Here is a 48,415-nt window from a genome sequence, read left to right as displayed (position 1 = left end):
CAGCCGCCGTTTTGTCGCGCAGCTGCTTGAGCTGGGCTACGGTCGTGTCACGGGCAGTGCGGAAGCGTTCCACTTCGGCCTTCGGGTCGTCGACCACGCGGCGTTCCACAGCGTGGTCGGCGGTGTCAAGCACTCGGATCGCGCCGACGGCGATGCCGGCGGATGCACCGGTACCTTGCATGGTTCTCATCACAGGTTCCCCTTGAGGAACCGCTCGAACTCAGCGGCGGCCTTGTCCTCGTCACTGCCCTCAACCTTGACGGTGACCTCGTCGCCCTGCTTGACGCCAAGTCCCATGACGCCGAAGATACGCTTGGCGTCCACAGCCTTGCCTTCATAGTCGACGATGATGGTCGAATCATACTGCTGCGCCTTAGCGACCAGCAGACCAGCCGGACGGGCGTGCATGCCCTCGGGGTCGGATACGGTGAACTTGAATTCCTGAGACATGATAACCCTCCTCAGCAGACACAGTTCCAGCAGTTCCAGCAGTTCCAGATTATCGTGAATGACTTCTCATCAAACGTATGTTCAAATCCACTTGGCGCACGTTTGATGCAATGGTTGCGAAGAGAATTATGACTTGGGCGAAAAACAAAAAACCGGAACCTTTCGATTCCGGTTTATCTGCACTTGGCAAGTGCCCCCGCAGGGATTCGAACCCTGGACACGCTGATTAAGAGTCAGCTGCTCTAACCAACTGAGCTACAGGGGCGTTGGTTAGCTGTTGAAGTGTTCCTTGCAACGAGTGATAAATATACTCAGATTCGCAGCGAACGCAAGCTACGGCGTGTCTCCCGGAATTCCAACGTTTTTACTTTTGCCATTTTGACGCTAGCCGGCGATGTTGCAACCTCATATGCCGCGTCATTTTCACAGCTTCACAAAATACACACATTTTTGTATTTCAGCATGACTGCAATAAACGAAGGCCCCGCGCTGTGCGAACACAAGCGCGGGGCCTTCAATGCTTAAGCTCAGACTTCTAGCCTGAAAGATTCCAGCGTTATGCCGGAATGGTTCACTCGGCCACAACCTTCACGAAGAAGGAAGCGGTGATTTCCGGGTGGAGGGCCACCTTGGCGGGGAAGTCGCCGGTGGTCTTGATGGACTCGACCTCGATGGACTTCGGATCGACCGGAGCCTTGTCGGACAGAGCGATGGCGATGGCTTCCTTGGAGATGCCACCGAACAGCTTGCCGGACTCGGAAACCTTGGCGGCGATCTCGACGGTGGTGCCCTCGATAGCAGCCTTGGCAGCCACGGCGTCTTCACGGGTGGCGACGGCCTTGGCCAGACGAGCGCGCTTCATAGCGGTGATCTGAGCCTCAGCACCCTTGGTCCAAGCGAAAGCCAGGCCCTGCGGGAACAGGTAGTTGCGAGCGTAGCCAGCCTTGACGTTGACGACGTCGCCCGGGTGACCCAGGTGAGCCACGGTCTTGGTGAGAATGATCTTGGTTTCAGCCATTGTTCAAGCCTTCCTAACTCAGCGACCGGAAGTGGCGTACGGCAGCAGAGCCATCTCGCGGGCGTTCTTGATAGCCTTGGAGATCTCGCGCTGTTCCTGAACGGTCACACCGGTGATACGGCGGGAACGGATCTTACCGCGATCGGAGATGAACTTACGCAGCAGCGCAACGTCCTTGTAATCGATCTCGGTGATCTTGGCAGCCTTCAGCGGGTTCGGCTTCTTCTTGAACGGCTTGACCGGCGGCTGCGGCCTCTTACGTGACATGATGTTCTCCTTTAAAAATTGATTTGATTGCTTGCTGTTCAGCTGTGTGCGGCGCCAAGCAGTACCGGGTTGAGCGGTACTGATGATCTATACGGCAGCAGGTAAAGCGCTAGAACTCCGGATCGTTGTCGTCTCCACCGAATTCGGAAGAGCCACCGAACGTGAAACCGGAGTCAGCGGATCCTGCGGAGCTACCGGAGCTCCACGGATCGACCGCAGGCGCGGCAGGGGCAGACGGGGCAGCGGGCTGCTGGGAGTATCCAGCGCCACCCTGATAACCACCGTTGTAGCCACCCTGGTTCTGGCCACCGGAGTAACCGGTCTGACCACCGTTGTAGCCACCATTGCCGGTATTCTGACCGGCCTGGTTGCCATAGCCCTGAGCGGGCTGGCCACCCTGGAACCCTCCGGAACGACCCTGGAATCCGCCCTGACTGGTCTGACGCGTCACCTGTGCGGTGGCGCGGGACAGAGCCGGACCAATCTCGTCAACGCGCAGTTCGACAACCGTGCGCTGGCTTCCATCCTGGGCCTGGTAGGAACGCTGGGTCAGTCGGCCCTGCGCAATCACGCGCATGCCCTTCGACAGGCTGCTGGCGATGTTGGAGGCCAGCGACGAAGTGCGGCCATCCCACGCCGAGCAGTTCATGAACAGCGTGTCGCCGTCTTCCCACTGGTTCGTGTTGCGGTTGTACTGACGAGTGGATGCGGCGATGGTGAAGTTCACCACCGTCGACCCGCTGCCAATAGTGCGCAGCTCGGGATCGCGGGTAAGGTTACCGACCACGGTGATAATGGTTTCGCCTGCCATGCCATGCCTTCTTACTTGCACATCAGCTGTTGTAGCTGACTAAACGCTTTGAATTCAGCCCTTACGAAGGATCTTCGTACGGATCACGGATTCGTTGAGGTTCAGCACACGATCGAGCTCATCGCTAGTAGCGGGCTCGGCGGTGTACTTCACAACGACGTAGTTGCCTTCGGTCTTACCGGCAATCTCATAGGCGAGCTTGCGACGGCCCCAGTAATCGGGCTCATCGAAAGAACCGCCCTCCTTGGTGACGAGCTCCAGATACTGCTCGGTCAGCTTCTTCAGACCGCGCTCATCCAGCTCAGGATCGGCGATGAACATCAGTTCGTACTTATGCGCAGACATCACCCACCTCCTTCGGACTATTCGGCCACGGACGTTCCGTGGCAGGAGTGTGTATACGCTGTGCCCGGAAGCCATGCAGACACACCGCTTCCATCTGGGCAACTTGTATATCCTATGGCTAAGTCCAGACAGCAGGCATCACAACACAATCATCACATGCGAACCCATCTGGCTTAGGGGTGCTTGTACACTATGGTGAGGCTGAAATACACAACAACACAAAAGGATGCGAAAGCATGTCGGCAATTCTTGAAGGCACTCCGGATAAACGACTCGTTCTGGTCACGGGCCGCGCCTACCCCGAGCTGGCTGAGAAGGTGGCCGAATGTCTGGGCACCGAAATTCTTGAGACCACGGCCTATGACTTCGCCAACGGCGAGATGTACGTGCGCTTCGCCGAACCGGTGCGCGGCGCGGATGTATTCGTGTTGCAGTGCCATTCGGGCGACATCAACAAATGGATCATGGAACAGCTCATCATGATTGATGCCCTGAAGCGCGCCTCCGCCAAGTCCATCACCGTGGTCGCCCCATTCCTGGGCTACTCTCGCCAGGATAAGAAGCATCGTGGCCGCGAGCCCATCACCGCTCGCCTGATTTTCGACCTGTTCCGCGCCGCCGGCGCCGATCGCATCATGACCGTCGATCTGCACGCCGCCCAGGAGCAGGGCTTCTTCGATGGTCCGGTCGATCACCTGACCGCCATGCCGGTGCTGCTCGACTACGTGCGTTCCGCAGTGGACCTGAGCAACGCCACCATCGTGTCTCCAGACGCCGGCCGCATCAAGGTCTCCGAGCAGTGGGCCGCCAAGCTCGGCAATCTGCCGTTGGCCTTCATCCATAAGCAGCGCGACATCACCCGCCCGAACCACGCCGAGGCACACGGCATCATCGGCGACGTTGACGGCCGTGACTGCGTGGTGGTGGACGATATGGTCGACACCGCCGGCACGATTTGCGAAGCCGTTCGCACGCTCAATGAGTCCGGCGCCAAGTCGGTGACGCTGGTGGCCACCCACGGTCTGCTTTCCGGCCCTGCCGTGGAACGTCTGAAGAACTGCGGTGCACACGAAATCGTGTTCATGGATACCGTGCCGGTTCCAGAAGAGAAGCGTCTGCCGAATATGACCGTGCTCTCCGTGGCGCCGCTGCTCGCCGCCGGCATCCGTTCCGTGTTCGAGGAAGGTTCCGTGGCAACCCTGCTTGAGGGTCTGCCGGAGGATATGCGCCCACGCAATATCTACGCGTGATTCGAACCCTTACATGTAAGGTATGAGGAGTCGTTGGGGACAACGGCTCCTCTTTTTATCCTCTTTATCTCCGATTTGATGTTCTCACCGCTTCTCAGTGCAAGAAAATCGGGAACAGATTCCACTCTTCCTGATTTTCTTGCACTGGGGTGTGCTGAGTGCAAGAAATTCGGGAGATTAGGCCTGTTTCCCCGAATTCTTTGCGCTGAGAGTCACTCAGTACAAAGAATTCGGGAGGACGCGGCTGTCTGCCGGAATTTCTTGCGCTGAGGCGGCTTCTTTCCCCGTCCGAGAATCCCGGACATGAGAAACCGCATCTCCGACCATCGAATCCGAATTACTTCAGCCCAACAATCGGTACGCGACTCAAAGATGGAGGGCCAAGAATCGGAAAACAGGGACCCAACAATCAAATAATCAAATCAGATGAAGGCACGTTCACCGAAGATGGCGGTGCCTACACGCACGATGGTGGATCCTTCTTCGATGGCATAAGCCAAATCATGGGTCATACCCATCGAAAGCTCCGTGCACCCAGACGTACCTTCGGCTCCGGAAGCAAGAATCTGATCGCGGGTACGGCGCAGATGCGCGAATCCCGCGCGAATCGTACGCTCGTCATCCACGTGGGCGCCGATGGTCATCAAACCATGTAATTCCAAGCCGCCCATCGCACCGATACGCTTGGCCAGATCGATGGCATGGCTCGGTGCGCAACCGGACTTGGACTCCTCGCCGGATTCGTTGACTTCCAACAGCACGCCCACGGTGATGCCGCGCATGGTGGCGCGGCGGGCGATCTTCTCCGCGAGTTCAATCGAATCCACGGATTCGATGGTATCGACGACCGGTAGCACTTTGCCGATTTTGTTGGATTGCAGCTGTCCGATGAGGTGGAAAGGAATGTGCGTTGCAGCTGCGTTTGCAGCCGAGGCACCAGCTGCATCAGCAGACGGGCTCTGCGCCACAGAGGCATCAACCACACCGAGTGAGAATCCTCGTTCCCCAAGTCGTTTCGCCAGCCCAGACGACTTGACGGCGACTTCCTGCGGACGATTCTCGCCAATCATACGAATACCGGCATCGATAGCCGCCAGAATCTCCCCCACATCACGGGTCTTCGTGGCGGCCAACAGCCGCACCGAACCAGCATCACGCCCGGCAGCGGCCTCGGCCGCGGCGATGCGGTCCAGCACACGGTGCACACCATCCGCGATCTCCTGGGCCCGAGCTGCATCAATGACCTCGTTCGCCAAATCCTTGTGATCCATATATGCCGTCATATTCCAACACCCCTTATGCCGCACCCGCCCTACCGGGTCGTAGCTACTCCTTATATATACAATATGCGCCCGGCAGCCGAAGCAACCGGGCGCATATTGCGATTGGAAAGGAAGGATTATCTTGTGAATATCACTTGATAATCACGTCAGTTGACCGTTGGTGACCGAAGAGTCGGAAACCGGATGAGCTAGGCTCACGCGTTCTCGGACTCGGCCTTGAGCTGAGCCTCATGACGGGCGGCCAGCTCGGCCTTAATCTGCGGCTCCATCTTCTCGAACTTGCGGTAGAAGGACATGATGACAGCCACGATGATGTAGACGATCACAGGCAGCCAGATGAAGCAGAAGCTGATGGCGTCCTGAGCGGCCTGGGACTGCACGTCCTTGGTGGCGTCGTAGCCGGCGGCACCCATGATCTCGAGCGGCAGGAAGGCGCCGAAGCCGGAGCCGACCTGGATGCAGAAGGCGGAGCCGACTGCGGTCAGGAAGCCTGCGGCATGGATGCCGGTCTTCCATTCGCCGTAGTCAACGGTGTCGGCCAGCATGCCGAACGGCATACCGATGGCGATGGCTGCACCGAACACACCGATGGTCCAGAAGGTGACCAGCAGCGGCACGTTGTGGCCGGCGAGCGGCATCAGAGCCTGGCCGAGGCCGCCGATGACGAGGCCGATGATCATGGTCAGGGTCTTGTTCTTGGTCTTGTTGGCGATGATCGGCATGGCGATGGTGCCGAGCAGGCCGAGGACCTGGACGCCGTTGAAGATGGAGACGAGGTCGCGGTTGTTGAGTACGTACTGGGCGTAGTAGGTGGAGACGCCGTTACGGGTGGACTGGGCAACCCAGTAGATCACGAAGGCGACGACCAGGATGATCCACGGCCAGTTGCCCTTGGCGGCCTTGAGGGAGTCCTTCAGCGGAATCGGCTTGTTGAGTTCCGGGTGGTAGTTGCGCTCGTTGAGGTTCTTGAAGGAGAAGAGCAGCAGGATGATGGCCACGATGCCCCAGATGGCGGTGACGATCATGAAGCCGGTCTTGTCGCCGCCACCGAACTGGACGCCGAACCAACCAACCAGCGGGATGGTGAAGGAAGAGGTGATGAAGGAACCGATCTGGCCACCAGCCATACGGAAGGAGTTGGCGTTGTTACGCTCGGTCGGGTCGGAGGTGAGGTTCGGCAGGATTGCGGTGATCGGGGTCTGGATACCGGTGTACACAGCGCCAGCGGCCAGAATGTAGGTGATCAGGGCGTACCAGAACTTCGGAGCGCCATCAGGCAGGCTCGGAGCGGTGAAGGCGATCCACACGGTGATGGCGAACGGCACGCACAGCCAGAGGAACCACGGACGGCTCTGGCCCCACTTGGTGTTGGTGTGATCGACGATGGAGCCCCACACCACAGCGGAGATGGCGTCGGCGAAGCGGGCCACGAGCAGGATGGTGCCTGCGCCCAGCGCACCGGCGGCCGGGATGTGGAACACGTTGGTGTAGAAGTACATGATGTACGACGAAATGGTCACATACAGCAGGTTGCCTGCCATATCGGTGAAGGAGTAGGCAATCTTCTCCTTGACCGAGAGCTTCACTGCGGAAGCGTCCTGAGTTGCTGCACTCATTGTTTTCCTTCTTCTTTGATGTGTTGCGATTGGTACAACAGTTGTGATGTTGGCTGCCCTGTATAGGAGGTTTCAGGGCAGCCGATGGTTGCAATCCGGCGGAACGACAGGCGGAATAGATATTGGCGTACCTCTGCGCTGTTTCTGTCTTGATTGGCTAGGGAGGGCTCAACGGAATCGTCGAACCAAGCTTGATCAGTTCGATCCGAACGACCAGCCGACGATCAGAAGTCGGAGTCGAACCAGACCTGCATCTGGCCGACCTCGCGGTTGGCCCATGCGTAGTACGGGATGAGCTTGAGGTCGTAGGACTTCTCGCCGACCGGGTGCTCCTCGACGTCCGCGAACAGCGGGAAGGACTCGTCGTCATGGGTGCGCTTGGTGGCCGGGATCGTGATGACTTCCACGCCGTCGAGCTCACCGAAGTGGTATTCGGCGCGGGCGCGGCCGGCATCGTGGCTGCCGATGTGGTAGTTCCACAGCGGAGCGGAGTTGTCGGCTTCCTCGGCGCAGAACACGATCGGACCGCGCATCACGGCGATCTTGCCGATGTCGTGGCGCACCAGGGTCTTGGAGCGCATGAACTTCACGGCCATGTCGAGGTCCAAGGTGATCTGGGTTTCGCCCGGGGTCAGTTCGATGGTCACGAAACCGTCCACGACAGGCAGACGGCGTGCGTCCTCACCGTTGATCTTGAGCTCGTGCTGGGTGGCGGACCAGGACGGGATACGCACCAGGAACTTCACCGGCTCGACGCCTTCCGGCACGTTCACGGTGAACTCGATGTGACCTTCCCACGGGAAGTTGGACTTCTGGGAGACCTTCACACCGTCGAAGAACTCGGCGTCGTTCGCGATGAACTGGTGGGCGATGATCTCGCGCTTGTCCTCGTGCACGGTGTACAGGTAGCGGTCCACGGAGGCGATGAGGCGGGCGATGTTGGCCGGGCAGCAGGCGCAGCCGAACCATTCGGCGCGGTGCATCAACACATGGTAGCGATCCGGGTTGTGCTCGGTGGCCTCGGGATCGGCCTCGAGGGCGTTCACGTAGTAGAAGTGCTTGCCGTCCAAAGCGATGCCGGCGATGGAGCCATTGAACAGCTCCTTCTCGAGCACGTCGGCGTATTCGCCCTTGGTCTCGATCTCGAGCATCTGCTTGGCGAGGAAGCTCATGGCCACGGAGGCGCAGGTCTCGCCGTACATGGTGTCGTTCGGCAGGTCGTAGTCGTAGGTGTAGGCCTCGCCGACGTGGGTGGAGCCGACGCCGCCGGTGATGTACATGCGCTTGGTGACAATGTTGTGCCACAGGCGCTTGGCGGTTTCCTCAAGCTCCTTGTCGCCGGTCAGGCGGGCCACGTGGGCGACGCCGGTGAGCATGTAGCCCACGCGCACGGCATGGCCTTCAGCGGTCTGCTGCTGGCGAATCGGGCGGGCGGTCTGGGTGTATTCGTGGGTCCAGCCACGCATCTGTGGGAAGATGTCGGTGGAGCCGTCGCCGATCTTGGCGTTCTGCTTGTCGTAGAAGCTCGGGTCCTTGCCGCGCACGTCGATGAAGAACTTGGCGAGCTTCAGGTACTTCTCTTCCTTGGTGACCTCGTACAGACGGGCGAGAGCCAGCTCGATCTCCGGGTGACCGTCGGCGCCCGGGATCTTGCCGTCTTCCTCACCGAAGTTGGCATCGAGGCAGGCAGCCATCTTCTCGGCGACCTCGAGGGCCTGCTGGTTGCCGGTGACCTCGAAGTAGGCCACGGCGGCCTCGATGTAGTGACCCATCACGTACATCTCGTGGGACTGCTGGATCTGGGTGAAGCGCTCACGGTTCTCGAAAGCGCCGGACTTGATGATGTACGGGGTATCGAGGTAGCCGTCATCCTGCTGGGCACGGGCGATCAGGTCCACGACCTTGTCGCACAGCTGCTGCAGCTGCTCGTCCGGCTCGTAGGCCAGGGAGTAGGCGGCCTCCTCCAGCCACTTGTAGACATCGGAATCCTGGAATACGAAGCCCTTGAACTCGCCTTCCTCGTCACCGGCGGCGATGCGAAGGTTGCGCACGGCGCGGCTGTAGTGGTAGTCGATGTCCTGCTTGGCGCCGGAGGGGTCGCGCGGGATGTCGATCTTCTGCTCGTCGTTGATGACCGCCCACTGATAAGGAATCACTTCCTTGGCGACGTTCTCACGGTAACGCTTCCAGAACGGCGAAGTAACCGTGACATGCTGGCTCATGGTTCGTCCTTTCCACACTGTAGGTACTGCTGATTACTACGATTTTTTCGACGTGAAAATAGGCTGCATTGCCGACCGATTTTCACGTTCTGACCACTTGCATTGTTGATGGTATGAGCTCTTGTTCGTCCGCGAATCCGGGTCTTGCGAATGCGAAAAATTTCGCATAACGTAGGGCCCATGAGCCGCAAACCAACCCTTGCCGACGTGGCGGCGCTCGCCAATGTTTCCGTGGCCACCGCCTCTAAAGCACTGAATAACACCGACCGCATCTCTGCCGCGACGCAACGCGAGGTGATGAAAGCCGCCGATCAGCTCGGCTACCGCAGATCCACGCATACGCACAATCGCCACAAGCGTTCAGGACTTATCGGCTTGATTACTTCCGATTACAACGGCCGTTTCGCTTTGCCGCTCTTGACCGGAGCGGAGAATACGCTGGGCGCCTCGAACCACGCGGCATTGCTGATGAGTTCACATGGTCGGCCAGCACTGGAGAAAAGTCATATCGATCGATTGGCCGCCCATGGCGTGGATGGATTGATTGTGGTGGGCAATACCACCAATTCACGCCCACCGCTCGACCCGCGCACCACGATGGGCCTACCGGTTATTTATGCGTATGACCCTTCGCGCGATCCCAATGATTGCAGCATTGTCTGCGACAACATCGGTGCCGGAGCACAGGCCATCGAATATCTGCTGAGTATCGGCCGTCGATACATCGCAATCATCGCCGGTCCCGAAGATTTCCAGGCGGCGAAAGATCGCGTGCTGGGTGCGCAACGTACGTTCATTCTGTATGACTTCCGTCCGATTGCAGTGCTGTTCGACGCGTGGAGCGAGGAATGGGGCGAGCGCGCGGCCAAACTCCTGGTGGAACAGCATCCTCATCTGGATGCGATCTACTGTCTCAGCGACGAGATTGCGCGCGGCGCCGCCCGCGGACTCGCCGCCATCGGCAAACGTGTGCCGCAGGACGTTGCCATCATCGGGCATGACAATTGGTTCGTTTTCGCTTCGAACGCGCATCCCACGTTGACCACATTCGACAACAACATCACGATGATCGGCAGGACATCCGCACAGTTCCTTTTGGATGCGCTGGCGGGCCGGCCCCACCATGGCGTGACCAAAATCGAGTGCCCGATGATCGTGCGCGAATCCACCGAACCTCGGCGGCGCACCGCGCTCGAAAGCACCGGCCGCATCTACGAGCGGCAGGGCTAACTTCGACGATCCACAATCTCGGATGCCGCCGGTAATCGAAAAGCCATCACGGCAGTTGGCAGCCATACGAATGCCACAGCCGACACCACCGCAGATTTTGCTTGGCTGAGCATGCAATCAGCAAAGGCATTGCGCAGCCTGTTTTTCCCACGAAAGTTAAACCGGTATCATCTTTATACAATCAATATTGATATTTATTCGTTTTCAGATTGTGATACCGGTATAAATCTTATATGATGGTCCTCGTTATCACCCATAACAACGAGGTATGCACATGCAGATGACCACTATCGCCATCGACCAGCCGATGCAGGCTCCTGATGGCAATACCACTATCCCGCCAACCGGTTTGGCGACCCATGTCACATTAGGATTCAGCGAGGGCCGTCTTCCCCGCATTGTCTCCATCACACGAAGCGCTCGCACACTGGCCCAGGCCCCGGCATCCACAACAAGCGGACCGACCAATGCCGACGCCGCAAGCACCGACCCGCAATTCCCACAGACACTTGATGCCGGACTGCAAGTTGGCGAGATGCCATCCATCCTGCCCACGCAGGCCGAAGGATGGACCGGCGCTCCGGCGATACAAGTGGCGCGTAACGGCGTGGAACTTTTTCCCGCGCTTACCGTGACCCATTCCCAGCACACCAGCAATGCCGTCACCCTCAATGCCACTGATCAGCAAGCGGGCATCGCCGTGGACACGACCATCGAAATCGGCCCAGAAGGACTCCTGCACATAGACACCGCCCTGACCAACACCGGTAAATCCCCGCTGGCCGTCAACCGGCTTACCCCAGTCGTGCCACTGCCGCCGCAGGTCTCGGAAGTCGAATCCTGCACCGGGCACCACCTGCGCGAACGCGCCTTGCAGCGTCAGGCACTGACCGAAGGCGTATTCGCCAAGGAATCGCGCATGGGCCGTCCGAATTTCAACGCCACAACCCTGCTGACCGCCGGCGAGCGCGGCTTCGGCTTCGAGCACGGTCTGGTTATTTCCGCTCATGTGGCCTTCAGCGGCAACTCCACCACGTTCATCGAACGTACACCATATACGCATGGCGTCATCGGCGGCGGCGAACTGCCCTATATGGGCGAGATCGAATTGGCGCAGGGCGCGACCTATCATGCGCCACGTCTGCTCGTTGGCGTCGGCGAGGGATTGAACGAGGTTTCCGCGAAATTCCATGCCTATCTGCGCGCACTGCATCCGGAGCTTGCCAAGCCTCGCCCGGTGATGCTCAATACCTGGGAGGCCATGTACTTCGCGCAAAGCGAGGGCAAGGTCATCGCTCTGGCCGATCGCGCCGCAGAAGTCGGCGTGGAACGATTCGTCATCGACGATGGCTGGTTCAAGGGTCGCCGCGACGACACCAAGGCGCTTGGCGATTGGCAGGTAGACCCCACGTTGTGGCCGGAGGGCCTGGGAACCGTGGCCCATCATGTGCACGATCTGGGCATGGAATTCGGCCTTTGGTTCGAGCCCGAGATGATTAGCCCGGATTCCGATGTGGCACGTGCCCACCCTGATTGGATGCTGGCTCCGAACAGTGAACGTCTGCCGATGGCGTCGCGCGCGCAGCAGGTCATCGATCTGACGAATCCTGCCGCCGCAGCCTATGTGGAGCATGCGATTGACGTACTCGTGAGCGAATACCATATCGATTACATCAAGTGGGATCATAACCGTTTCCTCACCGAGCCCATTTCCCCCGCATCCGGCCATCCGGGTGTGCATCAGCAGACCGAGGCGTTCTACGCGATTGTTGACCATCTGCGCGAACGCCACCCCGGACTGGAAATCGAATCCTGCTCCTCCGGCGGCGGTCGCATCGATGCCGGCGTATTGGCTCGGTGCAGTCGTGTATGGGCTTCGGATTGCACCGATCCGGTGGAGCGTGCCGATATTCAGCGCGGCACGTCGCTCTTGGTGCCGCCTGAGATGATCGGCGAGCATATTTCCGAGTCTCCCAACCATGCGACCCGCCGCGCCACGTCGCTGACCATGCGCGCATCGATGGCATTCTTCGGACATCTCGGCATCGAATGGAACATCATGAAACTGAACGATGCGGATTTCGCACAGCTGAAGAGCTGGGTGGACTTGTACAAGCAACGCCGAGCAGACATCCCTCAGGGCGTCCTCGTCCATGCGGATTCGGCGGATCCGGCTATTCGTGTTGACGGCTTGGTTGCCCCGGATCGCTCACGCGCGGTGTTCCGATTCGCCGCAGTTGCTTCCTCTCAGGATTACCCATATGGTCTCGTGAGACTGCCTGGACTGGATAATGCAGCATGCTACCGTATTCGCCCACTTGGAGGTACGAGCCGTTATAAGGATGAATTCAGCCCGAACTGCCGTACGGCACTCAGCTGGTGGACCGATGAAGGCGCGGTGGTGGATGGCACCACACTCACCCAGTGGGGCATTCGCCCGCCGCAGCTTGCGCCTGAGCACGCCGTGCTCATCGAGGTGACGCGAGCTTAGCGCACCGGAACACGGTCCCCTGAATCCAAGCGATAGGTTAGAGGAAAACCGTTCCGGTGGATTCGCGCTCCACCAATTCACCGGCGATCTGATCGAACATCGTCCACGCCTCACCGCGTGGACGATTGTTTACTACATCGTCAATCTGCTGCTTGAGCATAGACACCGCATGCTCACCGGCCCTGTCGAAATGCTGACGAATCGTAGTCAGCGGCGGATTCCACACCCTAGAAAGGGTATGGTCATCGAATCCGGCCACAATCACATCATCTGGCACGCGTTTACCAGCCAAAGCAAGGCCTCGCATCACGCCCATCGCAATTTCATCATTACCGGCGAAGATAGCGGTGACGCTCTCGTCTTCGCCGAGTTGCCGACCGATGGCGACGGCTTCTTCGGCATCCCACGACGTGGCAATCGGCGCCGGAGCCGGAACATGCGCGTCGCTTAATGCCATACGCCAACCATCCTCACGCGCATCCACATCGGAAGGCACCGACACATAGTGCACGGTCGCGTGGTCCAAAGCCAGCAGATGCTTGGTCATCGTGTAGGCACTGTCATATTCACACAGTTGAATCTGGGCACGATCCTCATGGCGCGGACCGCCGATAATCACCATCGGCATCGTGGCTGGGATATGGGAGACCACACTGTCTGTCAGACGATCGTAATCGATCAGAATCACACCGGCCGGGCTACGATCCAAGCAGGACCGCACACTGCCCAGCATCCAATCGCCGCCACGCGAATCAAGCACATAAATCGTAGTCGGATAGCCGATTTCCTGAGCCTTGCGCTCAATGCCATAGAAGGTCTGCGTGCGGCCATAGAGCCTGGTATCGGCGGACATCACGGCAATGGATTCGCTCATATCGAGAGCGAGCGCGCGGGCGATGGGATTCGGCCGATAGTTCAGCTTTTCGATGGCCGCCGCGATGGCCACACGTTTTTTCTCGCTGACCCGGCTGGGATCCTTCAGATATCGCGACATCGTGGGCACCGACACATTGGCAACCGCCGCCACGTCGCGGATGGAAGGCGCACTGCCTCGTTTCGTTCTGGGCATGCTTTACCCCTTCCTCGGCTTGGCTATCGTTACAGCCAAGCACTTGTACATCGCACACGGAGAGCCGACATGGCTCTTGTTCCGCGCGCTTTATTCTACGCAAACCGTCATACCAATGTATACCGGTACAAAAAAGCGCCCCGTGATTGGGGGCGCTTGGAACTCAGGCTAGAGTAATGGTTGCAATCAGGCCAGAGCAGGCTGAGCGTTCTTCTTGTGGGTCAGCTGCCATGCCAACACTGCGACGATCATGATGGCGAAGCCGGCGGTGAACCACGGGAACGGAGCGGCCGGATCGGTGGAACCGGTAATCATCGTGACCGCCCTCATAGCCAGCGGGGAGACGAACACACCGACGTGGAAGGACAGGATGATCATCGTGGACCAGAAAGCCTGGGAGCTCTTCTTGGCGTACTTCGGGATGCGGTTGCACAGGAACGGTCCGAGAATCGGGCCGGGGAAGTTGAACAGGAAGAAGCCGATGACCAGTACGGCGTAGTTGGTGCCGGCAAGGGAGACCAGCAAGCTGCCGAGGAAGTAGACGCCCATGCCGATGTAGTAGGTGTTGTCGCCGAACTTCTTCTCCAGGAAGCCATAGACAAAGCCGGCAACCACGGCGAACAGGATACCCACGGAGATGATCACGGACGAATCATGGTGGGGGTCGTTCAGAATCTTCTGTGCGATTTCAGCGAAACGTACGTTGATGGCGTTGAAGAACACCATGTAGAGCGCGGCGCACACGCAGAACGCGCCGAGGATGGGGCTGGTCTGCTCAGGGTAGATGTTGACGTTCTCCTCGGCTTCCATGTCGGAAGCGCCGGACTTGTCGAGGTGCACATCCGGAACGCGCAGCCAGAACCAGATGAGGACCGGGAACGCGAACAGGTAAACGATGAAGGCGCCCTGCCAGCCGGCGATGAGCACGAACACGGAGACCAGTGCGGTCATGATGGCCTGGCCGAGGTTTTCGGTGGCGCCGCGGATGCCGAGCAACGTAGCGCGGCGATTGCCGGAATACAGCATCTGAATCAGGGTGATGGCCAGCGAGTTGTAGAGGCCAAGACCCATGCCGAAGAGCACACGCGCGGCCATGACCACGGCGAAGTTGGTGGCGAACATCGGCACAAATGCGGTGATGCCCACCAGGAACAGACCGGCGCCGATGACCTTCTTCAGGCCAAAGAAGCGTGCAAGTGCCGGGCTGATGAGCAGCGTGGCCAACGCGGTCAGCGAAGGCGTGGTGGAGAGCAGCTCCGCGGACGTGTTATCGACGTTGAGGGCACGGCCCAACTGCGGAATAACACCGTTGACAACGCTGTAGCTGGTGAGGAACAGCGATATGGACAGCATCGGCAAGATCACCGAGAGGCTGTTGACATCCTTCTTCGTTGTGGATGACATAGGTTTCCTTTTTCTCTGTGGTTGTACGCACCGTCGGTTGGTGCTGACGTTGGTGGTGGACGAATTAGGCTGAACTGGTTTGGACTGCTCGCCGTCCTTGCCGACCTCGTTCTCCGTTGTCATGAGAAACTATATTTTGATACCGGTATAAAGTCAAATTAAAACGCCAAAATAGCTTATATTCCGGCGTTTCTTAGGTTCATTGCAATTATTTCTTTTATCGGTATCAAATAATCTCAACACGCATGCGGCAACTTTGGCAACATAGCATTAAACATGTTGTCAGCGAGGAAAATGAAAGGTTTTGGCGACTAGCGCTTCTTGGCTTTGCGGCCCTTCAGGTAGATGTCGATGACGATCCAGACACCGAGCACGAACGCCACCACATAGCCGAGGAAGCCCACAATCGGAATACCGAAGATAATCGGTTTCATGCCGGCGTAATACACAATGGACGAGCCGATGAACAGGCCTACCACAATCAGGGCCATCGTCAGTCGGTTCACCATGTCGGACAGCAGTTGGAAGGGCTCTTGCGAGCCGACAAGTTCCATGTTCATACGCAGCTGGCCACGGGTCAGCATGCGGGCGGCCACATTGAGCTCGCTCATGGCATCCAACGCGCTGTGCAGGGCCACATGGCTTTCGACGCCGAGGTCCTTGAGCTCGTCTTTGACGGCTTGGCTGGTGGTTTTGGAGGTGGCGATGTGCTGGGAGATGATCTCGATCATGTTCACGTCCGGAATGAACTCGTCCAAGAGTCCTTCCAACGTGACCAGCGCACGCCCCACGGTGGTGATGGAACTGGGCACCTCGATGCCGTGGCGCTGTGCCAGCGAAGTCAGCGCGGTGATGAACGCCGCCAAATCCAGGTCTTTCAGGTCCACGGTGCCGTATTCCTTGACGATCACGTCCAGGTCAGCGAGCAACGACGGATAGTCGGCCGGGTCCGCTTCCGTGCCGGCGAAACGCAACAGTCCATCCGCCAATTCCGGCGAGTTCTGCTTGGCCACGGCGAAGATCATGTCTTTCATCACCGCGCGGGTCTTGGCGTCAAGCCGGCCGGTCATGCCAAGATCGATGAGCACGATCTGCCCGCCGCGGATGATGATGTTGCCCGGGTGCGGGTCGGCATGGAAGAAGCCGTCATCCAGAATCTGGGTGGCGTAATTGTCGACGAGTTTGGTGCCGATATCTTTGAGGTCATACCCAGCGGCCACCAGTTCACCGGCATGCGAAACCGAGATGCCGTCCACGTAGTCCATGACCACCACATGCTCGGTGCATAGGTCTGGGTATGGCGTCGGGCAATCCATGTACTTGAATCGCGAGGCGAAACGCTTGAATTCCGCGAGATTACGCGCCTCGACGAGGAAGTCCGTTTCCGATTCGAAGGTATCCCACAGTTCCTCGACCACACCTTTGAGATCGACGATCTGCGAATTGCTCATCACTTTGGTGGCGGCCTTGGCGATGGAGCGCATGATGGCCACATCCTGCGCCATGGTTTCGCGCACGCCAGGGCGCTGCACTTTGACGGCTACATCTTCGCCGGTTTTGAGCGTGGCGCGATGCACTTGCGCAAGGGAAGCCGAGCCCAACGGCTTTAAGTCGATATGTTCGAAGACCTCACTGGCTGGGCGGCCGTATTCGGCCGACAACACATCCAGCACGGTGGCGTACGGCATCGGGTCGGCGTCCGCACGCAGCTTGGCGAGTTCGTCGCAAAAGCTTTGCGGCAGAATCTCGGAGCGCATGGAGAGGATCTGGCCCACTTTGACGAACGTGGGACCAAGCGCCTCGAACATCAGGCGCATTTTCACCGGCGTCAGGCCCTTGAGCGCGTCAAATTGGTTGACGATGCGTACGATTTGCGCCAGACGCTTCATCTTGCTGCGGCGGGTCAGATGGTAGCGCTGGGAGAAATCGTCACGTCTCGGACCGAACAGACCGATGGTTTCCGTATTGACCGCAGCCCATTGTGCGTATGCCGCGGTTGGCGGATAGTCGTACGAGGAGGACGATTCATCAGCGGAAGACTTTGGAACAGACGACGAAGAGCCGGGCACCCCAGATGGGGTGGCCGGCTTGGTGTCAGCAGAAGCGCCACTTGGCTTACTGGTCGTTGTGGTTTCCTGCATGATTCTTGTCGTATCTTGTTCCGAAGCTTCCGCAGTCAAATCAGCAATTAGTCCTTGTCAGCGGATTCAGCTGGCTCAGAAGGCTCCTCAGCGGATTCGGCCTTGTCGGCCTCATCCTTGTTGGCGTCATTGACCAGAGCTTCGCCCACCTTGCGCTTGAGCTCGGTGTTCAGGGACTTGCCCTGTTCAACGGTCAGCTCGCCCTTCTTGACCAGATCGTCAACGAGGGCGCTGCTCTTCTCGTAACCGGTGGCCAAAGCGCCGATGCCGGCCAACAGAACCTTGCGGACGCCTTCGCCCAAATCGAAATCAGCCATAGTAACCCCTCCTTCGAGGTTCGACGCGGCCTGATGCCTTGTCTCGTATTCACAAGATTAGCGCAACTACACGTCGTTGACGCTAGGCCTTACGGCTGATTTCGTCTAGTGACGCACGTTAGCGCGGCCGGGCGGCGGCGATTTTGCGCGCGTTGTCTGCCACTCGGTCGAGACGAGCCAGTTCGGCAGCCTGATCCTTCGTCTGACTTGCCGTGTCAAACGAACCGTAGCGCCGAGTTGCCGCCGTGGTAATCAGGAAATCCGAGATGGCGGGATTCTTTGGCAGCAGCGAACCATGCATATACGTGCCGATCACGTTGTTGACGCGCGCGCCTTCGGTATGGTCCTTGCCGTTATTGCCCCGGCCTTCGGCATCCACGGTGCCCAGCGGCTGCACGCCGTCACGCAGGAAGGTCTGACCGGAATGGTTCTCGTAGCCAATTACATCGCCGAATTGACTGGAATGTTCCACGAGATTGCCGATCATGCGCACATCCTGGCCCACGGTGTAGGCGCCGATGATGCCGATGCCCTCCAGCCGCGTGCCGTCAACGGTTTCGAAGTATTCACCGAACAGCTGGTAGAGCCCGCAAATCATCAGCATCGGCACGCCATCCGCGGCAAGCCTGCGCAGCAGATCCGCGCGCATGTAGAAATCATCGATGATCTTCTTCTGGCCGGTATCCTGGCCACCGCCGCCCAGGATCATATCCACATGCTCGGGCCAGCCATCACCCTGGTTGTACTGGTGAATCACCGGCTCGTAGCCATAGAGTTCCAGTCTGCGGCGGATGGTCAGCACATTGCCTGAATCGCCATAGATGTTCATGTCTTTCGGATACAGCGACATGATGTCGATCGTCTTGCTCATCGGCCTACTCCTGCATCGCTTACTTCAGTGATTCGCCCGAGTACCGCACGGGTTTTCAGCATGGCGGTATACGTGCAATAGATATGTTTGCGGGTACCGGGATTGGCGTTGACGAACGCGGTGACCGCCTGCTCCGTATCGGTATTCACATGTTCAACCGGCACCTGGTCATAGCCAAGGCGAAGCGCCATATCCCATGCGCGCACGCCGGATACCATGCCGACGCCGGATTGGCGCAGGGAGGTGAAGTCCACGTCCCACAGCCAGCTCATATCGCGGCCGTCGGCGTATTGGTCATTGATGATGATCATCGTGTCCGCATCGGCCGGGCTGAAGCTGGCGAGCGAGAGTCGGAAGCCCATCGGATTCTTGACCAGCAGCAGTTCCACCGGCGAACCGTTGACATTGATGACTTCGCCACGGCCGAATGCCGGAGTGACGCGGGAAACCGCGGCGATGAGCTCGTCGGCGCTTACCGCGCAGGCACGGGCGTTGGCGGCGGCCTTGGATTGTGCGGAGGCGTCGGCCATCACCGCACGCACCACGGCGAGCGCCGCGGCGGCGTTGTAGAGGTTATAGACGCCTTCGAGTTTTACGGCTGTGGAGTAGGTCTGCCCGTCCATGCCAAATGTGGCTTCATGATCGCCGACCGCGGTGAGCGTTACGTCCGCCGGCAATGCATGTTTCCGACCCGCCGGCACGGCGTCCGCGATCACCGATGCATGGTTGGCGGCAGCGCTTCCAACTGCTACGGCATTGCCCTCGACCGACACCGTGGTGGCCATGTCATCATCGGAGGGGAAGTAATGCTTGAGATTCTCGGCCAAGCCGAAGTACTTGACCTGCGTATCTGCCGGAACCTTGGCGGCGAGCGCGGCGATACGCGGATCCTCGCGGTTCAGGACCACGGTTCCGGTAGTCGTTTCAGCCACATGGCTCAACAGTTTGGCGGTGGTGTCGATCTCACCGAAGCGATCAAGCTGGTCGCGCATCACATTGAGCAGCAGCGCGTATCGCGGCTTGACCTGTTTCACGAAATGCACCGCGTAGGCTTCGTCAAGCTCGAGCACGGCGATATCCGCATCCAATCTGCCGCTCAGGCTGACCTCATTGAGTAGCGCGGAGACCACACCACGCACGAAATTCGAACCGGTTGGGTTGGTGAATACCTTGAGGCCCAGGTCGGACAGCATGGAGGCCACCATGCGCGTGGTGGTGGTTTTGCCGTTCGTGCCGGAAACCAGCACCACGCCATAGGGCAGTTGCGCGAGCGTGCGGGTCAGGAACCCTGGGTCGATGGTTTCCATGATTTTGCCGGGAAATGCCGAGCCGCCGTGTTTGGTAATACGGGACGCAGCGCGGACCAGTTTCCCGATGGCCGGTGTTGCGAACATCATCACACCCCCTGATTGGCGTTGTAATCCTGCGGCATGTCCTTGAATTTGGACGTGGCGCCGAGGAAGGCAAGGTGGAACGTTTCGGTCGGACCGTTACGATGCTTGGCCATGATGATGTCGGCCTCGCCCGGACGGTCTTCTTTGTCATAGAAATCCGGGCGGTGTACGAGGAACACCACGTCGGCATCCTGCTCGATGGAGCCGGATTCACGTAGGTCGGAGAGCTGCGGCTTCTTGTCGTTGCGCATTTCCGGACCACGGTTCAGCTGGGAGAGCGCCACCACCGGCACTTCCAATTCCTTGGCCAAGAGCTTCAGCGCACGGGAGAATTCGGACACCTCCTGCTGGCGGGATTCCACGGCTTTGCCGGAGGTCATCAGCTGCAGGTAGTCGATGACCACAAGTTTCAGGTCATTCGTCTGCTTCAGGCGGCGGCATTTCGCGCGAATCTCCATGAGGCTCATGTTCGGGCTGTCGTCGATGAACAGTGGCGCATTCTGCATCTTGGTCCAGAACTGGTTCAACGTGTTCCAACGTTCCGGCGTGATGTCGTCCGCGCGCCGCAAAGCGGCCATAGGGATATTGGTTTCGGCGGAGATGATGCGCTGGGCGAGCTCCACCTTGCTCATCTCGAGGCTGAACACCACGGACGTCATGTTGTGATGCAGTGCGGCGGCTCGCGCGAAATCAATGCCCAACGTGGATTTGCCCATAGCCGGGCGGCCTGCGACGACGACCATCTGGCCGGGCTGCAAACCCTGCGTCACGTCGTCGATGTCACGGAATCCGGTAGGCACACCCTTGTTCACCAGGCCTTGCTGCAGTTTGTCCAACTGATCCAAGGCGTCGTGCACCACCGGACCGATGGCGGTGTAGTCCTGACGCACCTTGCCCATCGACATCTCATAGATTTCGGACTGGGCCAGATTCACCACATCCTCGGCCTGCGAGCCTTCAGCCGAATAACCGAGCTGCGCGATTTTGGTACCGGCCGCAATCACATTGCGCAAAATTGCGCGCTGATGCACGATTTCGGCGTAATACATGGCGTTGGCGGCGGTCGGCACCGAGGCCACCAGACTATGCAGATAGTCTGCGCCGCCTACTTTTTCAAGGTTGCCGTCGGCAAGCAGCTGGTTGGCCACCAGCACCACATCCACCGGCTGGCTTGCGGAGAACAGATCGATGATGGCGGTGTAGATCGTCTGATGCTTGGGCTGATAGAAATCGGTGACGTCGATGGTCTGCGAGACCTCGCCGATGGCGTCCTTGCTCATCAGCATGCCGCCGAGCACGGCCATTTCCGCGTCGTCATCATGGGGCGGCACACGATCGAAGATCGGGTCGCCCGCCGCGCCTGACTGTGCGCCGCCCGATGCGCGGCCGCTGCCGCCCGCGTAGCTCTGATATGTAGTGTCGCTTCCTTCTGCCATAGCTCACCAGTATAGAAGGCGGCCTGCGCGCGTCATTGAATGGACCGAATACCGCCGGGATCCATCGGATTCGGCTACGTTGCTCAAACCGGCGCTATGTATGCGGCAGAACCGTCCCACCGCGTACTTAGCGCCGTTTCAGGTGTCCGACCCGGCGCTAAGTACGCGTACCGTTCGTCGCCCCGCATACTTAGCGCCGGTTTATGCTCCATGGAATCAAAAATGCCCCCACATCTGACCGCATCATTAACGCTACGTTCACCTACAAGTGAGCTAGACGACACGCAGAAGACGCAAATGTGGATAGAAAAATAAGTTATCCACATTTTGGGGATAACTTGGTGGATAATCCACTGAGTTATCCACATACGGGGGATAACTTGGTGGATAGTCTGGGGATAACCTTGTAGGGTGAAGGAGGCGGGTTGCGCAACGTAGTTAAGCATGATATGCAAGCGGACGTGCACGCAGAAAAGAACACGACGAACACTGCGCATCGCCTTCACCATGGTTCTGACGGATCCGCGAATAGCGAGCACGGCGCAAACGTTGGCAATGACTTCAAAGGAGACACGGCGAACGGCTCAGCCGGCACCAGCAGCCGCGTCACAAACCGCCATATTCTGAGCCTGGCGTTGCCCACCTTTGGCCAGCTCATCGCCGAGCCCACCTTCATTCTTATCGACACCGCCATCGTCGGGCATATTGGAGACGCCGCGCTCGCCGGTCTCTCCATCGGCTCCACCATTATTCTGACGGCTGTTGGGCTGTGCATCTTTCTGGCGTATTCCACCACCGCGCAGGTCGCTCATCTGCTGGGCGCCGGCAAGCGGCGCGAAGGATTGCAAGCCGGCATTGACGGATTGTGGCTGGCCTTGGGCATTGGCCTGGTACTTGGTATTGCGCTCTTCGCGACTGCCGAACCGCTGTGCCGTGCGCTTGGAGGGCAAGGCGAGGTGCTGCATCAGGCCGCGCTCTATACGCGTGCGGTGGTGCTGGGAGCACCGGGCATGCTGCTGGTGTACGCGGCGAATGGTGTTTTCCGCGGGCTGCAGAAGGTGCGCATCACGCTGATTGCGGCGGTCAGCGGCGCCATAGTGAACACCGTGCTGGAAGTGCTGTTCGTTCTGGTGTTCCGCTGGGGTATCGTCGGTTCAGGCGCGGCCACATTGATCGCGCAATGGTATATGGGCGTATTCCTTGTTGTCCCCGCGATCCTGTGGGCACGAGCTGATGGCGCGAGCTTGCGACCACGTTTGAGCGGCATTGCGGCCGCCGGCGGCGATGGCATCCCGCTATTCATCCGCACGCTGGCGATTCGTGCCGCCATGGTGGTCACCGTGGCAAGCGCCGCACGCATGGGCGCTGCGGTTCTGGCGGGATTCCAAGCAGTGAATTCAAGCTGGAATTTCGCCATGAACATGTTGGATTCGGTCGGCATCGCCGGTCAGGCTTTGGTGGCCACCGCGTTGGGCGCCGGCAGACGCACACGCGCCCGGGAACTCACGCGCGCCACCGGCCGCATGGGTGCGTTCACCGGCCTGGCCATCGGCCTGTGTTTCGCCGTTATCGGCTTGTTTGCCGGGCACTTCTTCTCCCCCACGCCGCATATCCAGATACTGATTGCCGCCGGCATGGTGACCATGGGATTGTTCTTCCCATTGCAAGGCTGGATGATGGCTATCGATGGCATTCTGATCGGCGCGCGAGATTACCGCTATCTGGCCCTCACCTGCACGTTGACCGCTGTGGCGTATATCGCAATGATCATCCCGCTTGCGAACTATGCCGAATCTCAAGTGGCGAGCGACATCGCGCGCACCATACTGCTGTGGGCGGCGTTCAATGTGATGCTGATGGGCGGGCGCGGCCTGTTCAACGGGTTGCGCGTTCGTTCGGATGCGTGGATGCGGTAAGGCCGCTACATCGCGGAGCGAACGGCGGAATACATGGTGTGCACGATCTGTTCGCGCCACTTGGACCAGCCGTATTTCTTGGTGATTGACTCACCGGCAGTGGCTCCGAGCGAGGAACCGTCCGCGCGCGTGAGGTCGTACAACATATCAAGCAGTTGCTTGTCATGATGCAGCCGGTCGGCAAGATCAGCGGTAACGGCCGGATCATTCGGATCCTTGCCGGTGGCGAATTCAGACAGCGTCAAATGTTCGCGCACGAGCACGGTCGCCCAATCGATGATCTGCTGCGGGTATCCCATACGTTTCAAAATCACCGGCACATGGCGCGCTCCCTCGGCGGCATGATCGCGCACGAACGCGCGCTTGCCGATGTCGTGGGTGATGGCCGCGAGCAGCAGCGCCTGATAATGCTCATCATCGTAACGGCCACCGGAGGGGGTGTCGCGCGTGATGCGCGAAGTGACCTCCACCATATGGCGGTCGATGGTGTATCGGTGCGCAGCCGATGCGGACGGACGGTTGCGGATGCCCAGCCATTCCGGCATCCATCGGCCGGGAATGTCCACGAAATCGATGCTTTCCCACACATCCATGAGTTCCGGCCCGCAAGCCAGCAGACGCACGAACAGCTCGCGAGACTCATCATCCCACTGGTTATCTCGAATCGGGCATTTCTTCAGATTCGTCAGCGTAGACGGATTAATCGGCAGGCTGAATTCGCCGGACGCCACCGCTATGCGAAGCGCCAGCTTGGCATCATGAGCAGGGTCCACGCCAGGCGCCAACACCAGCTCGCCTTCATGCTTGGCGATGCCCGGAGCCACGATATCGAACTGCGGAGCCTCGCGCTTGCCGCCTGCGCGCTGCGAGAACATTTGGAAGAATGCGAAACGGGGCTTTTCGTGGGTCAGCGAATGTTCGGCGCGCGAAGCCGTGGAGTCAAGCGCAAAGGAAATACGGCGGCCCAAACGGGCGAGCATCGTCTGCAAATCATCAATCGAGTAGGCCGCGCGCTCCTCTTCCGGCCATGTGGGGTCGGCCAAGCCAAGCATTGCCGCGACCTTGGCCTGATACGGGGTCAGCAGCAGATTCGTATCCTTGCCGGCCACCAAGTGGATGCAGTCGCGCACGTCGAGCAGGCGTTCCACGGCCTCGTCATAGCTGCCGTGCGGACGGTCGGCCAGCCAGGAGGTGGCGAGCGCGGAAATCAACACCGAGTCGCGCAGACCACCGCGAGCCTCCTTGATATCCGGCTGGTTCACATACTGCAATCGCGCAAATTCATCCAACCTGGATTTGGCGGAGTCCAACAGCTCCGGCAGACGTTTGCGCGCGGCTTTGCGCCAACGTTCAAGAATGGAGGCGGCCGTGGCGCGAATCAGTTCGGTGTCACCGGCAATCGGCTTCACATCGAGCCATCCCATGGCCGCGGGCAGATCATGGTCGGTGACCTCCTCGCACTGGGCGCGCGTGCGAATGGAATGGTCGAGGTCGAGTCCGCTATCCCACAACGGATACCAAAGCTTATTGGCAAGCTCATTGAGCTGCTGGTCGTTGACCGCGCGCGGCTCGTAGATAATGACCAGATCCAGGTCCGAGCTGGGGCCGATCTGCCCACGAGCCAGGGAACCAACCGCAGCGAAGCCGATGCCGGAATCAGGTACGGTGAACGAAACGGCCTCACAGGCTTCATCCCACAACTTCGTCAAGCACTGCATGGCCAGTTCGGTGCGGGCCTTGCGCTTCACCGTGCCGTTGCGATAGACACCATCCGCATCCGGTTGGCTCATCTCCATGAATCGCTGTTTCAAACCATCTACTGCCGATGTCATTGCCCCAGATCTTTCATCATGTAGAAAATGTAAAAAAGTCCCCGCACGGCGACAAACGCAACGTGCGGGGACCTGTCTTATTTCATAGCCCGAACCTCATAGGAGGAGGAATCGGACGATTCATCAGATCGCGGCGGAACCGGTCTCGCCGGTACGCACGCGGGTCACGGAGTCAAGCGGGGCGACCCACACCTTGCCGTCACCGATGGTGCCGGAGCCGGCGGACTTGACGATCACGCCGACCAGCGTCTCGGCGTCGGCGTCATCGGCCAGGACCTCGATGCGAATCTTCGGGATCAGGTCCACGGTGTATTCAGCGCCGCGGTAGACCTCGGTGTGGCCGCGCTGGCGGCCGTAGCCGTTAGCCTCGGACACAGTTAGACCGTGCACGCCGGCGGCTGCGAGAGCCTCCTTGACGTCGTCGAGCTTATGGGGCTGGATGATAGCGGTGATTAGCTTCATCTCACTTCACCTCCTTGAGAACGGAGCTGGCAGTACCAGCAAAATCGTAAGCACGTTCGCCCTGGTCGGCAAGGTCGATACCGCCGACTTCCTGAGCTTCGGTGACGCGCCAGCCGATGGTCTTCTCAAGAGCGAAGGCGATGATGGCGGTAATCACTGCGGAGTAGAGGATGGCGACGAGGGCGATGATGAGCTGAACGACGAGCTGCTTCCAGTCGCCACCAGCCAGCAGGCCGGTGCCCTCACCGAAGAAGCCGATGAGCAGGGTGCCGGTGAAACCACCAACGCCGTGGACGCCGACGACGTCGAGGGAGTCGTCGTAGCCGAACTTGAACTTCAGGCCGCAGGCGAGGCAGGTCAGGATGCCGACGATGGCGCCGAGCACGATGGCCCACAGCGGGGAGACCACATCGGCGGCCGGGGTGATGCCGACCAGGCCGGCGACCATACCGGAGGCAGCGCCCATGGCGGTGTAGTGACCGGAACGAATCTTTTCAGTGAAGCCCCAGGAGAGCATTGCGGCGGCGGTTGCAGCGGAGGTGGAGACCCAGGCGTAGCCGGCGGTGCCGTTGGCGGCGAAGGCGGAACCTGCGTTGAAGCCGAACCAGCCGAACCACAGCAGGAATGCGCCGAGCATCACGAACGGAACGTTGTGCGGACGGAACGGCTGGGTGCCGAAGCCCTTACGCTTGCCGATGATCAGCACGATGATCAGGGCGGCGACTGCAGCGTTGATGTGGACGACCGTACCACCTGCGAAATCATGGGCGGTTGCGCCGATGGCCTTGGAGATCGCGCCATCACCGGAGAGCAGACCACCGTTCCAGACCATGTGGGCCATAGGAGCGTAATCGAAGGTGATCCACAGGGCAACGAAGATCATCCAGGTGCTGTACTTGACGCGCTCGGCGATAGCGCCGCAGATCAGGCCGACGGTGATCATGGCGAAGGCCACCTGGAAGGCAACGTCAACGGAAACCGGGTAGTTGTTGGAGTTCAGACCGGTGGTAGTGAACACACCATCCTGGGCGACCATGGAGTCCTTCAGCAGGAATCCGCTGGCCGGATCGCCGAAGATACCGCCGATATCGTTGCCGGCGTAGGCGATGGACCAGCCCCACAGGGTCCAGATAATCATGGTGACCGACAGTGCGGCCGCCTCAAGCATCAACATGTTCAGAACGGCCTTGGCACGAACCATACCGCCGTAGAAGAACGCCACACCAGGCGTCATGAGGAAAACCAAGGACGCGGATGTGAGGATCCATGCGGTATTTCCGGAATCAAGCGCTCCCATGTCTACCTCCCTCTCTCTTTCGTTCATGGCGTCGAGGGTTCGGAAAATCTCGAAGCCCCGGCGTCTAGTTCCAATTAATGCCGTCCCCCTTGTGGGGGCTAACAGTTCGTCAGTAAAAGCCGGCCACGTTTTCATTTCGTTACATCAAGTTACGCGATTGTTAAGCGCCAAGGCCTGCGCATGGCGCTTCATAGAGGTGGATTTCGGCTTGATTCCAATGGATACGGCAGGGACCCGAACTATGTTTCGAACATAATTCGGGGCCCTGTTTGTGTGGTTTGCGGTGTTTCACACGTTCATAACGTGGACGCTTCGCGCCGATCCCCATATACGTTGACTGTAGGTTTTTGAACAGAAAACGTTCAAAAACCTACAGTCAACGTATATGAAAGACGCTAGGCGAGGATGCCGTCCACGAAACCTTCCGGATCGAACGGCGCCAGATCGTCCGGGCCTTCGCCAAGGCCCACGAGCTTGACCGGCACGCCGAGCTCCTTCTGCACGCTGATCACGATGCCGCCCTTGGCGGAGCCGTCCAGCTTGGAGAGCACCACGCCGGTGATGCCGATGGCTTCGGCGAACACCTTGGCCTGGGCCATGCCGTTCTGGCCGGTGGTGGCGTCGAGCACCAACAGCACTTCGCCCACCGGCAGCTGCTTTTCGGTGACACGGCGAATCTTGCCAAGCTCATCCATCAGGTTCGACTTGTTCTGCAGTCGGCCCGCGGTGTCGATGATCAGCACGTCGGCGTTGAGTTCCTTGGCCTTGCCGGCGGCTTCAAACGCCACGGACGCCGGGTCGGCGCCATCCTTGTCCGAGCGAACCACCGGCACGTTGACGCGAGCGCCCCACGTCTCCAGCTGATCGGCGGCGGCGGCACGGAAGGTGTCGGCGGCGCCCATCACCACCTGCTTGCCCTCAGCCACGAACAGTCGGGCGAGCTTGCCTGCGGTGGTGGTCTTGCCGGTGCCGTTCACGCCCACCATGATAATCACGGACGGCTTGTCCGCGCCAGGCTTTTCCGCGTTCAGGCGACGGTCGGTATCGCGGCCCACCAAGTCGAGCAGCTTCTCTTTCAGCGTGGCGCGCACCTCGGCGGGGTCGGCCTTACCGGTGATGCGGGCGTCCGTACGCAAATCATCAACCAACTGTGCGGACGCCTCAGCTCCCACATCAGCGAGCAGCAGCGTATCCTCCACGTCCTCCCAGTCGGCTTCGGAGAGATTGTCTTTGGCGAGAATGTTGAACAAGGCTTTGCCGAACGGATTGCCGGACTTGGCGAGCTTCGCCTTGAGCCTGGTCAAACGGGAGCCCACGGATTCCGGGGATTCCGACTCAGCCGCAGCACTGGGCTGAGCGGCGTCGGCCGGCACAGACGCAGAGGCGGGCTCGGCTGCCGGTTCTGCGGCGGCGGCAGCGACTTCGGCAGTTTCGCTATCTTGCACAGTCGCACTTGGTTCTGATTGCACAGCTGCAGCGGCTTCGGCGGCCAAGCGCGCGTCGGCAGCCGCCTTCGCGTCACGCGTACGCTGATTATCAGGGGCGACCTTGCCCATCGCACGGTCAAGGTCACGCTTGCGGGACTTGGACAGCCATATACTCAGGGCGATCAATGCAACCGCCACAATAATCACGCCAATAATGGCCACAACAGTATTCATTTCCATACCTGCCAGTCTAAATGTGGGCCTTCCCGTATAGTCCGCATCGCCGTACAGCGCCCACGGAACATTGCCGATCATCAGCACCGACTCTCCCACCGACTAAGGTGGTCGGCATGGCACATTCCTCACGTATGACTTCGCTGCAGCGACGAGAACAACTCATCACAGTCGGACGCGCCTTGTTCGCGGCCAAGGGATTCGAGGCAGTGAGCATGGAGGAGATCGCAGCGCATGCCAAGGTTTCCAAGCCGATCGTCTATGAGCATTTCGGCGGCAAAGAGGGTCTGTACGCGGTGATTGTGGACCGTGAGATGCGTGCGCTGATCAACACATTGGCAGCAGCATTGGATGCGCCGACCCTGCATCCACGCCAGATCGTGGAACGTACGGCTTTGGCCCTGCTCACCTATATAGAGGAGAACGCCGAAGGATTCCAAGTGTTGGTACGCGATTCGCCCAGCACCGACCCATCCGGCTCGTTCAGCTCCCTGCTGGGCGATATCTCGATGCGTGTTGAGGATATTCTCTCGGAAGCGTTCAAACGGCAGAAGCTTTCGACCAAGGGCGTGCCATATTACGCGCAGATGCTCGTGGGTATGACCGTGTTCACCGGCCAGTATTGGGCGGATAGGCCGAAGGTCAGCAAGGAGCAGCTGGCGGCCTATATCGTGGATTTGGCCTGGCACGGATTGAGCAGGCTTGATTCCAAGCCACAGCTGCGGTTCGAGGGGGCACGGGCCCAGCGCGAGGCACACCGCGAAGCCCAGCGTGCGGCCCAGCGCGAGGCGCAGCAGCAGCCCCATCTCAGCACGGACTTAGAGCACGGCGGCGATACTGACGATATCGAGAATGCCGGGATGGGCGCTCAGCCGCAGAACGTGAGCGCAGAGCAACAACTTGCGTAACGACTGCGTCATGAGCGCCTGCAAGGTGCTACGGTTTAACAGCACAACGAAAACGAACATATCGAACTATCGATTGCGCGCAATCGATCGACCCATGTGAGGACGTAACGAGTATGGCCAACGCGGTGACAACGGCAAAGACGCTCACGTTTGTGATTCCCGCATACAATATGGAGTCCTATCTTGACCGTTGCGTCAATTCAGTGCTCTCCGCCTCGAATCCCGAGGACATCGAGGTGTTGATCGTGGATGACGGTTCGAAAGACGGCACGTTGGCCTACGCGCAGAAGCTGGAACGCAACAATCCCGGCATCGTGCGCGCCATCCATCAGGAGAACAAGGGCCACGGCGGAGCGGTGAACACCGGCATCGCCGCAGCCACCGGCATGTACGTCAAGGTGGTGGACGCGGATGATTGGGTTGATCCGCAGGCCATCAACACGGTGATGGACACGCTGCGAGCGCAGCGTGACACCACTGAGCCCATCGATATGCTGGTGACCAACTACGTCTACGACAAGGTGGCCAAGCGTCATAAGCACACGGTGAACTTCCGCCATGTGATTCCCGCCGGGCGCGTGCTCGGATGGGATGATCTGGGGCATTTCGGTCTGGCGCAATACATCATCATGCATGCGCTCACCTTCCGTACCCAGGTGGTGCGCGATTCCGGCCTGCAGCTGCCGGAGCACACGTTCTATGTGGATTTCTATTACTCCTACCAGCCGTTCCCGTGGGTCAAGCGCATCCAGTACCTGGATGTGCCGTTCTACCACTACTTCATCGGCCGCGAGGGCCAGAGCGTGCAGACCGATGTGATGATCCGCCGCGTCGACCAGCTGCGCCTGGTGAATCGGCTGATGACCGAGGCCACACCGGAACGCGGCACGGTGCCCGAAGGCCTGTATCGCTACATGATTCACTTCCTGGCCATCGAGTCCTCGGTGACTTCCGTGTTCCTGATTCTTTCGCGAGATAAGGCCAACTACGCCAAGAAGAAGGAACTGTGGGAGGCGATTGACGCGTACTCGCCCGCCATAGGCCATGATGTGCGCGGCAAGCTGATGTCCCGCGCAATCAACCTTCCCGGTTCGGTGGGCCGCTGGATCGTGCGCAACGGCTACACCATCGCCGAGAAGGTCGTCGGTTTCAACTAAGCGCAGGTCGACTCGGCGCTAGTCCGTCCAACGGTCGGACATGGCGAAGCTGTTGTGCATGAGGTTGCTGGCCGTGTAGACCACGTCATTGAGCAGCTTGGTGGTGTGCTTGCGCAAGTATTCAGCCATCTGCTGATTCGCGGACTCCAATGCGGCCTGCACATCGGCGGCATCGGCATCCATATCTTCGAGCGCGATGTCGGTCTGCTCGATCAGCCTGTGTCCGAACGACCGCACACCTTCCGCATACCCTTCGATGGCATTATGCGTTTCGAACCAATGTGCGTCGGCGATTACGGCAATCAGACGGTTCGTCCAGTACAGATTGCTCGTGGAGACTTCCGGCGTGGTGTCCCGCAGGTAACTTGGCGTATCAGCCACATTGGCATAGAACGGCGCAATCGTGGTGAACGGGCCGGAACCAAACGACACCCACAGCACGGCACGGTTGGATTCCGACGCATACGGGCGTAGCTGAATCGCCACCATATGGCCGGTACGGTTCACACCGATAGGGCGATAGCGGTGGCGCGATTCCGCAGTGCCCTTCGTGCCGTACGGGTCGTACGGCGTGCCTTCGAAATGGCTGGAGAGCAGGAAGTCCACGTCCTCCAAGCTCACCTTGTTTTCCGGCACACGGCACCACGGAATATCGTCGGATTCCGGCGTGTACTGCGCAGCCGGTGAATCCCAGTCCTCGCTGGGGTTGAGGTAACGCTGCATATACCAGGCACGTGGCGTGTTATAGATATGGTCCTTCGGCGTGCTCGCACCGAACACCTTGCGCGGGTTGAATCGGTTCGGCAACGCTTCCGCTCGCGCCTTGATGCGCGCGGCCCTGTTGGCTGCCGCCGAATCCGTATCGACCGCAGCCACAACCGAATCGGAGCCGGCAGCACGGCGGGCATGCGAACCGGTGCGGGAGCCGTTACCATGGGCATGACGCCCGCCGATCGCGGAAGGCGCGCCCATCGTGCGGTCAAGATGATGCTCGGCGATGAACTCGCGCAGATCGGCGCTGCACATGTACTCGCGCTGGCGGCCGAACGCATCGGTGAAGCTGAAGTCGTCGATGCCCAGCTGGTTCGGGATTGTGGCGTAGCAGTCATCCGGCACACGACGGGCGATCCAGTGGTGACCGCCGATGGTCTCCACATACCAGATTTCATTCACGTCGGAGATGATCACGCCGTTGGATTCATAGGTGCCATAGGTTTCCAGCAGTTCGCCAAGACGGCGGACGCCCTCACGCGCGGTCCTCACATACGGCAGCACCAAGGTGATGATGTCCTCCTCGCCGATGCCTCCCGGCTGCTCGGGCCGGTAGTCGGCGTCTTCCGGTTCGCCCACGGCGGAGCGCAGTTCGACCATCGGATCGGCGGCAAGCACACGTTCATTGACGGCGATGGTTTCGGTAGCGCTCATCGCCACGTTATACTCGTTCGCGCCGGCCTCGGCCAATACGCCGCGGTTGTGCAAGACATTCGGCGCGATGGTGTAGCGGCAGGGATTATCCGGCAGATCGACGGCAACGTGGCTCAGCACGCTCACATAGTGGCGCGGCTGGTCTTCAGGTGTCACAACAATCAAACGCTTGGGATCGTAGCGGCCGGAGCCGGAATCGTCATCACGGGCGATGATGGTCGAGCCGTCGTAACTTGCGTTCTTACCAATGAGAATCGTGGTGCATGACATGGTGCCCCACTCTAGGAGCCGGAGCGGTCGGTGTCCACATGCGCAACGCCGATTGTGCATTGTCCGGCATTCGCGTGTATCTTAGAAACGTTGCCCCTCTAGCTCAACGGTTAGAGCAGCGTCCTTTTAAGTCGTGGGTTGTGGGTTCGAATCCCACGGGGGGCACAAGTAAACCCTTGGAAACATTGAGTTTCCAAGGGTTTTTGCTTACAAATCCTCGTAGATCAGCAAACTGGCTTGCGCGATCTTATGCCAGCTGGATCCGTCGGTCATAATCACCATCGCATAGTCGCCTTTATCACATCGCACAATCGCCGCGTCATTAAGCAGACTATCCAGGAAGCCGACCTTGTCCTGCACCACGCCGTCCGAGCCGATGCCGGTGGGAATGCCGTCGCGATACACCTGCTCTCCCATCAGTTCGAACAAGTGGTTCGCGGAATCCGCGCTGACAATGGAATTGCTGTAATAGCCTTTCAGCACAGTGGCCAGATCATTGGCGGTTGTGGTCATATCGCCATATCGGAAATTGGTGTTGTTCGCACCGATTTCGTGTGCCTGCTCCGTCAGCGCATCAAAGCCGTAAAGGCTCAGCCACGCCTCCGGGCAATCATTATCCGAATCGACGATCATCGTCGCCATGCAGGAACTCAATGTCATACCGTTAAGCGGACTGTCCCACGTCAAATCGCCTGACTCCACCGCATGAATCATCGAATAAGCCACAAAGAGCTTATAGGTGCTGGCAGAGGTGGTCACCTCATCCGCATTGATCTGCAGCTTGGATTTACCCGTACTCAGGTCATATACGGCCACCGAATACGTAGCATCGCCAAATAGCTGGCTCAGTTTATCCTTCGTGCTTCCTTGGGTGGGCAGCCCTTCGTACAGTTCGAAATTATCCACTTCGGTAATCGAGATGCCAACCGGCGAGTTGCTGCCGCTGGCAAGCATGGATGCCAACGCGCTGGCTGTGTCGTTGGCATCAATCGCACGAGAGGCATAGCCTTTGACCGCGAACAATGATGGCACCGCGCCGTCATCAACGGCTTTCTGCGCCACCTGAAGGGCGACGCCCTGAGATTTCAGCTGCCTAATCAACGTAGAGCTGATGATGGTCACGTCCAACTGGGTGTTATCTTGGTCGTTCGCGGTTGCGCTGACGGCCTTGGCAACGCTACTGGCAGGCAGGCTCCAGCTGCCATCGTCATATGTGAACGTGACGCCGTCACCCAGTGCAGCGTTAATGGTCTTCAGCAATTGCTGAGCCGTATCCATGGAAACAGTCGGCTGCACAATGTTCATCTCAATGGTCGCCGTGGCCAAATCGCCGGCGCCGCTGCTGGCAAAACCGGAGCCTGCGGCTTTGAGAATATCACCGGAGTTGAAGGTGTACCCGACCGAGGGGTCCACCGCCTGCAAGGCGCCGTCGACGAACTTCACCGATGCATTGACCGCATCGGCGTGCGTCTGCCCCTTCGAGGCGCCAAACGCATCAGGCAAGTCATCGGATGTGGTGTTATGCACGAACAGCCACGAGAAAGGGATGACGCGTTGCGCCAACGAATGCCGGGCTGCCGCCTTGGCGCGCGCGTCGTAGTCCACAGTGATTCCAGCTTGTTTCGCAGTAAGCGTCACTGTGGTGGATGTGGTGGAATCAGTAAGCGTCACCGTACGCTGCAATGCACGGGCATTCAATCGTTGCGCCGCACCATGCGCGCTCTGCCCGCCAACCGAATAGCCATCAAGCGTTGCCAACGGGTAGAAACGGTCGGATGGCCACACGAGCTGGAGCACTTCAACCAGTAGAACCAGGCCAAAACAGGCAACCATGACGCGTCGGCGAGTGTACACGCTGCCGGTCAATACGGAGAAGCGGCCAAAACGACGCTTCGCGGGGGTATGTTTGCCATAGTCCGCGGAGTTGAGATCTCTTAATGCCGCATGCACGGCATGCAAGGTTTTCCACATCGATTTCTTGGTGGATGCTGCAGCTTTTGGCTTTCGGCTGTTGTGCTTCATATCCGCTCGGCCAACGGGTTCCGCCATAGTGCGGCGATGTTCGGCACGCTCTGAATCCGGCAAAGCAACATAGTGAGGCGGCGGAAACGAAGGTGGTGTATTAGGCATGCGTGAACTTCATAAATCGCTAACAGATACATTGGAATCAAATAGTGGACACTATTTTTCTCCAAGAGGATGACATGCACATTCATAGACTACGTAGCGAAAAGTACGACATGATTTCGCTGAATATTTACTTATAAACCTGCGCGAAACAACGCCTCACCAGCACATAATCCACACCGCTTTTGTTTATCCATAAATGTATTGCAAATGAAAGCTTCCCAACCGAGCGAGGCGCAATATCAGACAAAGTGCCTCACATCACAATATTTTTCATATCGCTTCTAGCGATACATTCCAGGCGGGGTCTACGCTTAGGAGCTATGAGTGAACTTTCCAACTGGAGCAATCCGCTGCGCGACTCGCGCGATTTGCGTCTGCCCCGTATCGCCGGCCCCTGCAGTCTGGTGATTTTCGGCGTCACCGGTGATCTGGCGCAGAAGAAGTTGCTGCCAGCCGTCTACGACCTCGCCAACCGCGGTCTCCTGCCGCCAAGCTTCGGCCTGACCGGCTTCGCCCGCCGCGACTGGACGCAGGAGCATTTCATCGAATTCGTCAAGGCCGCCGTGCAGGCCCACTGCCGCACGCCGTTCAAGGAATCAACCTGGAAGAATCTGGCCGCCGGCATCCGCTTCGTGCGCGGCACATTCGACGACCCCGAGGCTTTCGAGCGTCTGAGCGCCACCGTGCAGGAGCTCGACCGCGACCGTGGCACGCGCGGCAATCATGCATTCTACATGTCCGTACCACCGCGCGCTTTCCCGATCGTATCCAAGCAACTGGCCGCTTCCGGCCTGTCCCGTTCCTCCGAAGGTGCCTGGCGCCGCGTGATCATCGAGAAGCCGTTCGGACATGATCTGGCCAGCGCCAAGGAACTCGACCACGTGGTCTCCGAAGTGTTCGACCCGAGCTCGGTGTTCCGCATCGACCACTACCTCGGCAAGGAAACCGTGCAGAACCTTCTGGCCCTGCGCTTCGCCAACGCCATGTATGAGCCGATCTGGAACGCGAACTATGTGGACCACGTGCAGATCACTATGGCCGAGGACATCGGCATCGGCGGCCGCGCCGGCTACTACGACGGCATCGGTGCCGCACGAGACGTGATTCAGAACCACCTGCTGCAGCTGATGGCTCTGACCGCCATGGAGGAGCCGGTGAGCTTCACCGCCAAGGATCTGACCGCGGAGAAGACCAAGGTGCTTTCCGCCGTGCGTCTGCCGAAGGATCTGTCGCTGCACACCGCCCGTGGCCAGTACGCCAAGGGCTGGCAGGGCTCGCATGAGGTGGTCGGCTACTTGGAGGAAAAGGGCATCGACCCGGCTTCCACCACCGAGACTTACGCCGCAATCGAGCTGAATATCGATACCCGCCGCTGGGCTGGCGTACCGTTCTACCTGCGCACCGGCAAGCGCCTGGGCAAGCGTGTGACCGAAATCGCCGTGGTGTTCAAGCGTGCCCCGCATCTGCCGTTCGAGCAGACCGCCGTGCGCGAACTCGGCAAGAACGCCATCGTGATTCGCGTACAGCCGGATGAGGGCGTGACCATGCGCTTCGGAGCCAAGGTGCCGGGCGGTACCACGATGGAGGTCCGTGACGTGAACATGGACTTCAGCTACGGCCGCTCCTTTACCGAGAACTCGCCAGAGGCCTACGAGCGCCTCATTCTTGACGTGCTGCTCGGCGATCCGCCGCTGTTCCCGACCACCGAAGAAGTGAACCTGAGCTGGGAGATCCTCGATCCGATTGAGGAGTTCTGGTCCACGCTCGGCCAACCGCAGCCTTACCGTTCTGGTACTTGGGGGCCGGCCGAGGCCGATGAGATGCTGGCGCGCGAAGGCCGCCACTGGAGGATGCCATGATCATCGATCTGCCAAATACGCGCACGCGCGAAATCGCCCATAAAATTGAGCAGCTGCACGAGGAGCGCGGCGAATCCGCCACGGGCCGCGTGCTGACCCTGCTGATTTCCGCGGATGATAGCGAACTCGAGCATGCGCTGGAAGTCGCCAATGCAGCCAGCCGTGAGCATCCGTGCCGTGTGATCGCGATTGTGCCGGATACTGCATACCAGGCTGACGCTTCGGCCGATGCCGGCGCAAAGGCCATGGAGAAGACCGATAATCCGGCCGTCGATCTGACCGACGGACCGGCCGAGTCCAATCTCAATGCCCAGGTACGCTTCGGCGCCGACGCCGGCGCCGGCGAAATCATCATCCTGCGCCCACGCGGTGGCCTGATCAACCACCCGGACACCTTGGTGATTCCGCTGTTGGTACCGGATGTGCCGGTGGTGGCATGGTGGCCGACGAACCCGCCGTCCAATCCTTCCAAGGATCTGATGGGCGCCATGGCCCGCAGCCGCATCACCGATGCAATGCGCTCCAACAATCCTGAAGCCACGATCGAGCGTCTGCGCCGCAACTGGACGCCGGAGGACATCGACCTGTCGTGGACTCGTTTGACCGTCTGGCGCGCAATGCTGGCCTCCATGCTCGACCAGCCGCCGCATCTGCCAGTCACCGCAGTGAAGGTGACCGGTCCGAAGGAGTTCCTGCCGATGGACCTGCTGTGCGCATGGTTGCGGTTGAAGCTCAGCGTGAATGTCGACGTGGAGTATGTGGACGATGCCGAAGCCGTGACCGGTGTGTACTTGACGCGTGCGGATGGCGTGGTGTCGTTGGAGCGACCGCATGAGGATCAGGCTCTGATCTCCATGCCCGGTCAGACTCCACAGGCCATCTCCGTGCCGGTGCGCACCATCGAGGACTGCCTGACCGAGGAGCTGCGCCGCATCGATCCGGATGAGGTGTATGCCGAAGTCATCAACAAGGGTTGGGACTTGATTCGTCACTAAGGCCCTATCGCTTCCCTCAGCCAGTTATTCTTGGCTGAGGGAAGTTTTTTATATTGAAGGAATCATTGTTATGGCAAATCGCGCACTTATCGTGTATCCCAATAAAGATCTGATGCTGCAGGCGGGCGCACAACGTTTGGCGCTGGCACTGTTGGACGCATTGGACGAACGATTGGCTGATGGCAGCCGCCGCGCACGCGTGGACGTGGCGCTCTCCGGAGGCTCGGCAGCACAACCGCTGGGTTTGGTGCTTTCTAACCCGTTGGCCGAATCGATTGATTGGCGCCGTGTGCACTTCTGGTTCAGCGATGAACGCTTCGTGCCGGCTTACGACACTGACCGCAATGCGCTAGAGGCTCGCCGTCTGCTGCTCGATCAGTTGGTTGCTGAGGGGAAGCTTCCGGAAGCGAACATCCATGAGATGCCTGCGGATACCCGTTCCGCGGATGAGATCGCCACTGTTATGGCGAATGTGGAAAGCACGGACGCCGCGGTACGTGATGCGGCTGATACCGATAATGCAACATTGCTGGATGCCGCCGCTCGCGAATATGAGCAGGAGCTTATTCGTGAAATGGGTCCGGAGCCGGTGTTCGACTTGATGATTCTGGGCATGGGACCGGATGGTCATTACGCCTCGCTGTTCCCCGCGTCCTCCGGCCACCACGAAGTGGATGTGACCGACCGCCTGACCGTGAGTGTGAGCCACTCCCCCAAGATGCCGCCGCTGCGTATTTCCCTGACTGCGCCTTTGATTGCCCGCTCTCGCCACACATGGTTCTTCGCGGCCGGTGCCGGCAAGGCCGATTCGCTGGCACATGTGTTCGCGCAGCCTAATAACCCGGAGTACCCGTCCTCCTACGCCGGTGGCACCGAGGAATTCGTCTGGTTCTCGACGGAAGAAACCGTGGTGAAGCTGTAGGTAAGTAACGGATCAAAACCGCACTGACAACGAAAAACGTCTCGGAAAACGTACGCTGACTGTCGCTTAGCGTACGTTTTCCGAGGTGATTGAATGAGGTCAGGCCTGCTGCTCTTCAGGCTGACCCGGCTCAGCCCACAACGTGTGGAATACGCCGGGCTTGTCTACGCGGCCGTAGGTGTGGGCGCCGAAGAGGTCGCGCTGGGACTGGGTCAGGGCGGTGGGCAGGCGCTTGGAGCGCAGGCCATCGTAGTAGGCCAGGGAGCTGGAGAACACCGGAGTCGGGATGCCAGCCTCGACAGCGCGAACGATCACGCGACGCCATGCATCCTGGGATTCGCCGATGATCTTCTCGAAGTACGGGTCGAACAGCAGGGAGGCCGGCGGGTTGTCGCCCTTGAAGGCCTCGGTGATGCGGTCGAGCAGGAACTGGGCGCGAATGATGCAGCCGCCGCGCCAAATACGGGCCACTTCGGACAGGTTGATATCCCAACCGTATTCTTTGGCACCGTCCTGAATCTCATTCAGACCCTGGGCGTAGGCCACCACCTTGGAGGCGAACAGCGCCTTGCGCACATCCTCCACGAATGCGGCCTTGTCTTCGCCGGCCAGGTCGATGGTCTTGTTCGGGCCCGCCAGGCCTTCCTTCTGGGCGGCCTCGCGCAGCTCACCATGAGAAGACAGCGCACGGGCGAACACAGCCTCGCCAATAGCGGCCACCGGAGAGCCGAACTCCAGGCCGGTCTGCACGGTCCAGGTACCAGTGCCCTTCATGCCGGCGTGATCGACGACCACGTCCACGAACGGCTTGCCGGTCTCGGCGTCCTTGTGATGCAGAATCTCGGCGGTGATCTCAATCAGGTAGGAGTCAAGGTCGCCCTTGTTCCACTCCTCGAACACGTCGCCAATCTCCTCGGCATCCATGCCCAGACCGCGACGCAGAATGTCGTAGGCCTCGCCAATCACCTGCATATCGGCGTACTCGATGCCGTTGTGCACCATCTTGACGAAGTGGCCGGCGCCATCAGTGCCGATGTGGGTCACGCACGGTTCACCATTCACCTTGGCGGCGATGGATTCCAGAATCGGGCCAAGCGTCTTCCAGGATTCCGCAGTGCCACCGGGCATCAGGGACGGGCCGTTCAGAGCGCCTTCCTCGCCACCGGACACGCCGCAGCCAACGAAGTGGAAGCCCTTGGCACGCACTTCCTTCTCACGCTTGATGGTGTCCTTGAAGAAGGAGTTGCCGCCATCCACGATGATGTCGCCCGGCTCGAACACCTCTTCGAGCTGCTCGATCACGGCATCGGTCGGAGCACCGGCCTTGACCATGATGATGGCAGTGCGCGGACGCTTCAGGGAAGCCGCGAACTCTTCCAGCGTCTTGGCCGGTACGAAGTTGCCTTCAGTGCCATGCTCGTTCATCAGCTTTTCGGTACGGGAGTAGTGACGGTTGAACAGGGCCACCGTGTTGCCGTGGTGCGCTAGGTTGCGCGCCAGGTTGGAGCCCATGGCGGCCAGTCCAATAACACCGATATTTGCTGTAGCTTCGGCCATCTGCCTTGCCTTTCCTTGCAGTATTAAGGAACGATTCTTCCGGAATCCAAGTCTATCCTTGGCACCGGAAGCGCGCACGGCTCGTCTTACGCTCACCGCGTAGCCGTAAACACTTAGGTCTGGGTCGTGGATGGTCGGCGTATGCGATGCTCGACACACTCAAGGCCGTTCGGCCAAGCCTACATACGCCCGGCTTTGGTGGGGTCGATAGTCATGGTTTGGAAGCGGGCGGCCATGTAATCGTTGCCGTAGTGCTCACCGAACCAGAGCGCGGCGGGCGAGGTCTGAGGCTGGCCGGCAAGTCTGCCGTACCAGCAGTCGAGTGCCATCAGCGTGAATACGATGTCGACAATCATCAGCACCGCGCATACTGCGGTGAGCGAGTAGCGCACTTTCCAAGGAATGCGATTGATGAGCGCGAGCATGCGCGGCAACAGCCAGCGCACCCAGACCAAGCCGATCAAGCCCCAGAAGAACATGTATTTGCCGGATGTGCGGCCGTCGACGGAAAGCCATTGGCCGGTGTAGTCCCACGCGGTGATGCCGAATGCGACTTCCATGAACCAGCTGGTCACGTATTCGAACGTGCCGCCGATCACCGCCGAAGCACAGAAAATCAGACCGGCGTTCGCCTTCCAGAGTCGATTCAGAAATACTGTGACCAGTACGGCACCGCAGCCGTAGATTGGCGAGAACGGTCCCCACAACAGGCCCGCACGGTCCTGCAGCTCGCCATGGTACAACGCGAAATGATAGATGGTTTCGATGATCAGGCCGCCCACTGAGGCTATGGTGAACAGCCAGAAGATATTGAAGAAGTCCAGCGCGATGTAGCCTTTGCCGCTCTGGTCGCGACCCAGCATGCCGGCAGCCACTGCGGCATCGTATTCGTCGCGGTCATCCATGCGCTTGAGCGCACGCTGCAGTCGGCGTTCCTCACGCAGCGACGGATCGGCGGTGATTGAAATCACCACGAGGATGACCATCTGAATCGCCGGCAGCATCAGGTTCCAACCCAAACCCTGCAAAGCCAGCGAGAGCATGCCTTCGGCCAACGTCAGCGGCATCAGCACATATGCCCAACGCGCGGCATAGCGACGGCGATTGCGCAGTAGTAGCACGCCGAAGACGATCAGGCATGCCGCATTGATGATCAGCACCACCGCGTGCAACGCGGAGAGGATGAATGTGAGGCTCATGGCATCCACATGCACGCGGCCGGTCAGGATCTCGCGCACGCTGTAGATGGTGGCGAACACCGTAAACGGCAATGCGGCAAGGCCATCGAGCAGAATCAGGATGCCATAGATGCGAGCCAGGATCGGCAATCGCTTGGCGTCCAGATCCATGTCGGCACCGTCCAGTTCGGCAGCCACCAAATCCGCTTCGATGGCTGACTCTTCGGCAGCCGTACTCTTGCCAAGATTGTGGGATTGTCGGCTACCGGAAGATGCGTGATTAGTCATGCCAGTTCCCCTTCGTGCTGCCCGCCGGGCCCTGTCTCCTATTGTGGCACAATGCTTCATGCTGAAAACGCGATCCCAGCGAGGCTGAACCGCACCTCGGCCGCCGCACCGACCATCACATTGCATCGCCGCCCAGTTGACTGTAGGTTTTTGAACACCGACTGTAGGTTTTTGAACAGAATTCGTTAGATTCCCTACAGTCAGTGTTGGATTTCCTACAGTCAGTGTTCAAAAACCTACAGTCAAGGGATCATGGCGGCATGATGCCGCGGTGCACAGTCACACGGCGCAGCGCGGTGGCACGTTATTCTGAATTTGGAACTTTGCGACACGCCGTGAGACTGTGCACGTTTCCAGTCATTGCAACAGGTGGCACATACTGCAATATCACATAACTTGCAAAACTCGCCAGCAAGCGTATATTTACTGACTGGAAACGTGCACAGTGTTGTTTCAGGTTTGGTCAGCGTCAGACAATGCCGACCAAGAAGTCGCAAACCTGCAGCAGCCCCGAGCACACCGACACAACGATGTTCATTGTTCGACATCAATGAGGAGACACCATGGCATTACTGCCGAATCCGATTGTGCTGCAGCGCGCCGATCCGTACGTGTTGCGCACCGACGATGGTTACCTGTTCACCGGCTCCTACCCGGTGTACGACCGCATCACCCTTCGCCGCTCGAAGACCCTTTCCGGCTTGCAGCAGGCCGAGGAACACACCATCTGGCACAAGCACGAAAGCGGCACCGGTCCGATGAGCGAGCTCATCTGGGCACCTGAAATCCACCGCGTGAACGGCCAGTGGGTTATCTACTTCGCCGCCGCGCACACCACCGCAATCGACCCTGTGGCCGACACCTTCCAGCACCGCGTATTCTGCCTGACCTGCGACGACGCCGACCCCATCACCGGCGAATGGGTTGAGCGCGGCCAGGTCGACACCGGCATGGACACCTTCGCACTGGACGCCACCAGCTTCATGCACTCCGACGGCCACCAATACCTGATCTGGGCACAGCAGGACCTCAACATCGAGGGCCACTCCAACCTGTACATCGCCCGCATGGAGAACCCGTGGACGCTCGCCACCAAGCCCGTGATGCTCAGCAAGCCGGAACTCGATTGGGAGAAGATCCGTTTCATCGTCGAGGAAGGCCCGGCGGTCTTGAAGCACGGCGACAAGATCTTCGTGACCTTCTCCGCCTCCGGCACCGGCCCCGAATACGCGATGGGCATGCTCACCGCCAATGCCGACTCCGACCTGCTCGACCCGGCCAACTGGACCAAGTCCAGCGAACCGGTGTTCACCTCGGACGAAACCGTGCGCCAGTTCGGCCCCGGCCACAACTCCTTCACCACCACCGAAGACGGCCAGGACGTGCTCATCTACCACTGCCGCAACTACGTGGAGATATTGGGTGACCCGCTGTTCGACCCGAACCGCCACGCCCGCATGGGCCTGATCACCTGGAACGAAGACGGCACCCCGAACTTCGGCACCCCGCAGATGGACACCCGCTGGACCCCGGCCACGACCGACGTGCTGCCGGCGGACGGACACCTCGACGTTGACGAGACGCTGTAACCAATCACCAACCACCACAAACATCCAAGCAATCCAAGAAACGGACCAATCATCATGGCACAGGAACAATCAACCTCCCTGCTGAGCTCGTTGAAGCGCGGCATCTTCTGGAACTTCGGCGGACTCTACTTCTTCTACTTCGCCGTCTGGCAGCTTATCTTCACCTTCCTGCCGTACTGGCTGAAGGGCCCGGCCGGCATGGACACCACCGCCTCCGGCTTGGTGTTCTCCATCATGTCGTTCGGCGCTCTGATTCTGCAGCCGATCTTCGGACCTATTCAGGATCGACTCGGCTTGAAGAAGGGCCTGTTCATCTTCGTGGTCTGCTGCATCCTCTTCCTCGGACCGCTGTTCCAGTGGGTGTTCCTGCCGATCATCGGCGCTAACCAGATCCTGGGCGCCATCGTGATGGGTGCCTACCTGAGCCTGTGCCTGAACGGCGGCGTAGGCGTAATCGAGGCCTACAACGAACGTTCCTCCCGCGCCTACCACTTCGAGTACGGCCACGCACGTCTGTTCGGCTCCCTGGCTGGCGCCACCGCTTCCTTCGTGGGTGGCATCATGTGGGCCAAGAACACCGGCTCCATCTTCTGGGCGATGACCTTCTGTGCAGCCGTGCTGCTCGTCCTGATCTCCATCGTCAAGCTGCCTGAGGATCACATGGCCGGCGCAGTCAAGGCCGAGGAAGGCGAAGACGGCGACAACGAGCCGATCTCCCGCGAAGAGTGGGTCTCCATCTTCAAGAACCGCAGCTTCTGGGGCTTCTGCCTGCTGATCATCGGCTCCGCCACCATGTACGACGTGTTCGACCAGCAGTTCCCGAACTACTTCGCTTCCTTCTTCTCCGACGCCACCGCCGGCGCCACCTTCTTCAGCCGCGTGGTCTCCGTCCAAATCCTGCTCGAGGCCATCTGCATGCTGTTCATGCCTGCCCTGATCAACAAGATCGGCGCCAAGACCGGCCTGCTGATCTACGGCGGCATCCTGTTCGTGCGCGTGCTCGGCTGCGCCTTCATCAACACCATTCCGATGCTGGTGTTCTGGCGTCTGCTCGCCGCTCTGGAGATGCCGTTCATGCTGGTCTCCGTGATGAAGTACATCACCCGCGTGTTCGATAAGCGCCTCTCCGCCACGGTCTACATGTACGGCTTCGGCACCGCCAAGCAGATCGGTCTGACCATCTTCTCACTGGTGATGGGCAACATGTACACCCAGCTCGGCTTCCACCACGCCTACCTGCTGCTCGCAGTGCTCATCGCCGTGTTCGTGATCGGCGGCTCCCTGCTCATGCGCAACGACAGCAAGCAGGTTGAGGCCTGATAGCGCGACAGTAGTAGCACAGCAACGGCCGCATTGCCTTACCGGGCATGCGGCCGTTCTGCATGTCCGGTAAGTTCGCGCAAACCAAGGCAGTCAACGCGGCAGGACACAGACCAGACAACTGTCACCGGCTACAATAGGAGCGATTTCAACTTCCGCGGGCCATCCGCACAAGAGGATATCCCGCATGAAAGGTTTCGAGTGAACCAGCACAAAGCGACCATCCACGACGTTGCACGCATCGCCGGCGTCTCCCGCGCCACCGTATCCCGCTACCTCAACGGTCGCAAATGGGTGAGCCAGGATGCCGCCGCCAGCATTAAGGCCGCCATCGAACAAACCGGCTATGTAGCCAACAGCCACGCACGCGCACTGGTCACCGGACGCGCCGGATCTGTGGCCTTTCTGCTGGGGGAACCGCAAAAGCTGCTGTTCGAGGACCCGAACTTCGCGGCACTCTTGAGGGCCGTGGCCGATGAGCTTGGCAAGAAAGGCGTCTCATTCATCCTGATGACCACCGATAATCAGGATGAAGCCAAGCGCAATCTCGCCTATCTGCAGGCAGGCCACGTCGACGGCGTAATCCAAGTCGCCTGGCACAAGGATTCCAGCGAGATGCTGAACGGCTTGGTTGAGGCCGGCATTCCTACCGTCATCGCCGAGCAGCCATCCGACGAGACTTTGCCCGTGGGCTATGTGCACGTCGAGGATTACGGCGGCGCACGCAAGGCCTGCGAATATCTGCACGAACGTGGCGCCAAGCATATCGCGATGATCGCCGGTCCCGCAGGCCCGAGCGGCACCCGTGATCGTATCCACGGTTTCCTTGATACCGTTGCCGCATTCGATGATGATTCCGGCAACGCGCAAGCCCGCATCGCACATGGTGATTATTCAGCAGCCAGTGGCGAAACCGCCATGGCGCAGCTGCTTGACGCCGATCCCGCCATCGACGGCGTTTTCGTGTCCTCGGATCCCATGGCCGTCGGTGCTATCAAAACACTGCGCGCGCGTGGGCTCAAGGTCCCGGATGACGTGCAGATCATCGGCTTCGACGATTCCTCGGCCGCCACACTCGCCGATCCCGCGCTGACCACTATCCGCCAGCCGTTCACGGCCATCGGCAAGCATCTGGTCGATCAGCTGATGCGCCTGATCAACGGCGAGCAGCCGGTCGGCGTCACGTTGCCCACCGAATTAGTGGTGCGCAACAGCACGCGCTGAACATCCGTCACCGCTTTCAGGAAACGTCCAAAAACCTTCCAGAAATCATTGCCGGAACTTCCGGATTCCCTTGCTGGCCACCTAAGCCAGCCTTAGGCCTTTCGCTGTGTACTTGAATCATCACAGACAAACAATGTTCCTGTACAGCCCACCGCAAGCGCGGGATGCACAGGAACAGTCTCGCGAAAGGAACCATCATGACCAGCACATCTTCGTTCGGCAAGCGGCGGACGACCACCGCAGACGGCAGCGCCAAGGCACGACGCTTCGCGCATCTACCGCTCGGCAAGGCGGCCGCCACCGCAGCGGCCATCTCCCTGGTCACCGGATTCGGCTACGGCATGGCCGGCACCGCCATCGCCAGCAGCCTCGGCTGGGGTAGCAATGCAAGCTCCAACAGCGCCACCCTGCAAGGCCAGCCCGGAGGAGGCGCAGATACGATGAGCTACGACTACACCGGCACGTATTCCGGCGCGCTCACCGCAGACGGCAAGGAAGTCAGCTCAGATGGTGAAACCACCGAAGCCACCGACTCCGATCAGAACGCCGCACTGGCGCAAAACGGCGGCACATTGACACTTACCAATGCCACGCTGAATAAGTCCGGCGATTCCGACAATGCCGACAACAACAATTTCTACGGCACCAATTCCGTCTCGCTCACCGTTGGCGAAGATTCGAAGACCATTATTTCCGGCTCCTCGATCAACGCCTCCAGCTCCGGCTCCAACGGTATCTTCGCCACCGATTCCGGCACTGTGCTGGCCAATGATGTGACCATCAATACCTCGTCCGATAACTCTCGCGGCCTCGACGCCACGTATGGCGGCACTATTGTGGCGAACGCCATCACCGCCACCACCGAGGGCGACCATAGCGCCACCATCGCCACCGACCGTGGCGGCGGCTCGATCTCCGCCACCGATTCCGAGCTCAGCACGGCAGGCTCCGGCTCGCCGTTGCTGTATTCGACCGGCAACGTGCAGGTCTCGGGCGTGAACGGCACGTCCACCGGCTCGCAAATCGCCGGCATGGAGGGCCTGAACACGATTCTGATCAAGGATTCCACGCTGACCAGCACGGTGACCGGCAAAACCGCCAGCGATCCGGTGGCCAACGGCGTCATCATCTATCAGTCCACCTCAGGCGACGCCGAATCCACCACCGGCGAGCACGCCACGTTCCAGGCCGCGGATTCCACGTTGAAGTCATCCATCGAATCCGGTTCGATGTTCTACTTCACCAACACCACGGCCGATGTGGTGCTCTCCAACACCACACTGGACTTCGACTCATCCAAGGCCGCGCTCATCACCGCAGCCGGCAATGACTCCAATAACTGGGGCTCAGCTGGCTCGAATGGCGCGACCGTGGTGTTCACCGGCCGCAATCAGACGCTGAACGGCACGGTTGCCGCCGATACCATCTCCTCGGTGACGCTCAACCTGCTGGATGGCTCGACCTGGACCGGTAAGACCAACATCACCAAGAATGCGAGCGCCACGGACGACACGACTTCCGATGCGCCAATCACGGTGAATGTGGACGGCACATCGACCTGGGTGGTGACCGGCGACACGACGGTGTCCGCTCTCAATGTGGCCGATGGCGGTTCGGTGGTCGACGCGGACGGCAACACAGTGACCATTGTGGCCGGCGGCAAAACCGTGGTGAAGGGCACTGGTTCGGTGACCGTCATGGTAACCGGCGATTACGGCACCTCCCTACCGGACTCCGCCACCAACGATGACACGAAACTCAGCAGCAATCTCATCGACCGCTCCGATTTCGACAGCGAATTCGGCACCTCTACCACTTGGAGCATGTAGAACACATCGCCATCCCACCGATCGGCTACATCTCTCTCCATCTCCCTACACCCCAATCACCCATCACGCACTTTCCCGAAAGGATTCCATCATGACCAGCAACAACATCAACCCCAACATTCCGACCAAGAACACCGTCGACGCCGCACCCACCGAATCGATCGCCAATGGCACCGGCACCACGAATGCCACCCGTCCCGGCGGACAGACGACTGCACAAACCCAGGCCTTCCAGCAGGCCGCCCAGCCGGCCGGCAATGCGGCACCGCAGACCGGAGCAGGCAACGCCAACTGGAACTGGCAGCAGGCTCAGCAGCCCCGCATGAATGCACCCCAGCCGAATCGTTTTGGAGCAGCCGCAGTCAATCATGATTCCCCGGTCAAGTCCATCACCGGCAAGGCCGTGGCCATCATCGTGGGCATCAGCCTCGGCTGCGGCATCCTCGGCGGCCTTGGCGGCGGTCTGGCGTATGGAGCCATCTCCCACAATGGATCGAAGACCACGTCCAGTCAGCAGATGCAGATGCCGGGCGGCTCCAGCTCCCAGCAGGGCGGTCAGTCGCAGGGCGGTGGCATGCCTGGCGGTATGCCCGGCCAGTCCAACGGCGAATCCGGCTCCAGCAACAGCCAGTCCCAGGGTGGTGCCAGCGAAGGCAACAGCGGCTCCGATTCTGGCAGCTCCTCCGGCTCCGCCGGCTCCTCTTCCAGCCAGCAGAGCGGCACCGATTCCTCTACCGGCACCATCGAAAGCTGACCTGCTGCATAACTAGACACAATGCCCAGCGACGCACGGTAAATCTGCGCGATTTCGCTGGGCATCGCCATATTTGGCCATATTGAGCCATATCCGCCCACACCCAGCCCAAAATCTCCCGGCACAGTATTACGCTACTCAATGCGTAGCGCTACGCTTACCGTATCGCTACGGAAAACGTAGCGCACAATAAACGCAGCACAATACTTATCGACAGCTCCGGGGGT

Annotated in this window: 38 protein-coding genes and 2 tRNA genes; 15 read left to right on the top strand and 25 right to left on the bottom strand. The window is 59.6% G+C overall.

The features are described 5' to 3' along the window. The 7 genes from F7D08_RS03625 to rpsF form a co-directional block, all read right to left on the bottom strand. Positions 1 to 190: phosphoenolpyruvate-utilizing N-terminal domain-containing protein (locus F7D08_RS03625; RefSeq protein ID WP_319624258.1), on the bottom strand; the 190-nt coding region annotated here is incomplete at its 3' end. Then, positions 190 to 450: an HPr family phosphocarrier protein gene (locus F7D08_RS03620; protein ID WP_152209303.1), complete on the bottom strand. Its 261-nt coding sequence runs from the start codon at positions 448 to 450 to the stop codon at positions 190 to 192. The genes F7D08_RS03620 and F7D08_RS03625, both read right to left, overlap by 1 nt. A gap of 191 nt (positions 451 to 641) precedes the next feature. Then, a tRNA-Lys gene (locus F7D08_RS03615) sits at positions 642 to 715 on the bottom strand. Positions 716 to 1,021: 306 nt separating this feature from the next. Then, positions 1,022 to 1,468 (bottom strand): 50S ribosomal protein L9, encoded by a 447-nt coding sequence (gene rplI, locus F7D08_RS03610; protein ID WP_100493343.1) that lies wholly within the window; start codon positions 1,466 to 1,468, stop codon positions 1,022 to 1,024. An 18-nt stretch (positions 1,469 to 1,486) separates the two neighbouring features. Continuing rightward, positions 1,487 to 1,735, bottom strand: a complete 249-nt coding sequence (gene rpsR, locus F7D08_RS03605) for a 30S ribosomal protein S18 (RefSeq protein ID WP_033890661.1) — start codon at positions 1,733 to 1,735, stop codon at positions 1,487 to 1,489. 109 nt (positions 1,736 to 1,844) lie between these two features. Further along, a complete protein-coding gene (locus F7D08_RS03600; RefSeq protein WP_152209302.1) occupies positions 1,845 to 2,546 on the bottom strand; it encodes a single-stranded DNA-binding protein in 702 nt (233 codons plus the stop codon). 54 nt (positions 2,547 to 2,600) lie between these two features. Continuing rightward, positions 2,601 to 2,891 (bottom strand): 30S ribosomal protein S6, encoded by a 291-nt coding sequence (gene rpsF, locus F7D08_RS03595; RefSeq protein ID WP_003828111.1) that lies wholly within the window; start codon positions 2,889 to 2,891, stop codon positions 2,601 to 2,603. 236 nt (positions 2,892 to 3,127) lie between these two features. Here rpsF and F7D08_RS03585 point away from each other — a divergent pair, with 236 nt between their 5' ends. Beyond that, a complete protein-coding gene (locus tag F7D08_RS03585) occupies positions 3,128 to 4,141 on the top strand; it encodes a ribose-phosphate diphosphokinase (RefSeq protein WP_152209300.1) in 1,014 nt (337 codons plus the stop codon). A gap of 422 nt (positions 4,142 to 4,563) precedes the next feature. On the opposite strand, the gene F7D08_RS03580 is transcribed toward F7D08_RS03585, so the two are convergent. The 3 genes from F7D08_RS03580 to F7D08_RS03570 form a co-directional block, all read right to left on the bottom strand. After that, positions 4,564 to 5,424, bottom strand: coding sequence for a YggS family pyridoxal phosphate-dependent enzyme (locus F7D08_RS03580; protein WP_152209299.1), 861 nt, complete (start codon positions 5,422 to 5,424; stop codon positions 4,564 to 4,566). Positions 5,425 to 5,618: 194 nt separating this feature from the next. Next, positions 5,619 to 7,040: an MFS transporter gene (locus tag F7D08_RS03575; RefSeq protein WP_152209298.1), complete on the bottom strand. Its 1,422-nt coding sequence runs from the start codon at positions 7,038 to 7,040 to the stop codon at positions 5,619 to 5,621. A 224-nt stretch (positions 7,041 to 7,264) separates the two neighbouring features. Continuing rightward, positions 7,265 to 9,262 carry a glycoside hydrolase family 127 protein gene (locus F7D08_RS03570; RefSeq protein WP_152209297.1) on the bottom strand — a complete coding sequence of 666 codons (1,998 nt, stop codon included), beginning with the start codon at positions 9,260 to 9,262 and terminating at the stop codon, positions 7,265 to 7,267. 180 nt (positions 9,263 to 9,442) lie between these two features. On the opposite strand from F7D08_RS03570, the gene F7D08_RS03565 reads away from it, so the two are divergent. Both F7D08_RS03565 and F7D08_RS03560 read left to right on the top strand, forming a co-directional pair. After that, entirely contained in the window at positions 9,443 to 10,492 is a 1,050-nt protein-coding gene (locus F7D08_RS03565; RefSeq protein WP_152209296.1) for a LacI family DNA-binding transcriptional regulator, read from the top strand. A 274-nt stretch (positions 10,493 to 10,766) separates the two neighbouring features. Further along, positions 10,767 to 12,983 carry an alpha-galactosidase gene (locus tag F7D08_RS03560; RefSeq protein WP_193316178.1) on the top strand — a complete coding sequence of 739 codons (2,217 nt, stop codon included), beginning with the start codon at positions 10,767 to 10,769 and terminating at the stop codon, positions 12,981 to 12,983. Between the two features lie 37 nt (positions 12,984 to 13,020). Here the strand turns inward: F7D08_RS03560 and F7D08_RS03555 are convergent, their stop codons facing one another. From F7D08_RS03555 to dnaB, 7 genes are all read right to left on the bottom strand, one after another. Next, positions 13,021 to 14,052 carry a LacI family DNA-binding transcriptional regulator gene (locus tag F7D08_RS03555; RefSeq protein WP_152209294.1) on the bottom strand — a complete coding sequence of 344 codons (1,032 nt, stop codon included), beginning with the start codon at positions 14,050 to 14,052 and terminating at the stop codon, positions 13,021 to 13,023. Positions 14,053 to 14,238: 186 nt separating this feature from the next. Further along, on the bottom strand, positions 14,239 to 15,456 hold the full coding sequence (locus F7D08_RS03550) for an MFS transporter (RefSeq protein ID WP_193316177.1): 1,218 nt from the start codon (positions 15,454 to 15,456) through the stop codon (positions 14,239 to 14,241). Between the two features lie 311 nt (positions 15,457 to 15,767). Further along, the gene (locus tag F7D08_RS03545) at positions 15,768 to 17,597 is read right to left on the bottom strand and encodes an ABC1 kinase family protein (protein WP_193316176.1); all 1,830 of its coding nucleotides are present in this window, start codon (positions 17,595 to 17,597) and stop codon (positions 15,768 to 15,770) included. Positions 17,598 to 17,644: 47 nt separating this feature from the next. Next, complete coding sequence (locus F7D08_RS03540) at positions 17,645 to 17,914, bottom strand: hypothetical protein (protein ID WP_152209292.1); 270 nt, start codon at positions 17,912 to 17,914, stop codon at positions 17,645 to 17,647. Between the two features lie 118 nt (positions 17,915 to 18,032). Continuing rightward, positions 18,033 to 18,785, bottom strand: coding sequence for a type 1 glutamine amidotransferase (locus tag F7D08_RS03535; protein ID WP_152209291.1), 753 nt, complete (start codon positions 18,783 to 18,785; stop codon positions 18,033 to 18,035). After that, positions 18,782 to 20,182 carry a Mur ligase family protein gene (locus F7D08_RS03530; protein WP_404979646.1) on the bottom strand — a complete coding sequence of 467 codons (1,401 nt, stop codon included), beginning with the start codon at positions 20,180 to 20,182 and terminating at the stop codon, positions 18,782 to 18,784. Before F7D08_RS03530 ends, F7D08_RS03535 begins: the two co-directional genes overlap by 4 nt. Continuing rightward, the gene (dnaB, locus tag F7D08_RS03525; RefSeq protein ID WP_193316175.1) at positions 20,182 to 21,615 is read right to left on the bottom strand and encodes a replicative DNA helicase; all 1,434 of its coding nucleotides are present in this window, start codon (positions 21,613 to 21,615) and stop codon (positions 20,182 to 20,184) included. Before dnaB ends, F7D08_RS03530 begins: the two co-directional genes overlap by 1 nt. A gap of 425 nt (positions 21,616 to 22,040) precedes the next feature. On the opposite strand from dnaB, the gene F7D08_RS03520 reads away from it, so the two are divergent. Next, entirely contained in the window at positions 22,041 to 23,531 is a 1,491-nt protein-coding gene (locus F7D08_RS03520; RefSeq protein WP_226803300.1) for an MATE family efflux transporter, read from the top strand. A gap of 5 nt (positions 23,532 to 23,536) precedes the next feature. On the opposite strand, the gene F7D08_RS03515 is transcribed toward F7D08_RS03520, so the two are convergent. From F7D08_RS03515 to ftsY, 4 genes are all read right to left on the bottom strand, one after another. Then, on the bottom strand, positions 23,537 to 25,363 hold the full coding sequence (locus F7D08_RS03515; RefSeq protein ID WP_152209290.1) for a [protein-PII] uridylyltransferase family protein: 1,827 nt from the start codon (positions 25,361 to 25,363) through the stop codon (positions 23,537 to 23,539). A gap of 123 nt (positions 25,364 to 25,486) precedes the next feature. Beyond that, a complete protein-coding gene (locus tag F7D08_RS03510; protein ID WP_003828096.1) occupies positions 25,487 to 25,825 on the bottom strand; it encodes a P-II family nitrogen regulator in 339 nt (112 codons plus the stop codon). Position 25,826: 1 nt separating this feature from the next. Beyond that, on the bottom strand, positions 25,827 to 27,122 hold the full coding sequence (locus F7D08_RS03505; RefSeq protein WP_152209289.1) for an ammonium transporter: 1,296 nt from the start codon (positions 27,120 to 27,122) through the stop codon (positions 25,827 to 25,829). A gap of 395 nt (positions 27,123 to 27,517) precedes the next feature. Further along, positions 27,518 to 28,789, bottom strand: a complete 1,272-nt coding sequence (ftsY, locus tag F7D08_RS03500) for a signal recognition particle-docking protein FtsY (protein WP_152209288.1) — start codon at positions 28,787 to 28,789, stop codon at positions 27,518 to 27,520. A gap of 128 nt (positions 28,790 to 28,917) precedes the next feature. Between ftsY and F7D08_RS03495 the strand changes: the two genes are divergently transcribed. Both F7D08_RS03495 and F7D08_RS03490 read left to right on the top strand, forming a co-directional pair. After that, a complete protein-coding gene (locus F7D08_RS03495) occupies positions 28,918 to 29,691 on the top strand; it encodes a TetR/AcrR family transcriptional regulator (protein WP_404979649.1) in 774 nt (257 codons plus the stop codon). Between the two features lie 113 nt (positions 29,692 to 29,804). Then, positions 29,805 to 30,848 carry a glycosyltransferase family 2 protein gene (locus F7D08_RS03490; protein WP_152209286.1) on the top strand — a complete coding sequence of 348 codons (1,044 nt, stop codon included), beginning with the start codon at positions 29,805 to 29,807 and terminating at the stop codon, positions 30,846 to 30,848. 18 nt (positions 30,849 to 30,866) lie between these two features. On the opposite strand, the gene F7D08_RS03485 is transcribed toward F7D08_RS03490, so the two are convergent. Then, positions 30,867 to 32,543 (bottom strand): C69 family dipeptidase, encoded by a 1,677-nt coding sequence (locus tag F7D08_RS03485; RefSeq protein ID WP_152209285.1) that lies wholly within the window; start codon positions 32,541 to 32,543, stop codon positions 30,867 to 30,869. 92 nt (positions 32,544 to 32,635) lie between these two features. Between F7D08_RS03485 and F7D08_RS03480 the strand changes: the two genes are divergently transcribed. Continuing rightward, positions 32,636 to 32,708 (top strand) — tRNA-Lys (locus F7D08_RS03480). A 42-nt stretch (positions 32,709 to 32,750) separates the two neighbouring features. Here F7D08_RS03480 and F7D08_RS03475 read toward each other — a convergent pair. Further along, complete coding sequence (locus tag F7D08_RS03475; protein WP_226803298.1) at positions 32,751 to 34,592, bottom strand: serine hydrolase; 1,842 nt, start codon at positions 34,590 to 34,592, stop codon at positions 32,751 to 32,753. Positions 34,593 to 34,993: 401 nt separating this feature from the next. Between F7D08_RS03475 and zwf the strand changes: the two genes are divergently transcribed. From zwf to pgl, 3 genes are all read left to right on the top strand, one after another. Next, positions 34,994 to 36,532, top strand: a complete 1,539-nt coding sequence (gene zwf, locus F7D08_RS03470; RefSeq protein ID WP_152209284.1) for a glucose-6-phosphate dehydrogenase — start codon at positions 34,994 to 34,996, stop codon at positions 36,530 to 36,532. Further along, positions 36,529 to 37,527, top strand: a complete 999-nt coding sequence (locus F7D08_RS03465; protein WP_152209283.1) for a glucose-6-phosphate dehydrogenase assembly protein OpcA — start codon at positions 36,529 to 36,531, stop codon at positions 37,525 to 37,527. The genes zwf and F7D08_RS03465 overlap by 4 nt, the downstream gene beginning before the upstream one ends. Positions 37,528 to 37,597: 70 nt before the next feature. Then, positions 37,598 to 38,449, top strand: coding sequence for a 6-phosphogluconolactonase (pgl, locus tag F7D08_RS03460; RefSeq protein ID WP_152209282.1), 852 nt, complete (start codon positions 37,598 to 37,600; stop codon positions 38,447 to 38,449). Positions 38,450 to 38,548: 99 nt separating this feature from the next. Here the strand turns inward: pgl and gndA are convergent, their stop codons facing one another. Both gndA and F7D08_RS03450 read right to left on the bottom strand, forming a co-directional pair. Then, positions 38,549 to 40,006, bottom strand: coding sequence for an NADP-dependent phosphogluconate dehydrogenase (gndA, locus tag F7D08_RS03455; protein WP_152209281.1), 1,458 nt, complete (start codon positions 40,004 to 40,006; stop codon positions 38,549 to 38,551). A 179-nt stretch (positions 40,007 to 40,185) separates the two neighbouring features. Beyond that, positions 40,186 to 41,472 (bottom strand): putative ABC transporter permease, encoded by a 1,287-nt coding sequence (locus F7D08_RS03450; protein WP_152209280.1) that lies wholly within the window; start codon positions 41,470 to 41,472, stop codon positions 40,186 to 40,188. A 563-nt stretch (positions 41,473 to 42,035) separates the two neighbouring features. Here F7D08_RS03450 and F7D08_RS03445 point away from each other — a divergent pair. The 5 genes from F7D08_RS03445 (at position 42,036) to F7D08_RS03425 (ending at position 48,188) form a co-directional block, all read left to right on the top strand. Continuing rightward, a complete protein-coding gene (locus F7D08_RS03445; RefSeq protein WP_152209279.1) occupies positions 42,036 to 43,061 on the top strand; it encodes a glycoside hydrolase family 43 protein in 1,026 nt (341 codons plus the stop codon). 54 nt (positions 43,062 to 43,115) lie between these two features. Then, a complete protein-coding gene (locus F7D08_RS03440) occupies positions 43,116 to 44,381 on the top strand; it encodes an oligosaccharide MFS transporter (RefSeq protein ID WP_226803296.1) in 1,266 nt (421 codons plus the stop codon). A gap of 201 nt (positions 44,382 to 44,582) precedes the next feature. Beyond that, on the top strand, positions 44,583 to 45,605 hold the full coding sequence (locus F7D08_RS03435; protein WP_226803294.1) for a LacI family DNA-binding transcriptional regulator: 1,023 nt from the start codon (positions 44,583 to 44,585) through the stop codon (positions 45,603 to 45,605). Positions 45,606 to 45,802: 197 nt separating this feature from the next. After that, the gene (locus F7D08_RS03430) at positions 45,803 to 47,434 is read left to right on the top strand and encodes a beta strand repeat-containing protein (RefSeq protein ID WP_226803292.1); all 1,632 of its coding nucleotides are present in this window, start codon (positions 45,803 to 45,805) and stop codon (positions 47,432 to 47,434) included. A gap of 91 nt (positions 47,435 to 47,525) precedes the next feature. Then, on the top strand, positions 47,526 to 48,188 hold the full coding sequence (locus F7D08_RS03425; RefSeq protein WP_152209278.1) for a hypothetical protein: 663 nt from the start codon (positions 47,526 to 47,528) through the stop codon (positions 48,186 to 48,188). Positions 48,189 to 48,415 lie beyond the last annotated feature (227 nt).

Source organism: Bifidobacterium cebidarum (assembly GCF_009193305.1).
Classification (GTDB): domain Bacteria; phylum Actinomycetota; class Actinomycetes; order Actinomycetales; family Bifidobacteriaceae; genus Bifidobacterium; species Bifidobacterium cebidarum.
The sequence above is the reverse complement of the archived record's forward strand: the minus strand, read 5'-3'. Positions and strand labels throughout refer to the sequence as shown.

Coding starts and splice junctions, on each gene's coding strand:
- rpsR (WP_033890661.1), bottom strand. CDS start 1,735: ATGTCACGTAAGAGGCCGCAGCCGCCGGTCAAGCCGTTCAAGAAGAAG.
- F7D08_RS03585 (WP_152209300.1), top strand. CDS start 3,128: ATGTCGGCAATTCTTGAAGGCACTCCGGATAAACGACTCGTTCTGGTC.
- rplI (WP_100493343.1), bottom strand. CDS start 1,468: ATGGCTGAAACCAAGATCATTCTCACCAAGACCGTGGCTCACCTGGGT.
- F7D08_RS03490 (WP_152209286.1), top strand. CDS start 29,805: ATGGCCAACGCGGTGACAACGGCAAAGACGCTCACGTTTGTGATTCCC.
- F7D08_RS03430 (WP_226803292.1), top strand. CDS start 45,803: ATGACCAGCACATCTTCGTTCGGCAAGCGGCGGACGACCACCGCAGAC.
- F7D08_RS03620 (WP_152209303.1), bottom strand. CDS start 450: ATGTCTCAGGAATTCAAGTTCACCGTATCCGACCCCGAGGGCATGCAC.
- F7D08_RS03505 (WP_152209289.1), bottom strand. CDS start 27,122: ATGGGAGCGCTTGATTCCGGAAATACCGCATGGATCCTCACATCCGCG.
- F7D08_RS03600 (WP_152209302.1), bottom strand. CDS start 2,546: ATGGCAGGCGAAACCATTATCACCGTGGTCGGTAACCTTACCCGCGAT.
- F7D08_RS03575 (WP_152209298.1), bottom strand. CDS start 7,040: ATGAGTGCAGCAACTCAGGACGCTTCCGCAGTGAAGCTCTCGGTCAAG.
- F7D08_RS03465 (WP_152209283.1), top strand. CDS start 36,529: ATGATCATCGATCTGCCAAATACGCGCACGCGCGAAATCGCCCATAAA.
- F7D08_RS03425 (WP_152209278.1), top strand. CDS start 47,526: ATGACCAGCAACAACATCAACCCCAACATTCCGACCAAGAACACCGTC.
- F7D08_RS03450 (WP_152209280.1), bottom strand. CDS start 41,472: ATGACTAATCACGCATCTTCCGGTAGCCGACAATCCCACAATCTTGGC.
- F7D08_RS03515 (WP_152209290.1), bottom strand. CDS start 25,363: ATGACATCGGCAGTAGATGGTTTGAAACAGCGATTCATGGAGATGAGC.
- F7D08_RS03580 (WP_152209299.1), bottom strand. CDS start 5,424: ATGACGGCATATATGGATCACAAGGATTTGGCGAACGAGGTCATTGAT.
- dnaB (WP_193316175.1), bottom strand. CDS start 21,615: ATGGCAGAAGGAAGCGACACTACATATCAGAGCTACGCGGGCGGCAGC.
- ftsY (WP_152209288.1), bottom strand. CDS start 28,789: ATGGAAATGAATACTGTTGTGGCCATTATTGGCGTGATTATTGTGGCG.
- F7D08_RS03545 (WP_193316176.1), bottom strand. CDS start 17,597: ATGCAGGAAACCACAACGACCAGTAAGCCAAGTGGCGCTTCTGCTGAC.
- zwf (WP_152209284.1), top strand. CDS start 34,994: ATGAGTGAACTTTCCAACTGGAGCAATCCGCTGCGCGACTCGCGCGAT.
- F7D08_RS03440 (WP_226803296.1), top strand. CDS start 43,116: ATGGCACAGGAACAATCAACCTCCCTGCTGAGCTCGTTGAAGCGCGGC.
- gndA (WP_152209281.1), bottom strand. CDS start 40,006: ATGGCCGAAGCTACAGCAAATATCGGTGTTATTGGACTGGCCGCCATG.
- F7D08_RS03510 (WP_003828096.1), bottom strand. CDS start 25,825: ATGAAGCTAATCACCGCTATCATCCAGCCCCATAAGCTCGACGACGTC.
- rpsF (WP_003828111.1), bottom strand. CDS start 2,891: ATGTCTGCGCATAAGTACGAACTGATGTTCATCGCCGATCCTGAGCTG.
- F7D08_RS03550 (WP_193316177.1), bottom strand. CDS start 15,456: ATGTCATCCACAACGAAGAAGGATGTCAACAGCCTCTCGGTGATCTTG.
- F7D08_RS03540 (WP_152209292.1), bottom strand. CDS start 17,914: ATGGCTGATTTCGATTTGGGCGAAGGCGTCCGCAAGGTTCTGTTGGCC.
- F7D08_RS03555 (WP_152209294.1), bottom strand. CDS start 14,052: ATGCCCAGAACGAAACGAGGCAGTGCGCCTTCCATCCGCGACGTGGCG.
- F7D08_RS03535 (WP_152209291.1), bottom strand. CDS start 18,785: ATGAGCAAGACGATCGACATCATGTCGCTGTATCCGAAAGACATGAAC.
- F7D08_RS03485 (WP_152209285.1), bottom strand. CDS start 32,543: ATGTCATGCACCACGATTCTCATTGGTAAGAACGCAAGTTACGACGGC.
- F7D08_RS03530 (WP_404979646.1), bottom strand. CDS start 20,182: ATGATGTTCGCAACACCGGCCATCGGGAAACTGGTCCGCGCTGCGTCC.
- pgl (WP_152209282.1), top strand. CDS start 37,598: ATGGCAAATCGCGCACTTATCGTGTATCCCAATAAAGATCTGATGCTG.
- F7D08_RS03565 (WP_152209296.1), top strand. CDS start 9,443: ATGAGCCGCAAACCAACCCTTGCCGACGTGGCGGCGCTCGCCAATGTT.
- F7D08_RS03495 (WP_404979649.1), top strand. CDS start 28,918: ATGACTTCGCTGCAGCGACGAGAACAACTCATCACAGTCGGACGCGCC.
- F7D08_RS03570 (WP_152209297.1), bottom strand. CDS start 9,262: ATGAGCCAGCATGTCACGGTTACTTCGCCGTTCTGGAAGCGTTACCGT.
- F7D08_RS03445 (WP_152209279.1), top strand. CDS start 42,036: ATGGCATTACTGCCGAATCCGATTGTGCTGCAGCGCGCCGATCCGTAC.
- F7D08_RS03560 (WP_193316178.1), top strand. CDS start 10,767: ATGCAGATGACCACTATCGCCATCGACCAGCCGATGCAGGCTCCTGAT.
- F7D08_RS03475 (WP_226803298.1), bottom strand. CDS start 34,592: ATGGCGGAACCCGTTGGCCGAGCGGATATGAAGCACAACAGCCGAAAG.